Annotated in this window: 37 protein-coding genes and 1 pseudogene; 14 read left to right on the forward strand and 24 right to left on the reverse strand. The window is 47.4% G+C overall.

What is annotated here, in order from left to right; all coding sequences use genetic code 11:
• The coding region (locus H6F50_RS11250) for an alpha/beta hydrolase (RefSeq protein ID WP_190428760.1) at positions 1-428 on the forward strand (428 nt) is incomplete at its 5' end.
• Between the two features lie 52 nt (positions 429-480).
• On the opposite strand, the gene H6F50_RS11255 is transcribed toward H6F50_RS11250, so the two are convergent.
• From H6F50_RS11255 to H6F50_RS11265, 3 genes are all read right to left on the reverse strand, one after another.
• A complete protein-coding gene (locus H6F50_RS11255; RefSeq protein ID WP_190428761.1) occupies positions 481-2934 on the reverse strand; it encodes an HD family phosphohydrolase in 2454 nt (817 codons plus the stop codon).
• A gap of 241 nt (positions 2935-3175) precedes the next feature.
• The gene (locus H6F50_RS11260; RefSeq protein ID WP_190428762.1) at positions 3176-4063 is read right to left on the reverse strand and encodes an ADP-ribosylglycohydrolase family protein; all 888 of its coding nucleotides are present in this window, start codon (positions 4061-4063) and stop codon (positions 3176-3178) included.
• A gap of 92 nt (positions 4064-4155) precedes the next feature.
• Complete coding sequence (locus H6F50_RS11265; RefSeq protein WP_190428763.1) at positions 4156-4848, reverse strand: hypothetical protein; 693 nt, start codon at positions 4846-4848, stop codon at positions 4156-4158.
• A 308-nt stretch (positions 4849-5156) separates the two neighbouring features.
• On the opposite strand from H6F50_RS11265, the gene H6F50_RS11270 reads away from it, so the two are divergent.
• Entirely contained in the window at positions 5157-6524 is a 1368-nt protein-coding gene (locus H6F50_RS11270) for a mechanosensitive ion channel family protein (protein WP_190428764.1), read from the forward strand.
• Positions 6525-6589: 65 nt separating this feature from the next.
• Here the strand turns inward: H6F50_RS11270 and H6F50_RS11275 are convergent, their stop codons facing one another.
• The 3 genes from H6F50_RS11275 to H6F50_RS11285 all read right to left on the reverse strand — a co-directional run bounded on the left by H6F50_RS11275 (position 6590) and on the right by H6F50_RS11285 (position 9597).
• Positions 6590-7417, reverse strand: coding sequence for a DUF3153 domain-containing protein (locus H6F50_RS11275; RefSeq protein WP_347277158.1), 828 nt, complete (start codon positions 7415-7417; stop codon positions 6590-6592).
• A 56-nt stretch (positions 7418-7473) separates the two neighbouring features.
• Entirely contained in the window at positions 7474-8781 is a 1308-nt protein-coding gene (locus tag H6F50_RS11280) for a metallopeptidase TldD-related protein (protein WP_190428786.1), read from the reverse strand.
• A gap of 291 nt (positions 8782-9072) precedes the next feature.
• Positions 9073-9597, reverse strand: coding sequence for a tetratricopeptide repeat protein (locus tag H6F50_RS11285; protein ID WP_190410669.1), 525 nt, complete (start codon positions 9595-9597; stop codon positions 9073-9075).
• Between the two features lie 333 nt (positions 9598-9930).
• Between H6F50_RS11285 and H6F50_RS11290 the strand changes: the two genes are divergently transcribed.
• Positions 9931-10491, forward strand: coding sequence for a hypothetical protein (locus H6F50_RS11290; RefSeq protein ID WP_190428765.1), 561 nt, complete (start codon positions 9931-9933; stop codon positions 10489-10491).
• A 24-nt stretch (positions 10492-10515) separates the two neighbouring features.
• Here the strand turns inward: H6F50_RS11290 and argB are convergent, their stop codons facing one another.
• The 3 genes from argB to H6F50_RS11305 form a co-directional block, all read right to left on the reverse strand.
• Positions 10516-11409: an acetylglutamate kinase gene (argB, locus tag H6F50_RS11295; RefSeq protein ID WP_190410667.1), complete on the reverse strand. Its 894-nt coding sequence runs from the start codon at positions 11407-11409 to the stop codon at positions 10516-10518.
• An 89-nt stretch (positions 11410-11498) separates the two neighbouring features.
• Positions 11499-12074, reverse strand: a complete 576-nt coding sequence (locus H6F50_RS11300; RefSeq protein ID WP_190428766.1) for a shikimate kinase — start codon at positions 12072-12074, stop codon at positions 11499-11501.
• A 73-nt stretch (positions 12075-12147) separates the two neighbouring features.
• The gene (locus H6F50_RS11305; protein WP_190428767.1) at positions 12148-13599 is read right to left on the reverse strand and encodes an NB-ARC domain-containing protein; all 1452 of its coding nucleotides are present in this window, start codon (positions 13597-13599) and stop codon (positions 12148-12150) included.
• Positions 13600-13869: 270 nt separating this feature from the next.
• On the opposite strand from H6F50_RS11305, the gene H6F50_RS11310 reads away from it, so the two are divergent.
• Entirely contained in the window at positions 13870-14097 is a 228-nt protein-coding gene (locus tag H6F50_RS11310; RefSeq protein WP_190410665.1) for a hypothetical protein, read from the forward strand.
• Positions 14098-14157: 60 nt separating this feature from the next.
• On the opposite strand, the gene H6F50_RS11315 is transcribed toward H6F50_RS11310, so the two are convergent.
• A complete protein-coding gene (locus tag H6F50_RS11315; protein WP_190428768.1) occupies positions 14158-15666 on the reverse strand; it encodes an NB-ARC domain-containing protein in 1509 nt (502 codons plus the stop codon).
• A gap of 381 nt (positions 15667-16047) precedes the next feature.
• Here H6F50_RS11315 and H6F50_RS11320 point away from each other — a divergent pair, with 381 nt between their 5' ends.
• Positions 16048-16239, forward strand: a complete 192-nt coding sequence (locus H6F50_RS11320; RefSeq protein WP_190410913.1) for a hypothetical protein — start codon at positions 16048-16050, stop codon at positions 16237-16239.
• 129 nt (positions 16240-16368) lie between these two features.
• On the opposite strand, the gene H6F50_RS11325 is transcribed toward H6F50_RS11320, so the two are convergent.
• The 3 genes from H6F50_RS11325 to H6F50_RS11335 all read right to left on the reverse strand — a co-directional run bounded on the left by H6F50_RS11325 (position 16369) and on the right by H6F50_RS11335 (position 20176).
• Positions 16369-17106 (reverse strand): LapA family protein, encoded by a 738-nt coding sequence (locus tag H6F50_RS11325; RefSeq protein ID WP_190428769.1) that lies wholly within the window; start codon positions 17104-17106, stop codon positions 16369-16371.
• A gap of 78 nt (positions 17107-17184) precedes the next feature.
• Positions 17185-17793, reverse strand: coding sequence for a flavin prenyltransferase UbiX (locus H6F50_RS11330; RefSeq protein ID WP_190410662.1), 609 nt, complete (start codon positions 17791-17793; stop codon positions 17185-17187).
• Positions 17794-17872: 79 nt separating this feature from the next.
• Positions 17873-20176, reverse strand: coding sequence for a ribonuclease R family protein (locus tag H6F50_RS11335; protein ID WP_190428770.1), 2304 nt, complete (start codon positions 20174-20176; stop codon positions 17873-17875).
• Positions 20177-21102: 926 nt separating this feature from the next.
• Between H6F50_RS11335 and H6F50_RS11340 the strand changes: the two genes are divergently transcribed.
• On the forward strand, positions 21103-21960 hold the full coding sequence (locus H6F50_RS11340; RefSeq protein ID WP_190428771.1) for a hypothetical protein: 858 nt from the start codon (positions 21103-21105) through the stop codon (positions 21958-21960).
• Between the two features lie 295 nt (positions 21961-22255).
• On the opposite strand, the pseudogene clpP reads toward H6F50_RS11340, so the two are convergent.
• Positions 22256-22867, reverse strand: a pseudogene (gene clpP / locus H6F50_RS11345) (ATP-dependent Clp endopeptidase proteolytic subunit ClpP); the annotation flags it as partial.
• A gap of 68 nt (positions 22868-22935) precedes the next feature.
• Positions 22936-23145: a hypothetical protein gene (locus H6F50_RS11350; RefSeq protein ID WP_190428772.1), complete on the reverse strand. Its 210-nt coding sequence runs from the start codon at positions 23143-23145 to the stop codon at positions 22936-22938.
• Between the two features lie 69 nt (positions 23146-23214).
• On the opposite strand from H6F50_RS11350, the gene H6F50_RS11355 reads away from it, so the two are divergent.
• The 4 genes from H6F50_RS11355 (at position 23215) to H6F50_RS11370 (ending at position 26990) form a co-directional block, all read left to right on the forward strand.
• Complete coding sequence (locus tag H6F50_RS11355; protein ID WP_190428773.1) at positions 23215-23382, forward strand: hypothetical protein; 168 nt, start codon at positions 23215-23217, stop codon at positions 23380-23382.
• A 17-nt stretch (positions 23383-23399) separates the two neighbouring features.
• Positions 23400-23681: a hypothetical protein gene (locus H6F50_RS11360; protein WP_190428774.1), complete on the forward strand. Its 282-nt coding sequence runs from the start codon at positions 23400-23402 to the stop codon at positions 23679-23681.
• Positions 23682-23989: 308 nt separating this feature from the next.
• Positions 23990-24805 carry a hypothetical protein gene (locus tag H6F50_RS11365; RefSeq protein ID WP_190428775.1) on the forward strand — a complete coding sequence of 272 codons (816 nt, stop codon included), beginning with the start codon at positions 23990-23992 and terminating at the stop codon, positions 24803-24805.
• A 118-nt stretch (positions 24806-24923) separates the two neighbouring features.
• Entirely contained in the window at positions 24924-26990 is a 2067-nt protein-coding gene (locus tag H6F50_RS11370; RefSeq protein WP_190428776.1) for a thioredoxin domain-containing protein, read from the forward strand.
• Positions 26991-27225: 235 nt separating this feature from the next.
• Here H6F50_RS11370 and H6F50_RS11375 read toward each other — a convergent pair.
• The 4 genes from H6F50_RS11375 to H6F50_RS11390 form a co-directional block, all read right to left on the reverse strand.
• A protein-coding gene (locus tag H6F50_RS11375) for an IS5 family transposase (protein WP_242028985.1) occupies positions 27226-28067 on the reverse strand; the annotation gives its coding sequence in 2 pieces (ribosomal slippage) (positions 27226-27683 and positions 27683-28067; 843 coding nt in all).
• A 379-nt stretch (positions 28068-28446) separates the two neighbouring features.
• Positions 28447-30102, reverse strand: coding sequence for a penicillin-binding protein 2 (locus H6F50_RS11380; protein ID WP_242028987.1), 1656 nt, complete (start codon positions 30100-30102; stop codon positions 28447-28449).
• Between the two features lie 321 nt (positions 30103-30423).
• On the reverse strand, positions 30424-30948 hold the full coding sequence (locus tag H6F50_RS11385) for a hypothetical protein (protein WP_242028986.1): 525 nt from the start codon (positions 30946-30948) through the stop codon (positions 30424-30426).
• A 239-nt stretch (positions 30949-31187) separates the two neighbouring features.
• Positions 31188-33575: a GAF domain-containing protein gene (locus tag H6F50_RS11390; protein WP_190428777.1), complete on the reverse strand. Its 2388-nt coding sequence runs from the start codon at positions 33573-33575 to the stop codon at positions 31188-31190.
• Between the two features lie 605 nt (positions 33576-34180).
• Between H6F50_RS11390 and H6F50_RS11395 the strand changes: the two genes are divergently transcribed.
• The 4 genes from H6F50_RS11395 (at position 34181) to glgB (ending at position 38571) form a co-directional block, all read left to right on the forward strand.
• Positions 34181-34354 (forward strand): hypothetical protein, encoded by a 174-nt coding sequence (locus H6F50_RS11395; protein ID WP_190410652.1) that lies wholly within the window; start codon positions 34181-34183, stop codon positions 34352-34354.
• A gap of 294 nt (positions 34355-34648) precedes the next feature.
• Positions 34649-35365 (forward strand): glutathione S-transferase family protein, encoded by a 717-nt coding sequence (locus tag H6F50_RS11400; protein ID WP_190428778.1) that lies wholly within the window; start codon positions 34649-34651, stop codon positions 35363-35365.
• 40 nt (positions 35366-35405) lie between these two features.
• Positions 35406-35714, forward strand: coding sequence for a hypothetical protein (locus tag H6F50_RS11405; protein ID WP_190410650.1), 309 nt, complete (start codon positions 35406-35408; stop codon positions 35712-35714).
• 550 nt (positions 35715-36264) lie between these two features.
• On the forward strand, positions 36265-38571 hold the full coding sequence (gene glgB, locus H6F50_RS11410) for a 1,4-alpha-glucan branching enzyme (RefSeq protein WP_190428779.1): 2307 nt from the start codon (positions 36265-36267) through the stop codon (positions 38569-38571).
• A gap of 93 nt (positions 38572-38664) precedes the next feature.
• Here glgB and H6F50_RS11415 read toward each other — a convergent pair whose 3' ends face one another.
• The 5 genes from H6F50_RS11415 to hpsA form a co-directional block, all read right to left on the reverse strand.
• Positions 38665-39231 (reverse strand): type II secretion system protein, encoded by a 567-nt coding sequence (locus H6F50_RS11415; protein ID WP_190428780.1) that lies wholly within the window; start codon positions 39229-39231, stop codon positions 38665-38667.
• 318 nt (positions 39232-39549) lie between these two features.
• Positions 39550-40185, reverse strand: a complete 636-nt coding sequence (locus H6F50_RS11420; protein WP_190428781.1) for a prepilin-type N-terminal cleavage/methylation domain-containing protein — start codon at positions 40183-40185, stop codon at positions 39550-39552.
• Positions 40186-40202: 17 nt separating this feature from the next.
• The gene (hpsC, locus tag H6F50_RS11425) at positions 40203-41183 is read right to left on the reverse strand and encodes a hormogonium polysaccharide secretion pseudopilin HpsC (protein WP_190428782.1); all 981 of its coding nucleotides are present in this window, start codon (positions 41181-41183) and stop codon (positions 40203-40205) included.
• 80 nt (positions 41184-41263) lie between these two features.
• Complete coding sequence (gene hpsB / locus H6F50_RS11430; RefSeq protein ID WP_190428783.1) at positions 41264-41929, reverse strand: hormogonium polysaccharide secretion pseudopilin HpsB; 666 nt, start codon at positions 41927-41929, stop codon at positions 41264-41266.
• Between the two features lie 38 nt (positions 41930-41967).
• On the reverse strand, positions 41968-46764 hold the full coding sequence (gene hpsA, locus H6F50_RS11435; RefSeq protein WP_190428784.1) for a hormogonium polysaccharide biosynthesis protein HpsA: 4797 nt from the start codon (positions 46762-46764) through the stop codon (positions 41968-41970).
• Positions 46765-46838: the final 74 nt, after the last annotated feature.

Raw genomic sequence — 46838 nt, forward strand, 5'->3', positions numbered from 1 at the left:
TAATTGGGACGCCGCTGTTAGATAAGCTAATTTATACGCTTGGGGCGACAAACGACGTGGCGGTGCGGAGTTTTCTAGAACGCTTCCTATTTACTAAGCAAGAACGATTGTCTGAAGAGATAGTAGAGGCTTATTTGGCGTCAGCGCAGCAGCCAAATGGGGAATACGCAGCGCTGGCATTTTTGCGGGGCGACCTTTATTTTGACCTTGCCCTGTATATCCAGCAATTGACGGTGCCGACTTTTATCCTGTGGGGTGAACAGGCACAATTTATCAGTGTGAATCTGGGCAAGCGTTTGGCTGGACTGAATCCAAAAGCAATTCGCCGGTTTCAGCCAATTGCGGGAACGGGAGTGCTACCTCATTTGGAGCAGCCAGAAGTGTTGATTGGACTGCTTCAAGGTTATTTGTCAGCAGTTAATAGATAAGTGTGTTTTTCTCAATCCGCGAGGAGAGTCTAGCTACGCGAATAGTCTTCTATTAAACGGATGCTTTACATCCTTTGTCTGAGCTAACCGTGAATTTGGGATAAGCAATGCGTTGGTGATTATATTGTTGCCAGACTTGGACGAAAACTTCCGCAATGCGGGATAATTCTTCTCGCGTTAACCCAGACTCAGCTAACTGGCTGTCTTGCCAACGAGCGCGGAGAATTTTGTTAATCATGGAGAGGGCTTGTTCTGGAGTTGCATCTTTAAGCGATCGCAATGCTGCCTCACAGGAATCTGCCAACATCATTATCCCCGTTTCTCGCGACTGGGGAATCGGGCCATCATAGCGGAAATCTTCTTCCCTCACAATTTTAGTGGGGTCTTTCTCGGCTATCTGCTGCGCTTGGTGATAAAAATAGGCAATCAACATTGTTCCCTGATGTTCCGGGATAAACCCCTGAATTGCTTTGGGCAACCGGCATCGCCGCGCCATCACCATGCCTTCAGTTACGTGCTTTTTAATAATCTCAGCACTCTTCCAGGGGTCATTAATTTCATCATGCTTGTTGGGACCGCCCATCTGATTTTCAATAAATCCTAATGGATCGTGCATTTTCCCAATATCGTGGTATAAAGTACCGGCTCGAACGAGTTCCACATTGCAGCCCAGTTCCCGCGCTGCGGCTTCTGCTAGGGTGGAAACGAACAGCGTATGTTGAAAAGTTCCCGGAGCTTGAGCGGCTAAACGTTTCAATAAGGGACGGTTGGGGTTCGCGAGTTCCGCCAGACGAATCGGCGTCACCAAGTCAAAGACGTGTTCTAGATAGGGACTCAGACCCAGCGCCACAATACTCCACGCTAAACCGGAAAAACCGCATAAGGCAGCTTCTTGGAGTACGGTGTACCAAATTGAACCCGTTGCGGCACCGAGAATCAGATTTACAATCAGGTAGACAGTGCCTTGAGTTAATCCGACGCCAACGCCAAGGAAAGCGAGTTCTTCGCGCGATCGCATTTTCCCTGCCAGTAAGCTCATCATAATTCCACCCGCAGCACCCGCCACCAAACAATCCCAAGTAATGGGCAGGCTAACCGATAACACGCCACCCAGCAGTCCCACAACGGTGACACCCAACGCAGAACCGTAGAAACTGCCCACCAATAAACCAACTGCTGGCAAATTCGTATAGCGAATACCCAAACTCACTAGCACTGGCGTACTCAAAGTCAGCAGCAATATCAGCAAGTGATCTCGTTGCCGGATTTGGGGATTAAATCGCCGTTCCACCCGCCAGAACGTACACACGCCACCCGTGACCAGAATTCCAAAACCAATCAATCCAGACCAGCTAAGGCTCCGGCGGCTTAATTGAAAATACTCTAACAGCACAAAATCTGCCTGGGAGATGGTTTCACCGGCGCGGACAATCACCTCATCCTGCCGAACTGCGATCGTTTGCAGTGCCACCGCTTTTGCTGCCTGTTCTGCCAGTTGTTTCGTTTGTTCTGGATCTTCTATTAAGTTGGGGCGCAGTCCCCAGAGCAACATTTGGGTTGCCACCGGCTCAGCTTCCGGGGGAACGAGCAAATTCATTTGCACTCTCAACGCTTGCTGTAAGATACTGTCAGGCAAGCCTGGGGGAATCCCTTGGGTGAGCATCCGTTCGGCAACCTGGGGGATGCCGGTTTTTGTTTGCTGCCAAGCTTCATTTGACAAGTCAAGCAGGGAGGCATCGTAGCGCCTTTCTGGATTGCCATCTGAGAAGGCGGCGACAGCTTTGGCGTATTGCGCGCGGGCTTGGTTAATCGTGCTTATTAGGGCTAAAAAATCTTGAGGACTTGCGGCCTGGTGGTAAGCTTGGAGTTCGGCGACAGCAGGTGTTGCGGAAATATTCGATTGACCGTTGGCATCTGGCAATAACCCTGACTGGGGTTGATTCACTTTCATGTCAGTGTCCACCGCTGCCAATATAGAGCGCCACTCCCACTCCGCGCACTTGCGGAGGTCAATCTGAGTGGCAGCAGACAATATGGCAGTCGGAACCATTGGAAAAGAACCGGCTAGTTGTCGGAGGTCGTCGGCGGTACGAAGGGATCGCTCCAAATCATCGTAAACTTGTTCGGTTACGTCTTGCTGGATCGTCAAGACGGGCACGGCACCTGTGCGGGCTGCCTTCCGTTTTTCTTCTGTGGTGAAAGTATCTACGACATTAGCGTCAAAGGTTGCCCGAATCGTCTGCGGTGCTATCTTGCCGACGGCGAGCTTTGGCGCATTGTAGTAGCGCTGCCCCATTGTTCCGGTGAGGGACACCACTGCCAGCAGCCAAACAATCCGAGGACGGTTTCTGCGGTTTTGGAGAGTAGCGCCAAGACCTAATCCTAGACCTTGCCCTGGTATAGCGGCAGGCGAATCAAAAAGTCGGGATGGTAAAAGACTGCGAAGGGGCTGGTACGTCCGCCGCCATTGATCAAGCTGGTGCGTCAATGACTGAAGCGTCTTCATGTTTATAGTATGGCTGTCGTTTTAGGCGACAGGAGTGATGGTAGCGAAAAGTAGATTGGCATTCATAAAAGGCACCTTACAGCAATCTTTACCCTTAATGGCACCCCTTTGTTGGCTTCATCCTACCTTACAAAACACTGCCCAAATTGCCTATCCCCCTTGGGGGATTTATCCGATTAAATTTAATTTTCTTTGACCAGCTTAGCTTGCATGGAGTAGCGATCGCTGGTATTAAAAAAAATTAACGCCGTTGAATTACATGGGGCGCTGCTACGGCGCTTATTTGCTGGACTTGCTTTGCTGTTGAGGCATCATAAACACCAGACCAAACAGCAAGGAGATTGTCTGCTAGTTGAAACAACTGAGCATCTGAGGCGATTCCCCACTTAGGTTGATTCCAAGATAGCCGCCATCCCGCAGGAATGCCCACTGTACTGTTATACGCTCCCGATAAAGCACCCGCGATCGCGCAGGTAATCGGGGGTTGGTAGCCGCTACGGGCAGCACGGGCGACACTCAGGCGAAAATCTTCTAGAGTACTGAGGAAGCAGTAAAAACCCAGAGCGATGGGGGTACTCTGAGGCTGGGCATTCCGACATAGTTGAGTACGAGCCAATTCTAAGCTCGCATTTTCTGCTAATAAAATTTGGACTTGCTCTAATTGTTGCACCAGAGGCGTCTGGGAATCTCCTAAGAAGGCAAGGGTTTTGGGAATCAAAGTAGCCCGATTGAGTTTTTCTCGAAGGCATTGAGCGATCGCGTATCCCACTGCTAACGCCCCATCTCTTAACTCTGGCTCATCTTGCCAGATGCTGACAACTTGTTCTAAATTTTGCCGCAGTTTGGCTTTATATTCATGGGAGAACAGCACAATCGGCAGTGTGGCAATAATCGCTCCTGGCGTAGGCGCGTTAGCACTGTTCGCCTCTATCTCCACAAATTTTTCCGTGAGGTGACGCCAATCTGCGAAATCGAATTTACCCCGCTCAATTAAGCTTTCTGCACCCCAAACCGCCATTTTGCCCCAGCTAGTAGGCTGCTGAGACTGTTTTTTGCTCAAAGGGGTGAAATCCCCGAATGCAGCGCCCAACAAGGTGCCGCGAAACCGACTTAACAGAGAGTAGCGCATGATTTCTATCGTAGAGGCGATCGCGACTTAGACAGCGTTCTCTCAACATCTGCCGTGCTATAGTCTACCGTCTCCCCAGTAGAATCGCATCTTCACTGAAAATTTTCTCTTGTAATGACTTCTCCTGTTTGGATATTTTTCAAAAAAGGAATGCCTATCCAAACTTCTATCGAGAAATTATAAGATGAATTGTAGTCATCGACGATATAACATCCATTAAAACTGCGAGTTTTCTTCAGGGAAATATTCCAACTCGGCGGAGAAATACTCCAATATTTAGCTTTTTCACTAGATTCGTTTTGTAAATTTGTTTTACTAATTTTATAAGGAACTTCAATAATATCGATTAAATCATAAGCATATTCATACTTGTCCAAAATACTTAGAATATCTTCCCAACTTTGAACTTTTATTTTTTTGTCAAAAATTCGTGAATTCAGCCAAGAATTACCAATTTCAACCAGTTGTTTCGCGATTAATTCTACCCGATGCTTGTCTTGCTTGAGAAACGCTAAATCTTCGGGAAGTAATACCCTGTTGGGTAGAATAGTCCAAACTTCAAAGGAAGTCTCTGTCTCTGTATCAAATGAGAAAGTAGATTTTTTTATACCTGGTATGTCTTCAAAAACTTGCACAGCACTAATGGGTGCTAGGGAGTCTAAGTATTTAGATTTAGTAGAACCTATTTCAACTTCTGGTAAATCTTTTGGGTAATTCTCAGCTAAATGATAATCTGGAGCCTTACATAGCTCTTCTGGAAGATAGGATTTTGTTGAAGTGTGCACTGCGCTTCTCCATTAAAATAATTTTTGTTTCAACAGAGTAGCAGAGCGAGTAAGACTATTCAGTGTTGCAGTTTACTAAAAAAAAATAGTTTTAATTATCAAGTATTTTCATCCGCCTAAAGATAGATAAAAAAATGAATAACGAACACCAAGCGATCGCTCATCAAATTTTATAGACGGAAAACAAGTCAAGTATGGGGAAGAGAAATGCAACAACTGAAACTTAGAGTAAGATTCCCTATCTATAGTAAGAATTCAGATGCCAAATGCGCGAATTATGCTAAATTTGGTCGTCCTTCGGAATGGATATGAAAATTCTTTTTCATCGTTGCACTGGGCAGCAAGGCTCACAGCGACTCCAGATTTTAATTGTCATTACCAGCATTTTCTTCATTACCATTCCATCTGGGCTTGCCCAGGAGGCTACCTCGCCAAAATCCACACCCGTAAGGATTTCAACTGAAGAACAATATTTTGCTGATGTTGTTGTCAGAGGACGCCCAGTTTTTCAAGTAGGTAGTTTATCGGGAATCAGCGCTCAAGAGCGATCGCAAATTATCAATCGGCGGATTGCCAGTATACTGCTGCAATCAGAGGCTTTGGGGCAAGTCACCGTTAAACCAGACAATCCACGGAAGATAGCCACCTTACAACTCAATAACCGAGTCTTAATGTCAGTAACTCAACAGGACGCCCGCGACTTTGGGGTGTCTGTAGAGGTGCTTGGCGAGAAATGGGCGAATCAATTAAATCAAGCTTTCAAAAAACCGCCCCTAGCCATTGATGTTGGACAGCGACTTTATCTTACCGTGCGCGATCTGGTACGGGACGCCATCAGCAGCTTGCCCTTAATTTTAGGGGCATTGGTCGTCGTTGGCATCACCTGGGTAGGTGCTAGAGGCGTGCGTTACATTGCTTTAAAATGGGCGCAGAAAGAGACAGAAGGCGATCGCAGCACTGAAATTCTGATGGGGCGAGTGGGATACGGTGGAGTCTGGGTTATTGGCTCTGTCATCGCTCTAGGTGTCTTGGGGCTTGACATTGGGGCTTTGCTGGGGGCATTGGGACTTACCAGCGTCGCGATTGGTTTCGCCCTCAAAGAGGTTTTCAGTAACTACATTTCCGGGATGATTTTACTTGCCGCCCGACCTTTTCGGTTAGGCGATCAAGTGACGATCAAGGAATTTGAGGGAACCGTTACCCAAATCCAACTGCGGGCAACTACTCTAAATACCTATGATGGGCGGAAAGTGTATATCCCGAATCAAGAAGTTTTCCTTGCCAGCATTATCAATAACACAGCTTTCAAGCACCGCCGCAGTTCGGTTACAGTTGGCATTGCCTATGGTGCCAATATCTCTACTGCTAAACAAGTGATTACTGATGCCGTTCTTAAAGTCAAAGGCGTGCAGCCAAAACCAGTGCCAGAAGTCCTTGTCCGGGAACTGGATTCTGGAAAGGTGAATTTGGAAATCCGCTTTTGGGTGAATTCTCGGCGTTTGGAGTTTTTAGAAACCACTTCTAAAGCAAATGAGGCGATTAAAGAAGCCTTGCACAAAGCGGAGATTGAAATACCCACCGAAATTTATACATTGTTGGTACGCAAATCGCAGACTGAGGCTGATGTCTATCCCAGCGACTGGGATTCCCAGAAGCGGCTTCCGAACGGCAAGTAAGCTGTTCTAGGCTCCCAGTCTGTTAGCTCCGAATTGTTAGCTCCGAATAAAGCGCGATCGCTTTTTTACGGCACCTGTGGCACAGATGGGGGTGTAGAACTAACACCGCTTCCCTTGCCTCGGTTGTATTTCAAATAAAACCCTGCTACTACTAACAAGATAATCACGAGGGTACCAATACCGAGGGGACTGGGAAGCCAGAATACCGCCTCAACATGGTTCACTTCACCTGGTTTGAGCGTCCAAACTAACAGATGTCCTTTCTCTGAGATAACTGGGTTGAGTGCATTCTCCGCCTTCTCAACACTCCGCGCCCCCCAAGGGGTTCTCAAGCTAAAGTCCAAATCGAACAGCGAACCGGGACTAACGATAACGTTACCGTTAGTAGAAAGAACGCCGAGCGATCGCAAATCCAAATCGTAGCTTAAGTGATTCCGTATCCAGAACAGGAAATTCCCCTGTCTCAGACTCAGGTGGGAATTAATCTTTGGTAAATCTGTCTCTGTCACCGCCTGAGAACCTTTCTTTGCCGGGGGATTAAAAAACTGGTTAAACTTCTCTTCCAGTTCCGCACCGCTAGCAAACGGAATTGTCACCACAACTTCCTGGTTTGAGATGCGCTTCGTTTTCCCTTGCAATTGTCGCGCCCGACGCTGAAGGCTATCTAACCATTCCTGTGCCTGCTCGCTGCTCAATGCCGTCAGTTGTTCGCCCAACTTGATATGCTGGACAATCTCGCCACGGTTCGGATTCTCGAACCTCACCCCAGCATCATACTGAACGCAGCCCGACAGCAATACGACCGCTAACAGCATCGCCCAAAGAACCCGCATTTTCGGCAATACTTTACCGAAAGCACCCCTCGCACTCTGACTCAACACAGCTAACTTCACGCCTTTCTCTCCTCCTTACTTCTCTGGTTGCCTTCTCTCGTGCCGGAAGTCGTTCGTTACCCTTGCCGCGCCGCTACACCCAACTGCTGGAACAACAAACTCGGCAAGAAACTACCCCCGCCTACCCATTCCGGCTTATCGCCCAAATCCACCAAATTTTTAAACGCCTCAAAAATACTACCAGCCACCATCGTATTCTTGACTCGACCGACAATCTGACCTTTTTCTACCTTGTAGCCTAAATCCAGATTGACAGAAAACTCTCCCGCCATTTGATTCGACTGTCCAGCACCGAGAACCTGATCCACAATCACCCCCTCATCCATGCTGGCAATTAAATCCGCTGTCGATGTCTTCCCAGGCGCAAAGCAGAGATTTACTAACTCTGGGCTGGGACGCGACAAACCACCCCGAAAGCCGTTTCCTGTTGACTCACAGCCAGCCCTGGCTGCCCAGCGCCGATCCCAGTAAAATTCTTTCACTGTGCCTTTCTCAACAAACACTTTGCGACGGGTGGGCGTGCCTTCATCGTCAAAAGCACAGGCAGATGGCCCGATGCTGGGGTCTTCAAATAAATTTAAGCGTTCGTCAAAGAGGGTTTCGCCCAGTTTACCGACGAGAGGAGAGGCTTTTTGGACGATACTTTGACCGGAGAGAACCGTCTTAAATAAGCGTCCGATGGCACTAGCGGCGGCTCTAGGATTAAACAGAACGGGGAAAGATCCGCTCTGAATGGTCGCTGGCTGCTCTGCTAGAGCGTATTTTCGTAACAAATCTTCTAGAAGGCGATTAAAATCTGGGACGCCTTCACGGGCAATATCGGAGCTATAAACCTGGAGAAAATCTTCACCCCGTACCAAATTCCCCGAAAGGCTGGCACTAACAACCTGGCTGGTGCGCGAGGCGTAGACATCCGCACTGGTTGCAATTTTTACGTTATTTGTCCGGACGTGGAACCCCACATCTACCAGAATATCGGAGTTGTAGTTGTGGATTTGAGAAATTAAGCGATCGCCTACTTCCACTAATTCCTGAGTTGCTGGTGGCGTGTATTTTTTTTCGGGTTCCGTCACCTGTACGCCCGCCGCAAATTCAAACTCAGCCTTGTCGCCAATTTCTGAAGTTTGTACGGCAGCATCCACCAAATCTTCCAGCCGCGTCAAGTCTGTGGAACTGGCAAAACCCAGCCTCCCCTCGTGTAGCACCCGCAGCGCGACTCCTTGCAGTGCTTTGGTTTGCAGGGATTTTAAGCGATTGTTTTCAAACTCAACTGGTGTGTCTTGGCTTGATAGATAGTAAACCTCAGCGGAGTCGGTTCGTCCCTTCGCCAATTTCAGAATCTGCTCCAGCGTCGCATCAGTCACCATCTCAGGTTCTCCCGCTTCACCCATACCATCTTAAAGCTACCAGAGGGACTCGTCGCACTACTGCCCTAAATACCGCTGTAAAGACAGACAGGAAGTTTACCGACTGCTGCTAATTGTTCTACGACTTTTAATTGGAGAAAAATCTCCTCAACAACTCAAACAGAAGCTAAATTTGCGATTAGATGAATTTTCCCAACTTAGGAAAGCCCGTCCAGTCACGCCATATTGGGCATAAAAAAAGGTTTGCGGGAAGCCAAACAAGAACCCAATCACAGATAAAATTAGCGTTCAAAAATTAAACCAAGCTAATCCACCGAGTGTCAAACCAATGGCAACCAAGGCAACCCAAATAAACAAATTGTCCTTGGTATTTACTTGGCTGAGATCGATGGGTTCCGGTTCTGGACGCTTTTGAGGAGTTTTCGTAGCACCCTGAAGATTGCTCCCCCGGCGAAATTCCGGTTCGCTGTCAGCGAGAGTTGTGAGATCGGGAATCTCTGTCAACCATTCTGGACGCCTGCTGAGTTGCGGGGCTTCCATAATGTAGAGTAAGCGACGGCTTTGCTTGCTAGTTTGTGGATCGGGATGATGTCGCAGCTGTTTGCAGAGGGCGATCGCTTCTGTTGTTTGTCCTGCTGCTTCGTAAGCCGTCACCAGCCAAATCAAGATTTCTCCTCCCAATCGGGAGTTTCGAGTCACCAAGCTACTTGCCTTCTCTAAATGCTGCACTGACTGGCGGTAATTTCCTCGCTCAAATGCTGCTGTGCCAGTCTGGTACTCGGTTCTAATAATTTCCTGGGTTTCTGAATTCACTGTGCCAATCGAATTTAAAGAGAACTTTTTTGTGCTTTGTACGTCATCACCGATAGCCTCTTTAAATTTTAGCGAAGCAGATTATCCTGTAATCAAGACGGCTAAAATCAATTGCTTTTGCCAGGGTTTTCGAGAGCATCCAAAGACAAAAATTGCAAGCTGCCAGCTCGGAAGATTTATCGTCTGTAACGGGTGGTTTCTGTTTCGTTGTTTCAACATCACCCGTTCGGGTGAATCAACGAGGGGAATTTTCCTCGCCTTGCCAGGGTTTATCTTAAGAAGTCATTCAAAATTTCATACTTAGCACCATCCAAAAGATTAGGATGTAAAACCATGCTTAAAACCCTACCTCTGCCGTTGCATCGTTTTCATCGGTTTTGCCTTGCTACCGGCTTAGCACCCTTGACGCTGGGCATTACGGTACTAACAGGGGCGATTTCCCCAGCCAAGGCACAATTAATCATTCAGCAAGGCGTGCCTACTTATGGATTTCCCCAGCATGGAGTTATCCAGCCGCCGTCGGGTAGCTTTGTTTATGGCAGTCCGATTCCCAGTCCGATTCCGATAAACCCAACGACGGGGATGAGCGATCGCGGATCGAGTAATTACTATCGAGTCAATCCCAATCCCTATCCGAGTTATCCCGACTATTACCAGGGTTATCCCAACTCCTATCCGAGTTATCCCGACTATTACCAGGGTTATCCCAACTCCTATCCGAGTTATCCCAGCTACCCGGTGGGATCGCACAGAAGAGTCAACAACTCGACACTGATCAACCCCACCTTAATCAATCCCCAGATTCGGGATTCTATCCTGATTAATCCAGTGATTGTGAATCCGCGAGGCAATCGCAGACGCTTCAACCAACCCAGGCAGATTATTATTCGTTAATCGCGCACGCCTAAGTCATAAACCCTAAGTCATAAACTCAGAGGCGATAATCATCGAGCCGATACCGGCGTCGGTGAAAATTTCTAATAGCAGTGCGTGGGGAATACGACCGTCAATAATATGAGTAGCCCGAACGCCTTGAGCAAGCGATCGCACGCAACATTTCACCTTGGGAATCATCCCACCACCCACGATACCCTTTTCAATTAGACGCCTCGCTTCGGCGATATCCACTTTGGCAATCAGAGTAGAGGGATCTTTGTAATCCTGCAAGATCCCTGCTGTATCTGTGAGCAAAATCAACTTTTCTGCCCCCAAAGCCGCCGCAAGTTCCCCAGCTACGGTATCCGCATTGATGTTATAGGCTTGTCCACTGTCATCGGTTGCCACGCTAGACACTACAGGGATATATCCACTACTGACCAGCGACTGCAAAAGCTTGATATCAATACTGTTCACTTCTCCCACAAAACCAATGCCCTCTACCCCTTCTGGACGGGCTTTGATCAAGTTGCCATCTGTGCCGCAAAGTCCAACAGCGGAACCGCCAGCACGGTTAATTAAGGAGACAATTTCTTTATTGACCCGACCCACTAAAACCATTTCCACCACCTCCATTGTGGCGGCATCGGTTACACGCAGGCCATTTTTAAATTGGGGTTCGATTCCCAGTTTACCCAGCCAAGAGTTTATTTCTGGACCACCGCCATGTACCACGACGGGACGCAAGCCTACACAGGATAAGAATACAATGTCGCGCATTACCTTATCTTTGAGCGAAGCGTCTTTCATCGCCGCGCCGCCGTATTTAACGACAACGGTGCGACCGGCAAATTGCTGGATGTAGGGTAGTGCTTCGCTTAGCACTCGAACGCGAGTCGCTTCAGCTTTCTTGAGGTATTCGCTATCGTTAAGCATTGCTTAGCAGGATGATGCCAGTAATCGTTTTCTAGAAGTTTAGTGCATACTGGCGTCTGCGGCACGATTAGAGGCGGCTGTTTCCAGTTTTACTGACCGTTATTGTCTGGCTTTGGCTTAAGAACTGCGGGAATCGCTTCAATTACTTGCGTCGCAATTTGTTCGGGAGTTTGCCCCTCGCCAACAGTGATGTGCAGGTCGGCTTGGGCGTACAGCGGTTTTCGTTGCTCAAACCGCTTTGGGAATTCGGTCGCGATGTCAGCGTTTTTTAACAGAGGTCGGGTGGTATCGTTTTGCAAACGGGCGACTAAAAGTTCCACAGGGACATCCAGCCATACGACGAGACCGTGTTGGAGATAGCTCCAATTTTCTCGCTTCAGGATAATACCGCCGCCAGTAGCGATCGCTAACTTCGTATAAGCCGACAATTCGGACAGCACTTGGCTTTCCAGCTTCCGAAAGCTTTCTTCGCCGTCACTGGCAAAAATCTCATTAATCGATTTTTTCGCAACTTGCTCAATCACCGCGTCGGTATCGAAAAAGTGATAATCCAGATGCTGTGCCAATAAGCGTCCTACGCTTGTCTTTCCCGCACCCATCATGCCAATCAGATAGACATTGATGCCCTTGAGTCGGTCGCGTAGGTTCTGATTGCTTTTTTCCATATTTACAATTGCCAGAGCGATCGCTGTCCTAGTGTAACCATCAACGGAAGAAATTAACTCTTTTACCTACATATCAAATTTCCCGGTAGCTATCTTTATCCAAGTCTTCCAGCGACGATTGCCACTTTTCTACCAATCCTCCACGCACGCTGCTTCTCACCCAAGGATGCAGATCGTAGCGGGGATTGCCTAGCTCATCTTGTACGTCTTCAATCAAATACCATCGTCTCAGATCCGCCAGTGCCGCATCCAACTCTGAATCCAACAATTCCCCAACTTGAGACAACTCGGCTCTGCTAACCGTTACATCTACCCCGCCCATATAACGCAGTACACTTTTTGCTGCCACATTGATTCGCTGCCACGCTGCCTCCAGACAGAAGCGGTAGAACGTCTCAACTTGTCGGCTGGCAAGCTTTAATTCCGACAAGATTGGCTCAAGTGCTTGATCGTGGAATACTCGCCCAGCCAGGAAATGCAGTGCTAAGGGTGCGCCGCAAGACAATTGATGCATTTGATAAAGCTGTTCGTTGCTTGCCTGCTTGATTACCGAAATGTTGTTGTATTTTGCCTCATCCTCCAACAATTTAGACGACCATCTTTCTTCGAGTCCTGGGATTTCAATTAATCTTACATAGGGAGGTTTAGTTCGGTGTCGGCTGGTAATCAGTGCCCGACTGGGGTTGAGCATTTTGATAAGGTTCGCCAGAATATCTTCAACTTGTGCGGTCTCCGCATTATCCAAGACGACAAGCAATTTCTCTGCTCTCAAACGCTGGTGAACTCGCTCAGGGGGACAATCCAGTTGATGCGCAATTTCATTTAAAAATTTCTTCCACGTCAGCGCCTCAAACTGCTTTTCCTGGCTGATGTAACCATCCACCCACTCACTTTGCCTCGCTGTCACCCACACCACATCCGCGAACAGATTTCTGTCGAGTGCTTCTTTCGCAATTTGGCTGGCAGCTTCAGATTTGCCATACCCTGGACTGCCGCTGAGGGAAAAAATAGAGAGTTCGGCGGGATCGTCTAGGCGGTTCAATACTTCTTGAATGAAGCTTTCTCGCCCCCACACCATTCGACATCGCGGATTGGGGATAAACAAGCCCCGCTGGCGTTTTTTGCCCCGCTCTAGTGGTGCTTCGGCTGGGGCGTTGAGGGTTCCATTCTCCTCCCAGCATCTTGTACCAGGAGTAGTAGACAAGGAGTCTTGAGGAACGACCTGTTCCCCGATTGGACAGGATAGCAAGCTCTGAGAATTGTCCGGAGCATTCTTAGAAAACTCGCTCCATTCATCATAGGAACAGTTCAATAACAGATGACATAAGCCATTGGCAATCCGATACTCGCAGGTTTGGCGGCTCTCCGAGTTCAAAATCGCTTGTAAAGCTTGGCGGGAGGGTTCAAGTGTATTGAGTTGTTTCCGCCACGCACTCAAAAATTCTTGCATTAAGGCACGCTTGCCTTCAGGCTTGTACTTTCTGTTGAATTCTTCGTGTAGCTTTTTCTTTAAGCTTGCGGACAAAAAAACGTTACTGTTATCTCTTCTGAGGTCAAATCCACCAGCCATATAGATACCGATAGACCTTTTTGCGTATTTCTGACAAAATTTGGAGCTTTGTATCAACAAAATCCTGCAAACTATTAACTTGAGCAACCAACTTGGCTTTGAATTACTTTGAAATTACCCTATAATTGCTTTGTTTCAATTTCAGTAATGTTACGGTTGCCTAATAAGGTTAAATTGTGAAGCACGGTAATCTCACTTAGGATCATCAAAGTTGGGTGTTCTACCATGAAAAATAACCTCAGCAATATCCGCGAAGTCGTCCAACACGCTTTGAGTACAGGCTACTTAACTGTTGCAGCCGAAGAACAGCTGCGGAGACTTTTAACAACTAAGTATGGATTAGAAGACTTCAACGCTTTTATGCAGTTGCAGCAAGCTGCAATGCTGGGTCAAGTGAGGCAAGAGTCCCGCGAACTCGCCCTTTCTCAGCGACTTTCCTGTGGGAGATGCTAGCGGCTAAGCCAAGCATTGGCGAAAAATCGTCCTTTCCAGCCCTTTATTAACCCGGTAATGTTAACCCGGTAAGGTTAGACGACGGTTGGTTTCGTATCTCCCAGATGGAGCGTTAATTAGCCCCAAGCTTAATAAAAGAGCCACATCTTTAGTCGTCATTTCTTCACAAATCTGCTCAACTAATTTGTCAGCGAGATACGCCCTGACAACAGGTGGCAAGGTGAAATTATTCGAGGTTTTTTCAATCAGCGATCGCCGTCGCAAAGATTCCATTGCTTCTAGCTGCTGCCGTTTCGATACTCCCGGCACCACCTCGTCTCGCAAGGAACGTATAGGAATTAACTTGTGACGAATTGCCAGCCAGTACATTACTTTTTTTTCTAAGTCCGAGAGGCGATTGAACTGCCGATCTAATAGATCTCGGATATCCCCAAAGACAACCAACCCTTCTGCTAAAAAGTCGGTGATATTCCCGTCAAAGACATCTTGAATCGTCGTTGCTACAATTTTCAGGACTAGCGGATTTCCCGCATAGCGGTTGATCAGGACTCTACATTCTTCGGTTGAGCCAACTAAACCTTTGAGTTGCAGTAACTCTTGTCCATCGGATGCTGACAACCCCCTTAGTTCTAAGGAACGAATGGGTAAGTTTTCCCCTTCTAAGGATGCAATTTCTTTCGGTTTCTCCCGACTGGTGAGAACCAGACAGCTAGGATGGCGTTCTTCTCCCAGACGTCGGAACAGTTCCCCATATCCCTCATATTCGGGACGATAGTATCCAGCGTGTTGGATAGGAGATAAAACTTCCTCAGCTCGATCGAGGACGATCAGACAGCGGTGCGATCGCAGATAAGCCATCAGTAGGGAAATTCCCTCGTCTGCGGTTGCGTCACCGATGATTTCCTGTCCTTGAGACAGAAATTGAACCAAGTTTGCCACCAAATCTTGAACTGATGGAGCATGACGTAGCGATCGCCAAATGACAAACTCAAAATCTTGCTGAATCTGTTCTGCTAGCTTTACAGCAAGAGCAGTTTTCCCGATTCCCCCTATCCCCAACAATGCCACTAAGCGGCAGCTGTCGTGGACAATCCACTGCTCTAAGGTTGCCAGTTCTTCCTCGCAACCGTAGTAAGCTGCTACATCAATCACTTCTTCCCAATCCTGGGAAGCGATCGCCGTCCCGATGGCAGATGTCTCAGCTTGACCGTGTTCGGATACGTTAGCGAAATCTATTTTATATCCAGCTTTTGAGAGCAAGTTGGTGACGCGGCTCCAGTTCTTGATTTTTATAACGTCACCCGTCTGGCGAATCAGGAGTTCTTGAATGTATTTGTACAGCCCATTCGATAAGTAAACTCTAACGGCACTGCTAGTGCGACTTTTGTAGACAGTGTCTGCTATTTCTGCTGGACTATAGCCACACAACAATCCTCTTAAGAATTTCTTCTCAACTGGCGTCAAACTCCTTCCTTTGGCAGATGCTAAATCTAGATAAAGCTTCTCCAAATGCCAATTATTTGCTGCTTCTGTAAACTCGTCGTCCTGCCGCTCAACAGTTGATACCATTCTCTCGCGTTGCTAACCTCAATAAAGGCTGTCAACGCCTGATTCTAACGGATTAATTATGAAATCCTAACGAAGTTACGATGAAGTTCTAACGAATTTAATAACGATTGTTAGATGAAGTTTCTTTAATATTTTGGCTATCCTTAAATTTTAGGGAGACTTTATCTAACTTTCATCTAAAGTTCATTAAAATTTCACAGTTTTTGAGAGGGAGAAAAGAGGTGAAGCGATGGTTTTCCTAGGTTTTAACGGCATTAGCTTACCCTGCGGCTCAATTATATTGCCCTGCCTCAGAAAAGGCATCCGTAAATTAACTGACGTGAATTCCCTATTTCAAAACCTAATGGTTTCTCCTGGTATTGATTGAGTTGGTGAAAAATTATGATGCTCATCCGCGAACTTGTCGAACAAGCACTGACTATTGGATATTTAACCGTTGAAGCTGAAGATCAACTGCGACAGTTATTAAGAAAAAAGTATGACAATGAGGATTTTAATGCCTTCATGACCTTGCAGAAAGCCGCAATGACAGGTCTTGTCAAGCAGCAATCGCGCGAACTGATGCGGTTATAACCAGTAGTTTAGAGTTAATTCTTGGGGTTAATGACTTGAGAATTCAGGAGTCAAAATAATAAAGCGTGTGAATGCTTCCCCGGAGAGGGGTTGAGGGAAACCCTCGCAAAAAAAAGTCACCCTCTAGGCTTATCGGTTCTTCCAATCAGTGTCAAACTCGTCGTCCTCGTCTTCAAATCCCCAGTCGTCCTCATCCGGATTGGTTTTCCGTACAGGTTCAGGTTCCTGATAGGGCGGGGTAATCACCCGATAACTGGCATCATAAACGGCTTCAGTTTTTCCCACCCCAGAATTGCGCGGTTCCCGGTAGCTGTAAGAATAGACGGAACCCGATCGAGAGGCGCTTTTCGGTTCTTGCTGACGCTCGTAGGTTGTACGTTCTTCTACAGATTCTTTTGCAAACGGTGGTCGGATTGGAGTGCGATCGCGCGGTTCCTCCGATTCATCCCCCCAATCATCATCCTCCGCAACCTCCTCTTCCCAGTCATCTCCATCTGCATCGGTATTCGTTGGCTCTGGCGGAGGGGGAGGGGTGTAACTGGTTTGTTGAGTGGTAGAGGTTTGTTGAGTGGTATAGGTAGATTGGGCAGTTTCCCGCCGCGACTGGTTGGCACGAGGGGGTTCTGTAGCTTCTAGTTTGCGGATGCGTGCTTGTAAGGGACGCCGTTGTAGATAGCTCAACAATTGTAAGAAACTGCCAACCAGGGCACCCGTTGCGATCGCTGCCAAAATCCAAACCCCTACAGGTAGCGCTTGCGTCTTAGCACCCAAAAATACCAGCGCTAGCACCGGCGACAAATTTTGTAAAGCAAGTAGTGCTACGGACCCTAGCACCAACATCAGTAGTAAAATCCGAATCGCAGGCATAATCTATTAAAAATTAAAAATTAAAGCTTAAAAATGCAGAATTTCTTCTTGTATTTTCAATTTTACATTTTTAATTTTTCATTTTCCTTCCCATCGGTTAATCGGGATACAGTCAATATCTAGCTGATCTAAGGCACGCGCCACCACAAAGTCTACTAAGTCTTCAATTGTTTGGGGATTGTGATACCAAGCAGGAATTGCTGGGACAATTCGGGCACCTGCTTCTGCCAAAGCCGTCAGGTTACGCAGGTGAATCAAGCTAAAGGGCGTTTCGCGGGGCACAAGAACCAGTTTCCGCCCTTCCTTGAGTTGGACATCTGCTGCTCGCTCCAAAAGGTCGGAACTTAAGCCAGCTGCCAGTTTCGCCACGGTACTCATACTACACGGCATAATCACCATCCCTAGGGTGCGGAAGGAACCACTGGCAATATTGGCTCCCACATCGCCCCAAGGATGGCAGTAAAGTTTACCCTGCGTTTCGACTCCAGCTTGCTGTCGCCAAAATAGTTCCTGTGCCACTGCTTCTACAGGCATCCGGATAGTTTGCTCTGCCTGCCAAACCATGTAAGTAGATTTGGAGGCAACCAGTTCAACGCTGTACTCAGCTTGGAGCAGAAATTTTAAGGCACGTACGGCATAAATTAAGCCAGAGGCACCCGTGATGCCGAGGATAAGGGGTTTGGTCATTAGTAGTAGGTAATGGGTAATTAGCTAAACGGTTAATGGCTCATGGTTCTTGAACACACCATGAGCCATTAACGATTAGCTATTCATCCAATTCAGGATCGGCAGAAGGATCTGCTTCTATATCCTCATTGCTGGCTTCGCTACCGCCGCCGACAATGACCAAGTCAATTTGCTGACGATAGTAATCAACGCTCTTAACTTGGACTTCCACGCGATCGCCTAGACGATAAGAAACGCGGCTTTTCCGTCCAACCAGACAAGCATGACGAGAGCGAAACTCGTACCAGTCATCTTTAAGAGAGCTGACGTGTACCAGTCCTTCCACTAGCAAGTCTTCAATTTCCACAAAGAACCCGTAAGACTGGACGCCGGTAATTAAGCCCTGGAAGACCTCTCCCGTGCGCTCCTTCATTAGCTCGGCTTTTTTGAGTCCTTCCAGATCCGCTTGTGCATCTGAAGTCAGCTTTTCACGCTCGTTGAGATGCACAACGATACCCTGTAGCTGGCTTTCTAAATCTTCTTGCACGTCTGGTGGCAAGACATTCCAGTTGATATTGCCCTGGGCGGAACTATGACGCAGATTCACGCTTTCTTTGGCGCGAGTGGTTCGGCGATCGCGTCCTTTCTCGAACACGGCAAGCAATACCCGCGACATCAGTAAATCTGCGTAGCGTCGCAGCGGTGAGAGACAGTGGGTGTAGGGGCTTTCGTCCTCGCCTATTCCCAAAGCCAAACCAAAGTGAGAGCCGGGAGCTGTACTGTAACCACAGGGTCTCAGCGTGGACTGCAACAGATACATCAAGACTCGCTCTGACTGGGATTGAGCGAACATTTGAGTAAAACGTTGATAATCCCGTGATGTTACGGCTTCTTCCTGCTCTAGGCGCAGTTCCATGCCTAGATTACTCGCCAACTTCATCAATTCCTGCACATCCTCCGGGTCTGGAGAAGGCTGAATGCGATACGTTGCAGGCAGAAAGAGTGCTTGCAAATGGGTAGCGATCGCTTGATTTGCCAGGAGCATCAACTCTACAACTAGAGAACGCACTCCTCCCGAAAATACAATCGCTCCTAGGATGCCTTCATCGTTGTAGGGCAATTGAGTACCGGGCAGATTCAGTTCAAATCCTCCCCTCCCTAGGCGCTGTGCTTTCACCGCCGGACTCAGCTCGTAAAACAACTGACTGAGCATTTCAAACACTGGCGCTTCGGCATCTTGATGACGCTCTAAAATTGCTGTCGCTTCGTCGTAACTGAGTTGGCGATCTACTTGAATCACCGTGGGTTGAATCTCATACTCCACCATTTGTCCGGTGGCGGAATCGAGAGTTAACAGTACCGAGATCGCTAAGCGAGCTTCGCCGGGTACCAAGGAGCAGCGACTGGCAACAGCATCCGGTAGCATTGGCAGCACCATGTCTCCCAGATAGACGGTGTTTCCTCGCTTGCGAGCTTCCCGATCCAGGGCTTCTTGTGGCTCAATGTAGTGGGCAACATCCGTGATGTGGACGCCCAACTGCCACACTCCAGCCTCTGTTTTGTTAAGAGTCAGAGCGTTTTCTGTGACGTGCTGAGCGGTTTCGTTCTCACTTCCCGCTCCTGAAGGCTCAGGAATAAAGGCAAGCGTTAACAGATTCCGCAAATCCAGCCGGTGCTTGAAATCTTTTTGACTCGGCTGTTTGGGCAATTCCTCTGCGGCTCTAAGCACCTCAGATGGAAAGTTGCGAGGTAAGTCGTGCTTGCAACAGACAATATCGGTGTCTGCGGCGGCTTCTGCATTGCTGCCGAGAATGCGAGCGACTTTGCCAATCGGCGGCTGCGATGCCAGGGGATAGCGTAAAACTTCGACGTGAACGAGGTAATCGACGGCTTCCGCCAAGTTTTGACCGTTCGGATGCAGATTCAGTTCAAATAGCAGCCGATCGTCTAGAGGGACGGCTCTAAAGCCGGTTTCGACTTGCTTGACTCGTGCTAAGACCGAGGGATTGGCTCGTTCTAGAATCAGCCGTACTTCTCCTTCTGGAGAGCGTTTGCGGTTTCCTTCTTTGGTGACTTTGACGAGAACGCGATCGCCATTCCAAGCAGTACTCAGATGGCTCTCTCGGACGTAAATATCCTCCGCTCCTTCTACCTCCTGAATGGCAAAGCAGAACCCTTTACTCGAACAGCGCAGTTTGGCTTCGACGACATCTTCTTCCTGGACGCGCCGATACTTACCGCGATCTTTGACCAAAATGCCAATTTTTTCCAAGGCATCCAAGGCAATTTGTAGTTTAGTTAAGCTCTCTTCATCCTGGCAACGCAGTTTTTTTTCCAGAACCTTAGGAGCAACTAATTTGTCATCTGTGAAATTAGAAAGTAGTGTAGCGATTGAAAATTCCATGCAGCTATGAGTTTGCCTCCACCATAAAAACAATTCTGTTTGTCTAAATTTGTCAGCTGATAGAGACGAGCTAACCTTGTCTCTACAACAGTTGCTTCTTTCTTCTTGCCGACCACTGACTGTTGACCGCTGACGATTGAAAGCGATTTTTCTCCTTGTTATCCTGACGCCATGCTTGGAAAGCATGGGTATTTTTACCCTGATGTGGCAGCGCCAAATTCGCCGCGTTTTTAACAGATGTCTCGCTACTACCTGGGTGGCGCGTTTCTCACCCTACAGTATGCGAAACATTGTCATCGTCATCGAACGCGATGCTCTAGCCTTCTTAGCGCTACACGAGGAGATGCATATCGCGATATACGCTATGCGAGGAGTCGCAGATAATCGCGGCATACACTACGCGAGCGGAAGATTTTGGACTATCGATTTTAGACTTTGTAAACAAACAAAATTTTGTCTTTTTACAGATTTTGGACAACAGACAGCTGCGTTTGGTAGTCTCTAGTCCACGGTTGGTCGTCTTTAATCTACAGTCCACAGTTGAGCGTCAAGGGAACATCGTCAGGCAACCATCCCTCCTTCAGCCCGCCTTTGCGAATATCAAGCAGATGTCCCGAACAAGAACCCTGGATGCAACCAGCGACTGGCAGCAACCAGTGCTTTCTCTGTTCAGGTGCTTGACGACAAAAGCGACGACAAGCACTTTGTCTGACTGCCTTTTCTCAAGTCAACCACTGTGAAACGGACTCGGTCACTTGCGAGCGTAGCGGGCAGTAGCGAATGGTTTTATACCATACCGATGAACAGTCTCTAATTATTTTAGTTTCTTGCGGTACCTTCTCTAAAATCGTTTTTCAGGGGGCGTACTATACTTAACGTTGATGGGAGCCAAAAAACCCGACTAGGTTTGGGTGGCGTGGAGTATTATGTTTTCTCAATTCCGAGTTCGTTATCCCTTAGGTAGCCTGACCACTGAGTTACTGACCATTCATGAAGGAAAGTACGTGGTCAAAGCCGCTGTTCAAGTCGAAGGTGTAATCCTAGCGACAGGTTTGGCAGCAGCCGGTGAGATTGAGCTGGCAGAAGACAAGGCAACAGCCAGAGCGTTGAACTGTTTGGGAATTCCTGCTGGAAGTTCTAGCCACAACACTCCAGTTACGCAGTCTGATGCTCAGATTACGCAAACTGTGGCGGTTGAGGTGCCAGTGGGGGCGATCGCTAACCCCAGACGCGAAACGGTCATTCCGTCAGAAAGCCCCTCGCAGCCAAGCCCAAATCGGCTGTATTCCGATCCAGTCAGCTTCAATGATATGGCTGGAATGTCCTTCTCAGATCGGGGGCAAAAAGAACCTGCTTCACCACCTCCCGTCGTGCTATCGAATCAGGATGTCCCGTTTGCAGAAGAGTATTCCCCTGCCCATACTGAGCTTTATGGGGATGATGCTGCGATCGAGACACCCGAAGAAATATCGGGAGGCTTGTTTAGCAGCCAGCATAATCAGCCAATGACCTCATCGCCTGGTTATCACGCTAGCGAAGAGGTTATTCAGCCAAGTCCGATGGATATGACTATCGGTAGCACAAGTTCTGCTGCTGAGGAGATGGACTTATCCGAAGCGATGGCTAGAACGACGGTAGAAATTAAGCGTTTGCGCTGGACTGCTGAGCAAGGAAAAGATTATCTGAAGCGAACCTACGGTAAGCGAGGTCGTTCGGAGCTGAATCAGGAACAATTGCTGGATTTCCTGCGCTATCTTGAATCTCTCCCAACACCGGAAAAGTAACTGAGCAACATTGTCAATAAAAAATGGGGGAAGCTCCATTTTTTATTGACGGGATGTGTAATTTTCTGTATTTCTCCCTCAATCAATCGGGAGCGAATGCTCGTGGATTGATTAACCTCCTATTTTTGCGTAGTAGGGACATAGCATTGCCATGTCCCTACAGAACGTGAACGAGCGTAAGTTATTTAATCTATGTTCCTGAGGGGAGCTCACAACATTTGCTTGACTCGATCCTCCCAAGCCCCCTCGATGGAGGGGCTAACCAGAAATTGCACGTCCGTTAACTTTTAGTTCTCTATACCGCTGCAACGGCTGTGCGGGTAGCAGAGGGACTGCGTTTAATCACCTGATCGATCAAACCGTAGTCCTTGGCTTCCTCTGCCGACATAAAGAAATCGCGTTCGGTATCTTCCTCAATCCGCTCGATGGGCTGACCTGTGTGTTTAGCCAGATATTCGTTCAGCTGTCTTTTGTGGTACAGGATTTCCTTGGCTTGAATCTCAATATCGGTGGCTTGACCTTGAGCGCCGCCGAGAGGCTGGTGGATCATGATCCGGGAATGAGGCAGACTCATCCGCTTGCCTTTAGCACCCGCGCTGAGGAGGAAAGCGCCCATACTAGCGGCTAATCCGAGGCAGATGGTGCAAACATCCGGGCGGATTTGATTCATCGTGTCAAAAATGCCCATACCTGCGGTGACGGAACCACCGGGAGAGTTGATATACAGGTAAACGTCTTTCTCTGGATCTTCAGCGTCTAGAAACAGCAGCTGAGCCACGATTAAGTTGGCAAGGTCGGAATCAACCTGTTGTCCCAGGAAGATGATGCGTTCCCGGAGGAGCCGGGAGTAGATATCAAAGGCACGTTCGCCACGACCTGATTGTTCGATAACGGTAGGAATCATGGAGTCTGCTTTTTCGGGTGATTTTTCTTAATTTTAGCGATTGTAGGAGAAAGTACCGGGTGCTGGAAATACTACCGATACAACCCTAGCGAGAAGGTGCGCTTGCAGCAGGTGGATTGGGCTTGTCGGCTGGAATGTAGAACATCAGGGAAAACCCGTCGGTAGCACTGAAAGGGTAGGGGTGTTTTGTCGTTGTGTCCTCTGGGGTTCGGTTTTTCAACAGCGATCGCATCTTGCTGGTTGTCTTCGTCAGGAAACAATCGCCCAACTGGGTGAATCAATGGGACGAAGTGCGATCGCTATAGCAAATCGTACTGTTAGAACTATTCGGGGATGGAGGGAACCGAGTCATGCCTAAAAGACTTCTGCAAGCCGCCACGATCACCTTGTTGCTCAATGTAATCGCAGCACTAAGCGTCCCAACCACAATTCAGACACCGCGATCGCTCTCAACTGCTCAACCCAACACTAATGGCGAGTTGACTGGATCGACTTCTGTACAGATGCGTCCTTATTAACAAAGGAGTTGCTCGATATGACCGTGCAATTTAAAGATTTAGAAGCGATCGCTCAACAGAAGATTGACTTAACGCCAACAGCAGCACTGGCTGCACAGATACGGCAATATCAGGATGTACCTTTAGAAGAAATCTACGATTTACTCGAGAGTGTCACAGAACCTTTTACCGTGTTAGCGGATTCTCTTCCTACACCACTCCAACAAAGTGCCCGACAAGAAATTGAGTTTTTTGTCTGTTTGTACCAACAGCGCCTCGATCGCCCCTCCATCAATCAAGCCAGAGATAGGATGCTTTAATTGATGGAAGTTATTGGTAGGCGCGGTAGCGAAGCGGTATTGCTCTTAGCAAATCGCGCCTAGCACCCTGTCCTAGCGCTCTAGTTGCTCGCTTGGATAGGGGCGGCATCTATAATCTACACAAGCTATACCGGCTGGGGCGCTTTTCTTTTTCTCATCCCTGTGCTTCCCGCGAACCAGGCAATCTTATTCAAACCCAAAGACATAAAGAACGCTAAGAAAGGAAAGAAACTAATTTTGTTATAAACAAGGATAAAATCTCTATATATCAATATCAAACTTTGTTAGGAAAATAAGTTGACTTGAATATGAAAAAAAGCATTTTTCTATTTTTGTTATTAGCCTTGGGTTCTTTTTCAGTAGTTTATTATTACTGGAAACAGGCGACCCAACTTCCTGAGTGGTACGTCACCAAAGAAAAAACTACAAATCCTCAAGTTAGACAAATTGACTTTAGAAATGAAGCTGAAGTCCAAACAGTCAAAGCCAGATTGCAAAGAAATGTTGATGCCAAAATAGAAAATAGCATTGGCGCTAGCCAAGGATTGCAAACAGAACTAAGCAGACGGGATGGAAGTGATAAAAAACCTGCTGTTGATAAAATTACCGAAAACCCTCAAGCGGAATTAGGCACTCAAAATATAGAAATTGATTTGAGCGAACATGAAGTTAATGATTTGGTAATTTCAACAATTGCTAAAGATAAAAACACCAGTAAGTTACTGGCATCTACCAAGGGCCTCAATACAACCATCAAGAATGGTCAGGTAGAAAGCGGGGTTGTATTCAATGTCTCAGAAGTTCCCAAAGAAGAACTGAATCAACAAGAAAAAGAATTGTTGGAAAAAGTTATAAAAACATTCCCTTTTTTAGAAGAGAAAGAAGTTTATATTGGTGTGGAAGGTAAGCCAAGGGTAGAAAATGGGCAATTAAAACTTGAAGAACAAACAAAAATAAAAGTGGGGAATTTGAGTTTTACGACAGCAGAACTTTCCCAGCGGCTGGGAATTCCTCAAGAGAAGATTGAACAAAGATTGAAACTGGAACTGGAATTGGGACGTTTAAAAATAAACGATATCGAAATTAAAGAAAATAACGCTTCGCTCAAAGGTTCGGTTAACTGATGCACTCATCCAGCCACGATTGACCAGAATCTAGCGTGGGGTGGAGCGATCGCTCCATTCATCACGCTAAACTGCTAGGGGTGAAAACGTACTCATATCGAGTTCTGCTATTAGCCCCATGACCAATCGCCTCAATCAAGCTGAAAGCCTGTACCTCCGCAAACACGCTGAAAATCCCATCGACTGGTGGCCTTGGAGTGAAGAAGCCCTAGAAGCTGCCAAGCGGGACAATAAGCCAATTTTCCTATCGATTGGCTACTCCAGCTGCCACTGGTGTACGGTGATGGAAGGAGAAGCGTTTTCCGACCAGGCGATCGCAGACTATATGAATGCCAACTTTATCCCGATCAAGGTAGACCGGGAAGAACGACCTGACATTGATAGTATTTATATGCAGGCGTTACAGATGATGGTAGGTCAAGGCGGTTGGCCCTTGAATGTCTTTCTCTCTCCTGAGGATCGGGTGCCGTTTTATGGCGGTACATATTTTCCGGTAGAACCGCGCTACGGGCGTCCCGGATTTTTACAAGTGCTACAAGCGATTCGTGGTTACTACGATACAGACAAAGCGAAGTTGCACGCGGTAAAAGAAGAACTTCTCGGTCATCTCCAGCAAGCAGCCATTCTGCGACCAAGTATGGGGACGGGTTTAAAACCTGCCTTGACCAACAAGGATTTGCTACAGCAGGGGTTAGAAACGAATACCGGGATAGTGGCTTCTAGCGAACATGGCGCTAGTTTCCCAATGATGCCCTATGCCGAGTTGGCGCTGCGAGCAATTCGATTTAATTTTGAATCCAAATACGACGCCAAGCAGGCGTGTACCCAGCGCGGTTTAGATTTAGCACTGGGCGGGATTTACGACCATGTAGGCGGCGGTTTTCACCGCTACACGGTCGATCCGACTTGGACGGTACCGCATTTTGAAAAAATGCTCTATGACAATGGTCAGATCGTGGAGTATCTGGCTGATTTGTGGAGTGCTGGGATACAAGAACCGGCATTTGAAAGAGCGATCGCAGGTACATTTCAATGGCTAAAGCGAGAAATGACGGCACCGCAGGGTTATTTCTATGCTGCCCAAGACGCGGATAATTTTACCCATGCAGAGGAAGCAGAACCAGAGGAAGGGGCATTTTATGTCTGGACGTACCCTGAAGTAGTCGAATTGCTGACTCCAGAGGAGTTAGAGGAAATTCAACTGCAATTTACCGTGACGCCAGGAGGCAACTTTGAAGGTCTCAATGTCTTGCAGCGCCGCCATCCAGGTATTTTGAGCGAAACAGTAGAAACGGCACTCGCAAAGCTATTTGAAGCGCGTTACGGTACGCCACCCGCCGCCCTAGAAACCTTTCCTCCCGCCCGCAATAACTACGAGGCAAAAACTAGCAACTGGTCGGGTCGAATTCCGCCAGTGACGGATACTAAAATGATTGTGGCTTGGAATAGCCTGATGATTTCAGGGTTAGCCAGAGCTTACGGAGTATTTGCTAAGGAAGAATATCTGTCTTTAGCTGGAAAAGCAGCTAATTTCATTTTGGATTGTCAGTGGGTGGAGGGGCGCTTCCACCGTCTCAACTACGACGGAAAACCTTCTGTACTGGCGCAGTCGGAAGATTACGCTTTGTTTATTAAAGCGCTGCTTGATTTGCACCAAGTAACTCACGCTAGTTTCTGGATGGAGAAAGCGATCGCCCTTCAAGAAGAATTTGACGAATTCCTCTGGAGTGTGGAACTGGGTGGATACTATAACACCGCCAGCGATGCCAGTAGCGATCTGTTAGTGCGGGAACGCAGCTATGTAGATAATGCCACCCCGGCTGCGAATGGAATTGCGATCGCTAACTTAGTGCGTCTGGCTTTACTCACTGAAAATCTTACCTATCTCGACCGCAGCGAACAAGCTTTGCAAGCCTTCAGCAGTGTGATGCATCAGTCACCTCAAGCTTGTCCGAGTTTGTTTACCGCCCTGGATTGGTATCATCACTGTACACTGGTTCGCACTACTATCGACCACCTAACTCCTTTAGTTGCTCAATATCTGCCTACAACAGTATCGACGGCGGAGTCGAATCTGCCATCAGGTGCGGTCGGGTTAGTTTGCCAAGGACTAACTTGTCTGGAACCGTCCCAAAGTCGCGACCAAATGTGGGAACAAGTGCAGCGAAGTCAAATTCGCAATTAAAAGTACCAAGTTACAAATTAAAGAGGTAAGATTTAATTCTTCTTTTTTAATTTCACCTTCGGAATTGGCTTTAGCGATTAGCCGCAATTTATTTTAGGATGGTGCTTCACAAATCATTTAGGGCTGCGATAGCAATCCTATTTTAATTGTGAGATGCTAGATTTCCGAATCCCCGACTTCTCTCAGCCGTCGGGGATCTTGCCTTTACATACAATAGACCTCTTGCAAAAGTTGCTCAGGAAGATTTGATTTTGGGTAGGCAAAGCTCGTAATTGTAGAGAGCAGCAATCAGATTAAACCTTAAACTAAATCTTTTTCGACGATTTCTATAAGGAAAAGACAAAATTTTAAAAACCTTAAGTTTCCGATTTATATGCTCACCTAAAACTCTGATTTTTGCTAATTCTTGATTCCTCTTCCTATCTTCATTACTTAACTTACCTCCTCTCGGCTTCTTTTTGGGAATTCGACTATTGTCATGCACTTTCTGAATACCTTGATAACCTTTATCTCCCAAGCACTCTATGTCTTGTCTCAACCTAACTTTGCTGTTTTTAAATATACGTAAATCATGCTCTCTACCCTTACCATGAGCGGTGCAGATGATTTTACCATTTGCTTGGTTCACCACTACTTGTGACTTGAGTGTATGCTGTTTCTTTTTTCCACTGTAAAACTTTTTTTGTTTTTTTTAGGCCTTTCAATCGGGCTTTCTGTAACATCAACTATGACGACCTGTAACTTAGAATCAGAATCGGTCAGTCTTTTCTTGCCGGGAAGAGTGAAAGTTCTGGATTTAGTCAATGTATCTTCGATTTTTCGGATAATTCTGTAAGCTGTAGACTCGTTTACTCCCCAAGATTGACCAATATGAAAGTACGTGCGGTATTCTCTCCAATATTCCAATGTCATCAACAATTGGTCTTCCAAGCAGAGCTTACCTGGTCGTCCTGTTTTTTGTTTTAACCGGCTGTGCGACCGCACAGCCTCTAGCATCTGATTAAAAGTCTCCGGACGTACACCACACAAGCGTTTAAAGTCTTCTGACTTCAGGCTCTTTACTTGTTCGTAGGTCATAAATGTTACCCAACTCTAACCTACTTGTCCCACGCATCTGGGACTTTTGCAAGAAGTCTAATTATTGAGGGCTACGATATAGACTTTTTATTTTATTTTTGTTAAAATAAAATCGATAAGGAAGAACTAGCTTTTAATATTTAAATCAGACATATTTCTATTATTTAAGGATACCTTGGGCAGCCTAATTAAGAAAGTCATATTAAATAAAAATTTTGCGCGATCGCCTGCAAGCCGTTATCCCCACTCGTAATTAAAAATGTAAGGGTCAGCAGATTTGTACAACTAATCTAACGGTTGGTTGCGATTAGTTATTAGCTCTGAATTATCACCAATAACTAATGACAGCTTCAACATAGGTTTCTTTACGCTCTCCTACTTAATTTTTAATTTCAGAAGGCGGAATTTTCTCAAGGCTAATTAAGGCTTCCATCACTGATTTCACTACAGGTGCGGCTACGGTGGAACCATAGACCTTGCCCTTCGGTTCATCGACAACAGCTAGAACCACATAGCGGGGAGCATCAACCGGAAAAATGCCCACAAAGCTAGTGATTCTGGCAGAGCTAGAATATCCCCCAGTAGCGCTGGCTTTCTGGGAAGTGCCCGTTTTCCCCCCGATTCGATAGCCTGGGATCTGTGCCGCTTTCCCCGTCCCCTTGGTGACGACCGCTTCCATCATTTCTAACACCGTCTGAGTCGTCGATGGGGAAAAGACGGGGCGCGGCGTGGGTAGCGTTGGCTGCCAGTACATCTGCCCTTGGGAGTCGATGAGTCCCCGGACGAGATGAGGAGTTACCAGTTTGCCGCCATTGGCGAGAGCAGCGTGCAACTGAGCCAGATGGATAGGGGTGAGGGAAAAGCCCTGACCAAAGGAGGTGGTAGCGGGTTCAATCCGAGATGACGTAAACTGCTCTTGGCTTTTCATTTGTCCGGGTGATTCAAAGGGCAGGTCGATGCCAACCGCTTGTCCCAGTCCCAGCCGTTCCAGCCAACCGTAGTAGATACTCGGCTTTAGTTGTTGGATGACTTGCACCATGCCGACGTTGCTCGACTGTTGCAGAATCTGAGAAATCGACAGGGCACCGTGACTTCCCTCTTCAGCATTTTTGATCTGCCAGCCAGCAACCTGAATTTGACCTCGGTCATAGAATACAGTGTCAGGTTTAATGGCTCCAGCTTCCAGCGCGATCGCTATATTGAGCGGCTTAAACGTCGAACCCGGTTCGTAAAGGTCTGCCAGCGCCCAGTTCTTAAACAAACCTACATCCGATGTAGAATACTCATTCGGGTTGTACGTCGGCTCTGCAACCAGGGACAGCACCGCACCATCCCGCGCATCCATCACGATGATAGTGCCCCGTTTGGCACTAAACAACTCCATTTGTTGCTTGAGGGCAGAACGAGCAGCACGTTGCAGGCGATTATCAATTGTCAGCTGGAGTTGCAGCTCATCAAAATGCAGCAATCCTTCGGGCACGTGATCTGGCATCAACGTTCCGTTACCAGCGCGGCTCAGTCGAACGGTGCGAACAGCCCGGGTGAGTAAATTTTCCTGGCTATACTCCACACCCGCCTGACCTCGATGATCCACATCCACATAGCCCACGACGTCTGCGGCTAGATCCTGCTGGGGATAGAGGCGGGCGTAATGTTGAATCAGCTCTAAGCCATCGGTTCGCAATTGGGAAATACCGTCAGCTTCTTCTTCTGTCAGGGCGTAGGCAACCCGAATTCCACTTTCCTGCTTGTTGAACTGCTTAAGCAAATTGTCAGCAGAAACTCCCAAAATCACCGCCAATTTCGTCGCAATTGCCTGTTTGGATTGTTTAAACAGCTTTGGATGGGCGTACAGCGTATAGGCGGGACGGTCAGTTGCCAAAACGTTACCACTGCGATCCACAATCGAGCGTCGGGGAACAAAGGGGCGCAGATAGACCATCTGCTGCTGTCGCGCTTTTTGCAGCAGGCTCGGTGCCTGCACCACTTGTAGGCGATACAAATTGATCGCCAGCCCTAGCCCGCTCAGAGACATGATTAGCCAAACAAGCAGCAACCGTAAGGATGAAGTACCCAGCAACAAGGACGGAGAACGCAATAGGCTCCAATCAAAAGACTTCTGAGGTAAAGACTGCTGTGGTGATATCTTCTCCTGTTGCCGATTTTCGCCGCCTTGCTTTGGTTCTGATGACTGACGACTTTTTCCGTTTTGAATGGGTTTTCGAGGCAGTTTTTTCACTGACTCTGGCATTCCACTTCCATTCTGGTTCAACTCGCTCGTCCCTTTAGCAGTTCCAGAAACCTTTTGCGTAGGCAGCGACCTACGATTGCTGACTCCTGACTTTTCCATACCTCGTTAATAGCCTAGTGGCGTAGTTGGGGATGTTTCTGAGTTAGGATCTGCCACTGGCTTGGGCCGTGACTGGCGCTGGGGTGCTGGCGGCAGAAAGATGGTGTTAGCTGGATTGGGAGCAACCAAACCCGTACCCGGACGCTCAGCTTCTTGAGCCAACTGATTTTTTAGGGCTTCATTTGCCGCTGTCATTTGCCGCTCGTTGCGTTGCAGATTTTCCAACTTGCGGTACTCCTGGCTCCACATCTGCTGAGTATAGACCGTCCAGGCATAAACTCCCAGGGTGCTAGCAATCAAGAAGAAACATACCAGGTTGGAGGTGCGCTGCAATGTCACCAGCGATCGCAGCCATGCGGGTGTCTGTGCCTGAAAGTCCCGCTGTTGGGAGCTTCTGCTACGGGTTCTAGACGATGAACCGCTTTCGGAACGCAGGGGTATTGCCTTTCCTCTAGGTTGCCGCGAGGAAACAGTGCTTCTTCTATCCGGACGGTGACGATCTGGAGTCAGGGAGTGAGGGGCAGCAGCCATAAGTAGTTCTTTTTATTAGTATCAGTTGTCAGAAATGAGTTTTTTTCTCTTCTCAAGGTCAGTTTGCTTTGCCACTGACTGTTGACCACTGACAAAGGACAATAAACCAATCAATTTAAACTCTAGACACAAGAGCTGTCTATAGTCCATATTTTCTCGCATCGAATCCAACATTCTTGTCGAGATGGCTAATCGATAGCGAACGTGTACCTAGTCGCTACCTTCGACGCAACCACAGCTTAACACTCTCTAATTGCTTCTTTTGGCAAGGTCGTCGCGATTGCTTTGAGATGAACAGGAGAAGGTTCGCCAGGATGAAGAATGTAAGATTTTGGGATGCTGAGGGAAGCTGCTGGAGAGCTGCTCTCGTTATCCACCCGATAGGATGAGGAATAAATTTCTGCTTCCGAGTTTCTGACTGCTGACTCCGGAATGCTAGCGTCCTTCTCCTCACCCCGCGCTAACAACGGTTGGGGGGGCATTAAGGGAATTTCAACAATAAACTCTGCACCTTGACCGACTTGGGAGTGGCATTGTAGCTTGCCTTTGTGTTGGGTAACGATGATTTGATAACTTACTGCTAAGCCCAATCCGCTGCCCTGACCAACGTCTTTCGTAGTAAAGAAGGGGTCAAAGATTTTCGACTGAATTTCTGGGGGAATTCCTGGCCCATTGTCAGCGATCGCAATCCGCACACTAGCGACCCCTTGAGAGCAGTCCGGCACCAATTCGGTACGCAAGGCGATTTTTTTGTCCTCGGAAGACCCCCGATTGAGCGCTTCTATCGCATTCATCAGAATACTCAAGAAAACTTGATTGAGTTGCTTCGGGTAACACTCCACTAAAGGCAAGTCGCTATAGTTTCTCTCTATTTGGATCTCATTGCCCAGCTGACTGTGCAGCAAGAACAGCGTATTTTCCAGCCCGATGTGAATATCGACTGGTTTCAGGGACGCTTGATTATGGCGCGAGAAGTTCTGCAATGATTTAACAATTTCGTGAATTCGCTGGGCACCTGCCTGCATCGAATTCAAAATGCGCGGTAAATCTCTCAGGAGGAAATCTAGCTCTAGTTCCTCAGTGAGCTTTTGTAATTCAGCATCTGGATTGACATAGAAAGTTTGATAGCTCCGCACTAATCGAATCAGGTCATCTACATACTTTTCCACATAAGGAATATTGCCGTAGATAAAGTTCACTGGATTATTAATTTCGTGGGCAACGCCAGCTACCATCCGACCCAGACTTGACATTTTTTCACTTTGAATCAACTGGGATTGCGTTAGCCGCAGTTCAATCAGCGTTTGGGCCAGTTGCTTAGCTTGAGCGGCGCTTTCTACTGCCTGCTGCTGAGTTTGGGCGTATAAGTTGGCTTGTCGAATGGAAATCGCCAGCTGATCGGCAACCGCTTGGGCAAGTGTCCGGTCATTTTTCGACCAATACCGGATATGCGAACACTGATTGAGATAAAGAATTGCGTTGAGTGTTCCGTTTGCCTGTACTGGCACGACCAGGGAAGATTTTATCTGGGCTTTTTGATACTCTTCGTTTGCTTCCCCAATTCGGGGGTCTTGCTTGATGTCAGGAATACTCACTTGTTGACGATGCTGGATCGCCCATTGGGTCAGTGGCCCGTGGGTATCAAAATCATCAATGGTAGAGGGAAAAGGCTCCCGACACACCTCAAAAAGGTATTTCCGCCGAAAAGCGGCACCCTCAGCGGGCAAGGGTTGCAATAAGCAAGTTTTATCTGTTCGCTCCTCGGCTTCTTGCTCCCCGGCTTCAGACGCGATCGCCTTTGTCTCTACAAGCTGCTTCTCGACTCCCCGGCTTCGCTCCTCTTCCAAAGTGTCGCTATGTTCCACCAGATGCACTAGACACCGATCTGCTGACAGCGCCTGCATCAGATGCGCGATCGCTTCGGTCAGAATTGTTTCCAAGTTAAAACTCTGCCGGGTTTGACTGGTAATTTGATTCACCAGTTGCTCTCTTTGAGCCTGTTTCTGGGTTTGCTCGTAAAGCTGAGCTTGACAAATCGCAATTTCTAGCTGCTGGGCGATCGCTTGCAGAAATTCAATTTCGGAGTTTGACCAGGTGCGGGGTTGCTCTGAAATACAGACAATAAAGCCAACCCACCCTTCTTTTCGCTTAACCGGAACGAACAAGTTAGCCCTGTCCCAGGGAGAAGACCCTTGGGAGCGTCCACTGGTGTCGATTTGCTGGTTATCTCGCTTTAGCCAGGAAAGCCATCGATTCATCATCCCCCCTGTCGTCGGGTGAGAACCTGCTGTTTGGCTGTTGATAATTAATTTCCCAGAAGCGATCGCACTCTCCACTGCGCCAAAAGTTTCTAAGGGATGGTACCCCAGTTGAGAATTCTTTTGCTCTCCATTGATCCGCTCGCAGACAACTTGTACCCGCTTGGTATCCTCGAAATACCACAAAAAACAACACCTATCTAGGTGTAGCAACGTGGCAATTTCGTCCACTGCCGTTTGCAGCACCACTTGCAACTCCAACGAGTTGCGGATGCGATCCACAATTTTCTGTAGCAGTGCCCAATGCTTTCGCGGGTACTGAATCCAGGCTGGAAATAATTTGCTGGTATAAGCCACAAGCGGAAACACGCCGCCTCCCTTGAACTCTTCTTGCGCGTCTAGTTTGGTAAAAATTTTAGGCAGCGGTCAATCGTCCTGTTGTCAAATCACTAGCAATTGGTAAGCCATGTTAGTTTATCAGTCACTTTGGTTAGAAATTGTATTCAGAATAACTGATAGTGAGTCTCCACATCTCCATAAAGGTTGATTTCTTAGCTTCATTCCGTTGCTTTACTGAGAAAACTAAATTCGCTCCCGATGTGGAAATCTTCGAAAATTCGCGGATAGACAAAATTACCACTTGCTGGTAAAGTCTGCTCTGTTTTTCCGAGGCTTCTACTAAAAAAGAAATTGAAAAAAACCCAAAGCAATATCACTCTCAGGAGTGAGTGTGAATCCAGCAGTGCGAGAGTATTCTTTCCTAAGTACGAAATCCGAAGAATACGGTGGGGCGCACCGGAATTCAAGCTTGGGAGCAAGGAACCTCACTCTTTTGGAATACCCAAAACTGGCTAAGAGGACTGGTGAAACCAAGAATTCCAGATTTCACCTGCGGGAGCGTCTAAGCAAAAACCGCAATATTGTGATTAAATAGCAAACGATTCCTTTGGTTGCAATCTCTTAAAGAGGAGTGTATGAACAAAAAAATAGTGAGTCTGCTTTTAGTTCTCGGCTTGGCTACCACCTTGGGAGCTTGTCAGGAAGGACCGAGTGATAGTACTACTAGCCCTTCTCCTACCACATCTCCAACGACTGGTGGAACGACTGGTGGAACGACTACTAGCCCAGCGCCCACAAAGTCTCCTTAAGGAGCTGGTTTTCGCTCCTTACTTCTCCTGAAAGGGATTCATACCGAATCGACGGGTATGAAAGTTAGTAGTGAGTTCTGAAACATCTGAACCCCGATCTGGTAATTGCTCCTCACACATTCACTCGGTATCTACTACTATCTGAGTCAATATTGACGCCCAAGACAACTGTTATGTTGGCAACAACTGACTGGAGAAAACAACTGGGGTCACAAGCATTAGTTGGCTCACCTAGAGTCGGAGTAAGGTCTGACTATGTTTATCTGTTGTTGCGGTAGGCGGCTTTGGCATTAAATGCGACTACTGCAATTTAGTACTTCTCACTATTGTCGAAAGGCAAGGCTGGGGCTAGGTTATAAGCAAATTGCTTATCAAGTTGAAAATTTAACCCCAGGGCTACATATCCTCAAACTCAAGCCAATCACCGGACTCACGACAGTGCCGGTGCTTTTGTTAGAGGCAGAAGATATGCAGAGAGTCAGCGAAGCCATGCCGTCAGGGACGCGGCAGGAAGTGCAAGCGATCGCTGACTCGACGCAGATTTTACAATTTCTAGATCGCTATCGCCCAGAACCAGCGCTATCGTTACCGGATCGCCAACTACAGACAGAAGCCTTGATGCTGGAAGATTGGCTGGATGAAAGTATCGGCACGGCGACTCGCTTTGTTTACTATGATTTTCGTGCCGGTGCTGGTAAGCAAATCGACCCTTCGCCGTCTAGTCAGCTGGTGATTCAGGTGGTGCGGCGGCAATATGGAATTAATCAGGCGGCGGTGGAACTGGCAGCAAATCGGCTGAAGGTAGCAATGGAAGTGTTGTCCAGTCGCTGGCAGAATAGCCTCTACCTGGTGGGCGATCGCTTAAGCGTTGCAGACATCGCCGCAGCCGCTTTACTCAGTCCTCTAGCGCTGATTCCTCAATACCGAGAAGATTATCCTTGGTTGTTTGAGCGCATTGAGCGGATTCACCTTCTTTGTCGGGAACCACTACCCCCCGGATTGGGAAATTAAAAATTAAAAATTAAAAATACACTGAAAATTAAAAATAGAAATGAAAAAGCCCATTATTTCACTATGGATTTTGCAATTTTCATTTCAACTGCTGGGGGTGATGCCTGCTAGGGGACTGCCACCACCGGAGGATACTCCTGAGGAAGTATTGCGGACGGAGATTATTACGGAAGCGCGATCGCCTATCGACGGCAAGCAACTCACGGCTGCTGAGTATGCCCAATTGCAGAACGCTCTGCAAACCCGTCCTGCTGCAACATCCCAGGTAAATCCCAAACTGCGAGAATTAGTTTTTCTGCTCCGCGTGCGGCGGCTGCTACGTACCTTTGGTATCCCCACGCCCAAATAAATCCCGCATTCTAGCGATTAATTTTTCTGCTTTGCGTGCGGTCAGTGTTATAAAGGTTCGCGTTCCTTGGAAAGTGATGGCAACGAGAAAAGCGTTTGCCTAAGTAAGTCGCTATCATAAACTGCGTACACCCCACTTGAAAATCTGCCTTTGTTTGCTATACCTACTTGCTTGCTCCGACTCTTAACTCAATACTCAGATGAAGACGTAAATTTCAATAACTCTAAAAACAGCCAGTTTCACGCTAGATGACGATGCACTTTTATTGACATTGTCCTAAGTAGAAGAAACAACTGTGTCCTGCTACCGATGACAAAATATACAAAAAACAAAAAATGTATATAAATATTAAAGTGCTGTTAACCAGAGGGAGATGCTCGTTCTTCAACCGCTAGCTGCTATAGCCCTACCTGACGGGAAGACTTTCAGGCTTAGGGCAGACGCTACGCGATCGCCTTAAGCCAACGATACGGGCGATCGCAACACACGTGCGCGTCCAAAAAGCCCTATCGAGAACCCATTCATTCAAGACCTTTAGATAAATAGGTTTATGTCCATGACCATCGCCCCCGAACAGATTGAGCGGATTGTTTGGAATCAACATCAAGACCCATTTGAAATCCTGGGTGCCCATCCCATTCAGCAAAATGGCAAAACCGTCTGGGCAGTGCGAGCCTATCTACCCACTGCCAACGCCGCGTGGGTAGTTTGCCCCCAAGAACGGACAGAATATCCCATGCAAGCAGTGCATCACCCTCATTTTTTTGAATGCACTATTGAGATGCCAGAACTGGCAAACTATCAGCTGCGGATTCAAGAAGGGGAACACGAACGTGTTATCTATGACCCCTACGCCTTCCGTTCTCCCCACCTGACAGAATTTGACCTGCACCTGTTTGCAGAAGGGAATCATCATCGCATCTATGAGAAACTAGGTGCCCATGCGACGGAAATTGATGGGGTGACAGGAGTTTATTTTGCAGTTTGGGCACCCAATGCCCGCAACGCCTCTGTCTTGGGGGATTTTAACAACTGGGATGGTCGCAAACATCAAATGCGTAAAGGTCCCACCGGCATCTGGGAAATGTTCATTCCAGGTTTGGGTGTTGGGGAACACTATAAATATGAAATCAAAAACGCCGACGGTCACATTTACGAAAAATCCGATCCCTACGGCTTCCAGCATGAAGTGCGTCCTAAAACAGCATCGATTGTCACTGACTTAGATTCCTACCAATGGAATGACCAAGATTGGATGGAAAAGCGCCGCCACACCGACCCGCTCACCCATCCTATCTCTGTCTATGAAGTGCATCTAGGGTCTTGGCTGCACGCTTCCTCTGCTGAACCGCCACGGTTGCCAAATGGAGAGACAGAGCCAGTGGTAGTCGTCTCTGACTACAAACCAGGAGCGCGTTTCCTCACCTACCGGGAACTGGCAGAACGGCTAATTCCTTACGTTAAAGAGCTGGGATTTACTCATATTGAATTATTGCCAGTCGCTGAGCATCCTTATGATGGCTCTTGGGGGTATCAGGTAACAGGTTACTATGCCTGCACTTCCCGTTTTGGGACACCTGAGGACTTCATGTATTTTATTGACCAGTGCCACCAGAACGAGATTGGGGTGCTAGTGGACTGGGTTCCAGGACACTTCCCCAAAGATGGTCACGGTCTTGCCTTCTTCGATGGCACCCACCTTTACGAACACGCCGACCCCCGCAAAGGCGAACACAAAGAGTGGGGCACTCTAGTCTTTAACTACAACCGCAATGAAGTGCGGAACTTCCTGGTTGCCAACGCCCTGTTCTGGTTTGACAAGTACCACATTGATGGAATTCGTGTGGATGCTGTGGCGTCGATGCTTTACTTAGACTATTGCCGTGAGCCTGGGGAATGGTTGCCTAACCAGTACGGCGGCAGAGAAAACATTGAGGCGGCTGATTTTCTGCGTCAGGCAAATCATACGATTTTCAGCTATTATCCTGGCACCCTGTCGATTGCTGAAGAGTCAACTTCTTGGCCTATGGTGTCTTGGCCTACCTACGTAGGAGGACTGGGCTTTAATTTGAAGTGGAACATGGGCTGGATGCACGACATGCTGGACTATTTTCACATGGACCCTTGGTTCCGCCAGTTCCACCAGAACAATATTACTTTCAGTATGTGGTACAACCACAGCGAGAACTTCATGCTGGCGCTATCTCACGATGAGATAGTCCACGGCAAGAGTAATATCATTGGCAAGATGCCGGGGGATGAGTGGCAGAAGTTCGCGAATGCTCGCTGCTTATTCGCCTTTATGTTCACTCACCCTGGTAAGAAGACTCTGTTTATGAGCATGGAGTTTGGGCAGTGGAGTGAGTGGAATGTCTGGGGTGACTTGGAGTGGCATTTGTTGCAGCATGAGTCACATCAAAAACTGAAGCGGTTTATGAGTGAACTCAACCATGTCTACCGCAGCGAATCAGCTCTTTTTACTCAGGATTTTGCTCAAGAAGGCTTTGAGTGGATTGATTGCAGCGACAACCGGCATAGCGTGGTCGCGTTTATCCGCAGAGCGAAAGATTCGGAGGAGTTTATTATCACAGTGTGCAATTTTACTCCTCAGCCGCATAGTCACTACCGTGTAGGTGTCCCCGAACCCGGATTCTATACCGAACTGTTTAACAGCGATGCCCGTGAGTACGGGGGAAGTAACATGGGCAATTTAGGCGGTAAGTGGACAGATGAGTGGTCGTTCCACACCCGTCCTTATTCGCTAGACTTGTGTTTGCCGCCACTAGGAGTGCTGGTTTTGAAGCTTGACCGGCAGAAGACAGCAGCCGCGATGCAGTCTTGGTTGTCTCAGGGATAGTCGGGTTTCTTGTTCCCAGACAACCGTTCTGGGAACAAGAATCTCGATGCGATCGCATTCCTGATTACCAAGCGAGAATAGCGATCGCACAGATTACACTTTGCAACTTTTATCTTGCGCTGTTCGCATTGCTCCCAGAAGAGTGGAAACAAATACACAGCGTTTGATTTCCCCACCATTCTTAATGTTCAGCGTTAACCTTGCCAAATATAAGTTCTCTTGCGGATTCATAATCACGCAACCTCTGTAGTCAAACCGAACTCGGCAGGATTGTGCAATACATTGCATCTTCGCTTTATTGTCCTGAGAGTTATTACTCGGTAAGGTTGTATTAGCGTTGTCTATTTGAATATTCTGCTCGAAATTTTTCCATTGTCCGGGGCTAGGGTTAATACCGGCACGATTAACTGCCCACTGAACGACCCCATTTTGTTCTTGAAAACTGGCTTCCCAAGCAACTTTGTCACGCTTAGCGTTGCTTTGAGCTTCTCGCATCGCTCGGTAAGCTTGGTCTTGGGCGACTCTGAGTCGTTGGGCATTGAGAAATCCCAGCCAACTGGGGGCAGCGATCGCGCTCAAGATCCCGATTATTAAAATTACGACTAAACTCTCTATTAGCGTGAACCCGCCGTTGGAGCAATTAGATAACTTTTTACGCATTAGCTAGATACTAAAAAGACACACCCAATTTCTCAAGTTTCCTTGTTTAATATGTCTTTTGAGTTCCGTATCCTCGCTGATTTTTGCAATTGGCTATTGGTTGTAGTCAGTATTTTTTCCAGTAGCGATCACGCCTAATATTCCAATAATTAGAATTAGCACTAAACTCTGTATCAGAGTACACCCAGCACTGGAGCCATTGAATAGTTTCTTATGCATTAACTAGACATAAAAAACGCGCCCAATTTCTTGACTTTCCTCTTTGGGTGCGTCTTTTAAGTTGCGTATCTTCACTGATTTTAAAAATAACCTAATATCTCACTGACTGCATTCAGAAACATTTTTCCCAGTTTGAATTGTTCCGACAAGAGTCTTCACTTTAACGCATCGCTTTACACTAGGGCTGTTGGCAACAGATACCGTAACTTTAAATAGAGGATCTGGTTCTGGGGCAGGTAGATTGTTTAGCTCGCTGACTCTGCCCTGGTAGTCAAATGTGAATGAGGTTGTACTAGCAATAACTTGAATTTGACCCGGTTTGATATCTTGATTTTCTGCTAAAGTCTTCCATCGAGGGTCGTTGTCAGCAGGGGGACTACTGGCAGTAAGGGGGGTAGTGCCAGCAGGATAAACGGCAAATTTAGGGAGTTGATTGGGCAGGGTTTTAAAACTAACGCTATAGCTGCGTTTTGTCCTCTTAGCTTCTCGTTGGGCTTCTTGAAGCCCTCGTAAGACACTATCATTAACTGTATTCATCCGTTGACGGTTTACAAAAGCCAGCCAGCCGGGAGCAGTGATCGCGCTTAAAATCCCAACTATTATAATTACTACCAGCAACTCAATCATCGTGAACCCAGAGTTGGAGGCAGTTGGCTTATCCTTACGCCGATCTTTCTTTGCTGCTTCTACTAGAGGCAATCGCTGTAATATCTTTGGTATAACGAAGCTTCTCATAATTTCCTCTTTATTTATTAAAGACCCAGCGAACCGCGACCTTTTACCTGAACACTTGCAGATGGACAAGATGTACCAGGCTTGGTGGTATCGCAAGTAGCATCTGGTTTAAATCGAGCTGTGGCATTTCCTTTGATAAATACCTGTGCCAGCGCTTGGGCTGGATCTACGACACAAGCATAAAAGCCATTTATTCCAATAGGTGTAACTGCCTTTGACTGCCCAGTATTTGGGTCTATAGCAGGTTGGCAAGCTCCTATAGCTGAATCGGAGTCAATATAATCAACTAGGATGCGTGTGGGAGCCTCATACGCAGCAGCCCCTTTTGTCCACTGAGTCATGATGCTTGTGATGCCACCGGACAGGTTGGCGTCAAACATTTTAAAACCCTTATTTTCAGCCGTTTCAGTACCAAGATATGCTGAGGAAATACTAGCCAGAGCCACAGTATTTTTAGGGTTTTTTACTCTATCCTCAATTTGAAATCGTCCAATCCGAGCCTTAGTAGACCACGTATTGTCCGGAGTTTTAATAAGATAGTAGGCAACTAAAGAATAGACTACAGCATCGTCACTCTGAGTTTTAGCTGTCCCCGTTACAGGGATAACACCTTTTTTTACTTCCCGCTTCCAGAATACGACGACGGGTGTACAGTTGCTACCAACAGCACAACCAAGGGAGCCGCCTTGGGCTGGTGGTAATTGGGCTTTGATTTGATTTAAGCCAGCGGCATCGTAGATATAAACTGCCTCTTGCAAATCTTGGGCGATGTAGCCAAGCGCTGATTGAATTTCTTGCTCAGTGTTTGCCTTTGCTTGTTCTTTGCGATCTGTTTCCAAGATGTTGAGCATGAACCCTAGCAAAGGCGTTATTACTAGAGCTGCCATAATCATAGCTACCAGCAGTTCAATCAGGGTAAAGCCGCCTGTTTTCTGACCCAGATGAGAGCGCTTTAGCTTTAACTGGGTATTAAGAATAAATTTGAGTGGACTAATCATGCTGCTGTTCCCCCTTTTGCTGACCAATATAGTGCAGTCAAAGAATTTGAAATTGCGCTTTGTTTACTCCCAACCAGCCTCTACTGACAACCTTTGGTGCCATCCGGTTTTAGAATGCGATCGCACAAGTCATTCAACGAGGACTTACCTGTTGGAGCAATTTCTGTGGTTGTTTGCAGCAGTGGTTTTGTAGCCGTGAGTCCCCCACCAAAACTAGATTGGGTTTCGCTTGTTTCCAACGTCGTACCACTCTTAAAAGCATCTGCTCTATAAACACGCACACCCAGGCTGTAGCCTTTGCTGGCATCAGTTACAGTTACGTATGAACTTGAGTACCCAAACCCTTGAACTATCATGTCTTGGAGGCTATCTGTGGTACACGTTCCATTCCCATCACCATCAACGCAGTATAAGTTAGCTGGTGAAGTGCAATAATCTACATTCTTGGAACAGGCTAAAGTTCCGGAAGTAGGGGGAGTGGCACTAGCGAGAGACTTATCTTTAGCGATGGGTGGAGAGGCGACCTTGCCAGAGCGGACACCATCAATGTAGGTTGAGGCAGCTTTAGATGCCAATTCCACCCGTTTAGCCTGTAGCCTGGTTGCTGTGGAGAGAACGATAACTGGCCCGATCGCTGTCATTAAGATAGCAATCACAATAATTGCCAGCAACGACTCAATCAGGGTGAAACCAGTCTCGCTAGACTGGGAGGAAACGTGCTTGTGCTTGCGCTTGCGCTTAATCATGGTCAGCTAAATCCCAATAGGTTCTGAGCAAGGCTTTATTAGTTGTTAGGAATGGCGCAGGTACTTGGACGTTGGCTATCATTGATCGCTGCCGGTTTGGTTGGATTCGGAGGATTGACGAGCACCGCACACAATAATGTTTCAATCCACGGATCGTCCCGATTTACTTCTCTAAAGTATTCGCTAGGGGGGGTGGTAGGCGGTTGTGTGAATTGTTGCGTAATCAAGTCAGGCAACTGAGACAGGAGCGCCACATCATAGCCCCATTGGCGATTGGGTGGGTAGTAGAAGGGCGACATCCCTTCAGTGCTGCTCCCGGCTAGCGGGGTGTTTTTAGTTCTATAAACCTGCCGATAGCCTGTGCCGAACAGAGCCGTGTCTCCCTTGGGGGTTGAGCCAGTTAGTTGAATTGTTTGCCAGGGTCCTGTAGCGTAGGCGCTGCGTTTGTACTGGATCAATGAGCCGCTAATTCGGCTGTTAACGTTTTCCCAGTTTTCTAAGAAACGCACAAAGTTTTCTAAACCCCCGTTAGATTCTGTGGGACGTGCAGGCGTGTCACCAGCGATCGCGACTAAATTAGATTTTGTCTCAGTGGCTGTTTGCATCCAGTTTTTACCCGCATCTGTAGATACACCCTGTGGATTCAAGGCGGAGCTACCGGGGGTACCAGTCGGTGTCTGTATTTGCAGAACGGGTACTAAGAGTGGCTGTTCTTTGGGATCGAGTCCGGTTAATTTTTGTCCATTAGCTGTTTGGTAAAACAGTGGATTAGTTGCAACGTAATTATTTACTACTGGTACCTGGAGACCGCCGTACGTAGATCTAACAGTCGTTCGATACCACAGAGTGGGGGCATTCGCTTTGATCCGAGGTACAACAGCAGTACTACCCTCGAATGCCTGAATTTTCCCTGCACCATCAATACCCAGAGGAACCGGATGCTTATTGGCATCGAGGAGTAGTCTACCATTACCAACATTCCTCCGAAAAGCAACACGACGAGCATATCGTCGGAATTCTGGAGCTGAGTCAGCCGTGTCTGAGTCGTAGGCAAGATCCGCTGTTGTGCCAGCCTTATGTGTTCCTAGGGCGTACAACACACCTATTTGACCCGACGCTTTCATTCCTCCACCATCAACACTCCAGTCAGTAGGTGTACAGCTCGAAACAGGCACCTTCGTACACATTTCCATCAAATACTCTGGGAAACCTACCACCCGTCGCTGAATTGGGGTGACAAAGTTGTTGACATAGGAACTGCCTTGAACTCCTGTAGCAGTAGGAGCTATATCAAAGTCTTTAGGAAAGCCATCTGCTGGCTGGAACCAATCAGCACTCGTAAGGAAGTTATTGTCAAACAAGCCATTTAGTTTCTGAGCTGCTGTGGCTGTTATTTGTGTTTCAAGAACAATAGTGTCAGTCTTGTTATTGTTCCCATTGAGGTCAAAGCCCAAGGCAATCTCACTTACTGCTGGATCGGTCGCGCTGATGGTATTGTTCCCGTTAAAGTCGTAGCCAGGAGCGTTGCCTACATTATTTCTCAGGTCAAAGTCTCCTTCATTCCGGAAACCAAACCTGTAATTATTAGAAAGCAGGGTAACAGCATCTGCTAAAACTGTTGCCGCTCGCCACGTATCACCTGTTTGGCATTTGTTGTTAGGAAGCCTAGGGTCACCTGTGCGACAGGCGAAGTTGTCGTTTATATTCGCAGCGGTACGAGCGTAGAAATTGCTCCAATCATCTGCCAACAAACTGCCACCTTTAAACTCTTCGCCTTCGCTATGTAAATTAAAGTCCCCCTTCACGTAAGCGGGCAAATTACTAGCCAAGATAAACCCTTTTTCTTCGGGTCTGTAACCCGTCTGGCGGCTTAAATTGCTGCCATTTGTTAATACAATCGCATTTGGACGGCGAGTTGGGTCGAGCTGATAGTCAGTTGGACTTACCAGTTTGCTGCTGTTGCTTTTATCCAGTAATGCATCATCACGAGTGGCATAAATAATGCCGCTGTTTGGTATCAAATATTCTTGTCCGCCTGGCCCACCGGCAATTGTTTTTGTCCGCAGTAGATTTACATCTAATGCTGTAGCCCGAACTTCTAGAGGCTGACGCAATTCAAGACTGCGATTGTAATCTGTACTAAGCGGGGTTGTCGCATTCCCAATGGATTTTATCTCTCTGGCGTCAAGAAATGTTGTTTCGTAGATGGCTCCATGAGGGACTGGCGGAGCGGCCATTGGTACTGGGCTAGGAGTTTTTAAAAGCTCTATCGCACAAATCGCTGTATCAATTGCTGAATTTTCAGCTAGCGACAGTGGCTTATTTAGAGTATTTTTTTCCAAAGCATTTCTTAATGGTTCATTAGCAATACGCCCATCAGGAAATACCAGTCGTGCCTGCCGAGTTAACTCAAGCAAATAGGTGGCGATATTTCTGCCAGGAAAAGTGTAAACGATGCCGTTGTTGGACCTGCCATTCTTCAACCCACCCGGATTTGCGAGTGTGCCTGCGGTTTTATCTGCTGAAGGATTTGTCCAGTTTGCTAGCAGAGCCTCTTCGTTTTGGGCAGTAATCGCATTTGTAGGATTATAGTAGCTACTCACACAGGCAATTGGTTTCTGAGCGGCTCCCGCTTCTTGCGCGTAGTGATAAACAGCTGTCGCTCTCATGAGCAGGTCGCCTTTTCTTGCCTCTCCAGCTCCACCTGTCATAGGCATAGAGTCAGGCCAGACATAGATGTTTGGCAAAGCAGCATTGTTGTTAAGGTTAGGCGGCGGCGTCACACCTGTATTAAGGGTAGGATTCGGCAGAAAGGAATATGTGTTGCGGGGTCTGAGGGCTACTCCGTTTCCAACAACCCCATCATCATCCACATAAATTCCTGCACCTGTGACTATACGCAAACCCCCCTGATTATCGAGCGGGTTCGGTTTCGCCTCAGCGGCTTTTTGTTCCATTAAACCGTCCCGCTCCGTAACACCCGCATTTAGACTCGTAAGCTTATCGACGCGGGTAGTGCGGGTGCGAGCCTGAGTAGCGGGGTTATTGCCCACTTCATCCCAGTTGTTCGTAGGTAGTATTTTTTGAGGCGAGTCTTTCCCGATGAACTTTGCTGTTGTGGTGTCATACCAGAGGAAAGGCAGGTTGTTGCCGACCAAAATGCGATCGCCAATCAATTTTTCCCGCCCCTTATAAACCTCTTGCTGTTTTTGCGGTTCTGTCGCTGGTAGCTTATTAAGTTGCAGCGTCAAGCCGGTGTTAGAGGTATTATTATTTGTGAAATCAAACGGATATACCCACTTATCAAGGGGTCTTAAAGAATCGCCGCTACCTAGCAGCACACTCCCTGCCGTTTCAGTACCTACCCCGCTGGCTCCAAAAGCAACTTCCTTAAATGGAACGCGGCGCAGGCGTTTTCCAAAGTAGATTTCCAGTTCTTCTCGGCGTAACTCGACGGGATCTAAAGTGTTGCCAGCCGCTGCTTGGCGTTTGATAATATTACTTTTAACTTCCGATGGATCTGTGGTATCAGCTTTAGCAAACTGTGCATCTACTAATAAGTTCAACCGTTGAGCATAAGCCAGACTATTATAGGCTGTATCAGTTGCTGCTTCCGTCACAGACTTATTGGTAGCATTGATATTAGCACCAAGAGGATTAGCTCCGGGATTAGCATCAGGGTTAAATAAATCTACCTGAACTCCATTTCCTTCTCCCTCCCCAGTAATGCGACCATTCCCTACGTTGCCACCGACTACAATTTTGCTATTTTCTGCCTCAAAGAAACAAGAATCTGGGCTACTTACTTGATATAGCCTGATAGGATCGAAGACTTTACCAGTTAGCAAGTTAGCATTCGCAAATATACGTCCATTCAGCTTTAATCCAGCACCTGGTGCAATCTCCAGATCGTCTTCATAGACAACCGCATTGTTAGTGAGGGGGATGCGAGCTTGATCTTGCTGAAACTCCAGAGCTGAAAATCCTTTGGTTTTTGCTGCTTGATATTTAGTCGTATCCAGACCGAGAAGCGCTGGATCTGTAATCGGTACAGTAGCAGTAAAAACATAGAAGCTTTTCTTCAGCTTCGAGCCTAATTTTTGCCAGTTTGTGTCCCCCACTAAGCTAGCGCTAGTACCCGATGCGGCTGGGCACTGATTGCTGGTTGAACTTTCATCTAAGGGAGGAGTTCTGGCTTCTAAAGGGTTTCGAGGCCGATCAAATTTTCCGCTAGTATCGCGAGTAGGACTCCGAAAGAAGATGCCGTATAGAGTAAAACTATCAAACTTGCCGTCGTTATCTGTATCAACTGGATATCTCCAAGCAGTTTTTAGGGTTTCTTGCTTTTCCAGCTGACCTGTTTCATTTAACGCACCGCCATTTTTATCTATATCAAAACCCAGCTTCAACGGAACCTCATCACCCAGCGTATAGGCTTTAATACTGCTGGTCATAGCCTCGGAGAGGGGGCTATCCCCAGGCGTTGAGCGCGGCAGCGTGGGGTCAGTAAATAAAGCTGCTATCTTAGCTTTAGCGCGATCAATCGCTGGAGTTCCAGCCGCCAGCACTGCCGTATCTACCCGAATATTGCTGGCGTTTTTAGATCGATCGAAAGCTCGGAACATCATGGCGGTGGTAAGCAATATGACCACCAAAATCACCATTGTGACAGTTGGCAGCAAAAATCCTGCCGTACTAAGCTTTGAGCGACGCCCGATGATAAGCAAGCTCCGCAAGAGCCAGTTCATGAGCGATTTGGTAATCACTCTTGCTAGCTGCATCATTTGTCGGAAAAGATTCTGGATAGCTTTAACTAGCTTGTTGCGGGATGACATGGCTGCTTTCCTGTCAAAGGTGAGAGATTAGTGGAATGAAGAGTTTAAAACTTAAAAAATTAAGAACTAGCGTT

The organism is Coleofasciculus sp. FACHB-712, assembly GCF_014695635.1.
Classification (GTDB): Bacteria; Cyanobacteriota; Cyanobacteriia; order Cyanobacteriales; family FACHB-T130; genus FACHB-T130.

Coding starts and splice junctions, on each gene's coding strand:
- H6F50_RS11405 (WP_190410650.1), top strand. CDS start 35,406: ATGAAAAAGCCCATTATTTCACTATGGATTTTGCAATTTTCATTTCAA.
- glgB (WP_190428779.1), top strand. CDS start 36,265: ATGTCCATGACCATCGCCCCCGAACAGATTGAGCGGATTGTTTGGAAT.
- H6F50_RS11380 (WP_242028987.1), bottom strand. CDS start 30,102: ATGTCTCTGAGCGGGCTAGGGCTGGCGATCAATTTGTATCGCCTACAA.
- H6F50_RS11260 (WP_190428762.1), bottom strand. CDS start 4,063: ATGCGCTACTCTCTGTTAAGTCGGTTTCGCGGCACCTTGTTGGGCGCT.
- H6F50_RS11255 (WP_190428761.1), bottom strand. CDS start 2,934: ATGAAGACGCTTCAGTCATTGACGCACCAGCTTGATCAATGGCGGCGG.
- H6F50_RS11415 (WP_190428780.1), bottom strand. CDS start 39,231: ATGCGTAAAAAGTTATCTAATTGCTCCAACGGCGGGTTCACGCTAATA.
- H6F50_RS11270 (WP_190428764.1), top strand. CDS start 5,157: ATGAAAATTCTTTTTCATCGTTGCACTGGGCAGCAAGGCTCACAGCGA.
- H6F50_RS11325 (WP_190428769.1), bottom strand. CDS start 17,106: ATGCCTGCGATTCGGATTTTACTACTGATGTTGGTGCTAGGGTCCGTA.
- hpsA (WP_190428784.1), bottom strand. CDS start 46,764: ATGTCATCCCGCAACAAGCTAGTTAAAGCTATCCAGAATCTTTTCCGA.
- H6F50_RS11290 (WP_190428765.1), top strand. CDS start 9,931: ATGCTTAAAACCCTACCTCTGCCGTTGCATCGTTTTCATCGGTTTTGC.
- hpsB (WP_190428783.1), bottom strand. CDS start 41,929: ATGATTAAGCGCAAGCGCAAGCACAAGCACGTTTCCTCCCAGTCTAGC.
- H6F50_RS11340 (WP_190428771.1), top strand. CDS start 21,103: ATGTTTTCTCAATTCCGAGTTCGTTATCCCTTAGGTAGCCTGACCACT.
- H6F50_RS11320 (WP_190410913.1), top strand. CDS start 16,048: ATGATGCTCATCCGCGAACTTGTCGAACAAGCACTGACTATTGGATAT.
- H6F50_RS11315 (WP_190428768.1), bottom strand. CDS start 15,666: ATGGTATCAACTGTTGAGCGGCAGGACGACGAGTTTACAGAAGCAGCA.
- H6F50_RS11385 (WP_242028986.1), bottom strand. CDS start 30,948: ATGGCTGCTGCCCCTCACTCCCTGACTCCAGATCGTCACCGTCCGGAT.
- H6F50_RS11300 (WP_190428766.1), bottom strand. CDS start 12,074: ATGGAAAAAAGCAATCAGAACCTACGCGACCGACTCAAGGGCATCAAT.
- H6F50_RS11395 (WP_190410652.1), top strand. CDS start 34,181: ATGAACAAAAAAATAGTGAGTCTGCTTTTAGTTCTCGGCTTGGCTACC.
- hpsC (WP_190428782.1), bottom strand. CDS start 41,183: ATGATTAGTCCACTCAAATTTATTCTTAATACCCAGTTAAAGCTAAAG.
- H6F50_RS11370 (WP_190428776.1), top strand. CDS start 24,924: ATGACCAATCGCCTCAATCAAGCTGAAAGCCTGTACCTCCGCAAACAC.
- H6F50_RS11355 (WP_190428773.1), top strand. CDS start 23,215: ATGCCTAAAAGACTTCTGCAAGCCGCCACGATCACCTTGTTGCTCAAT.
- H6F50_RS11365 (WP_190428775.1), top strand. CDS start 23,990: ATGAAAAAAAGCATTTTTCTATTTTTGTTATTAGCCTTGGGTTCTTTT.
- H6F50_RS11310 (WP_190410665.1), top strand. CDS start 13,870: ATGAAAAATAACCTCAGCAATATCCGCGAAGTCGTCCAACACGCTTTG.
- H6F50_RS11330 (WP_190410662.1), bottom strand. CDS start 17,793: ATGACCAAACCCCTTATCCTCGGCATCACGGGTGCCTCTGGCTTAATT.
- argB (WP_190410667.1), bottom strand. CDS start 11,409: ATGCTTAACGATAGCGAATACCTCAAGAAAGCTGAAGCGACTCGCGTT.
- H6F50_RS11335 (WP_190428770.1), bottom strand. CDS start 20,176: ATGGAATTTTCAATCGCTACACTACTTTCTAATTTCACAGATGACAAA.
- H6F50_RS11420 (WP_190428781.1), bottom strand. CDS start 40,185: ATGAGAAGCTTCGTTATACCAAAGATATTACAGCGATTGCCTCTAGTA.
- H6F50_RS11400 (WP_190428778.1), top strand. CDS start 34,649: ATGCGACTACTGCAATTTAGTACTTCTCACTATTGTCGAAAGGCAAGG.
- H6F50_RS11360 (WP_190428774.1), top strand. CDS start 23,400: ATGACCGTGCAATTTAAAGATTTAGAAGCGATCGCTCAACAGAAGATT.